Below are 53,940 nucleotides of genomic sequence, written 5' to 3'. Positions count from 1 at the left end.
GCACCACGCACCTGGGGGTGCGCACCTGGTCCGCCACGTAGAGCATGGCGATCCTTGCGTTCCCCTTTGACTGGGAGTGGTTCCACACCCAGTGCATGGCGTCCAAGGTCACGGCGGTCTTCTTCCTTGCGGTACGGATAAGGCGGTGTGCGGTGCGGACTAAGCCGCGGCTACGAGCTCGGGCTCGGCGTGCCGCTCGATGGCCTCGCCGGTGACGGCTTCGACGAGGGCGCAGAGGATGACTTCGGCCGCGTTGGGCGTGACGGCGTTGCCGTACTGGCGGACCTTGTCGCGCTTGGAGCCGAGGACGATGTAGTCGTCGGCGAAGCTCATGGCCCGGCCGATCTCGTGGGGCTCGAGCATCCGGAACCGCACGTCGTTGATGTCGACGTCGCCGCGCACGAGGGCGTACCGGTCGCGGGTGGAGAGCGCACCGATCGGCTCCCTGACCGTCCTTGCGGTCCCGTTGCTGTAGTAGGGGACGAGCATGTCCTGCCAGGTGACGAGCGACTGGTGGCCCGTCGTGGTCAGGGTCCGCATCGGCTCGGTCGCGCTGGTGCAGTGCTCTCCGCCGGCTCCCTTGCTGCCGTTGTTGCGCATGACCATGGCCCCGATGTCGGGCGTGACGAGACCGTGGTGGTTACCGGAGGCCGTGACCGTGGCCAGGGCGTCGGTGACGGAGCGGGCGATCGAGCCACCGCCGCGGAGCTCGGCGATGAACGGCAGCCAGGCGAGGCCGGTTTCGTTGCGGGTGGTCATGGTGCGCAGCGGGTCGTGGGCGCTGCGGGCTTCCTTGCCGTCGCGGCCTTCGACGGGGACGAGGAGCGGCGGGACCATCAGTCCGTCGTTCTCTCGTGTGGTGCGCGTCGCCATCGGTTCGCCGACGCTGACCGCCGAATCTCGCCACGTGCCGCCGGCCGGGACCATCATCGGGACGGGGCGGGAGAACTTCTTGAGCCCGGCTTCGATCCGGGCGATCGTCTTGTCGGCGAGGGGCTTGGTGCGGTCGCCGATGCGCTGCCCGGGGATGGACCAGTCGATCGCGGCGGCAGCGGGCAGCGCGTCGGGCTCGACGATCTGGTTCCGGCACGAGGTGCTCGGGCACCGGTAGACGTACTGGGTGCGGTAGCGGCCCATGTCCCGGCCGGGGGTCTTGAAGACCTGCATGGCCTGGACGTGCTTGTCGCAGCCAGAGCACCAGGCGCGGGGGCGCAGCCACTTGTCCCAGTCGGGGGTGCGGCCGAGGGACTCGTGCCAGTAGCCGACGTACAGGCGGTCGCGGGACTGGGGCGCGGCGTGCACGGACCGGGGGTTGGCGTGCATGGAGTTCAGGGCGATGATCCGGGTGCGGTAGCCCATCTTGTGGAGCTCGCCGATCCACCGGTCCCACTGGTCCCAGGCCCGGACGTCGGTCACGTTCTCGACGACACCGGCCTTGACCAGGCCGCCGCGCTCCTGAACGCCGCGCAGGTACAGCGGCACCTCTTCCATCAGGGCACGGGACTCCTCCTCCAGGTCGGCCGGCTCCTCCTCTTGGGCCTCGATGAGGAGGTCGAGGAGGCTGCCCTGCATGGCGTTGTCGAAGTCGCGGCGCTTCCCCTTGGCCACCGACCAGTTCGTGCACTCCGGGGAGGCCCAGAAGATGTCGGTGACGGGCCACTCCCAGACCGGGGCGGTGCGGATGTCGCCGCGGTAGTGGCTCGCCTCCGGGAAGTTCGCCTCGTGCGAGTCGATCGCCTTGGCCCAGTGGTTCGCAGCCCTGGTGACCCGGACGCCGGGTACGGAGTGCGCGCCCTGGCTGGAGCCGCCCGCACCGCAGAACCAGTCCATGACCGTGAGCGCGTCGTTGTCGTTGCGATACATCAGGCGGCTGCTTTCTCGGCGGAGGGGTGGCGGACGAGGGCCTGCTGGAGGTGCTGCCGTGTGACGCCGAGCCGCTGGGCGGCCTGCTCGTAGTCGAGGCCGGAGACCCGCATGAGTTCGCGGGCGTCGTGGGCGAGATCGGCTTCGCGGGTGGAGGCTGCGGCGCGGGCGGCGAACTGGAGCTGGTTGCGCTTCTTGCCGTCGATGTCGGCGTGCTCAGCGAGCCAAGCCGTGTGGGCGTCCTTGCAGCGCTGGCACATGGGCAGCTTCTGATTGCGGTGCATCCAGTAGCCGCGGTCGGTGCCGCATTCGCCGGTCCAGTCGGGCGAGGCGTTCGGGTCGTCGATGGTGTCGTCGTCCCAGACAGCGGGCGGGGCCCAGCCTTCGGCTACGGCTCGGTTGCGGGCTCGCACGTTGTTGCCCGGCTGGCCTGCCCCGCGCTTGTAGAGGGCGGCGACGTCTCGTGCGAGCTGGGCGGTGACCCGCTCCGCTCCGTGGGTGATGAGCTTGCCGAGGGGGGTCCTGTGGACACCGATCGCGGCGGCGATGCGGGCCACGGGGTGACCGATGGCGATCAGGGCGCGGACGCGGCGGATAGTGCCGGTCGCGTCGACGTAGGACTTGCCCTTGACGATGTCGATGCGGGGCTGCGCGGCGAGGATTCGGGCTGCAAGGTCAGCGCGAATGGTGGCGTAGTAGCCGTGGTAAAGGGAGATCACTGAGCGCTCGGAGCAGGTCGCCGCGGTGGCGATCTGGCTTCGTGACCATCCGCTGTCGACGAGGCTGCGGACGTGCTCGATTACAGGGGCGGAGTCGACGCGTCGGTTCTGGTTGCGTGCGCGGTCGAGCCGGTAGCGGCACATGTAGTGGTAGTTCGCGCGGCGGCACTCGGGGAGGCGGCAGCCGGCGAGGTAGCAACGGCGCTCGCCGTGCTTCGGCGGCGTCTTTGTCGCGGTCGTCATGACTGCTGGTCCTCCTCTCGGGCTTCGTTGATGGCGGCGATCAATCGGCGTGCACCGGGGTGGTTGGCGTACTGCTCCAGGCGCCGGAGTTCCCGTCGGATGCGGTAGCGGCGGACGGCGTGGTCGGCGGCAAGCCGGCCGAGCTGAACGACGACCCAGGCGAAGCCGCCGTAGAGGCCCAGTGCGGCGAGGGCGGCCAGCCAGGCGGCGCCGTAGGCGGCGATCACGTCCGTCATGCGGCTGCCCTCCCCTGGCTGCGGGCGGCCCGACGCTGGGCCGCTATCGCGCGGCCCTTGTCGGTCAGAGTCCAGACGGCTATGCGGTGGGCGTGGGTGTTGGCCTGTGTGGACGGGACCATGCGGTCGGTGTGCTCGATGACTCCGGCCGTGCGGAGGCTGTTGATGGCAGCGCCGAGGAGGCCGGGGCCGAGGTCGGGGAGAACATCCCGGAAGTCGTTGCAGCTGAACTCGGTGACGGCGGTCCCGAAGTGAAGGACGGCCTGCTCGACGAGGAACCGGTCCCACTCGGAGTGGCGGGCGATGTCGTCGAGGAGCGCGTCCTTCTCCATGGAAACGAGCCGCTCGGCGACCGTGAGGCGCTTGGTCATGATGTGTTCTCCTAGTTCCGAGGGCTGCCGCAGGTTCGGGCCGCGGCAGCCCTCAACAGCGGTTACTGGCCGATGGGCTCGTCTGACGGCGGGCCGGCGGGCTCGGTCTCGGGGTCGGAGCTCAACCAGGCGAGGAGCGGGGCGGCGATGACGGCCGCGCCGTTGGGCCGGTCGAAGATCTTGCGGTTGAGGCCGGGGCAGCGGGACTTGAGGACTTCGAGTCGGTTGTCGATGTCCATGGCCAGGGCCAGATCGAATTCGTACTCGATGCCCTTGCGCTGTTCGGGGCGGGTGCCGACCTGCTTCGGCTTGCCGTTCTCCAGGACCCACTCGGTGTAGGAGCGCATCGAGGCGACGACGTGGCCGGGGTAGGCGAGGATCGCGGCGACCATGTCGTTCTGAAGGGGGGTGCCGTCCTTCCAGCCGGCGAACTTGTTACCGCCGTACTTCGACTTGGCTCGCTCGACCTGGTCGAGGGTGCCGTCGGCTCCCTTCCAGAAGTGGGACAGGGAGTCGACGAAGACCGTCGGGTAGCCCGCCTGCGCGGCAGCGTCGAGGGCGCGGCCGAGGTCTCGGGGGTCGTAGCGGTCCATGGAGAGGCTGTCGAACTGGATGCCGCCGATCCCGGCGTAGAGGCTGGCTGCTCCCTTCTCTGTGTCGATGACGGCGAACTTGCGGCCCTCAGAAAGGCCGTGACAGATGCCGAGGCCGGTCCAGGTCTTGCCGGAGCCAGACAGGCCCTGGATGGAGATGCGGGCCTTTCGTCCGGCCTTGCTGGCGGGGCGGAACGCGAACTGGTCGGCCGAGCCGTTCTGTTCGGCGGCCTGTCGCCCCGTGCGAACGGGCGGCGGAAGCTGGGACATGAGTGGTTCTCCTAGGCGTATTCGCGCTCGACCCAGGCGGGGAGCGAGGTGTAGGGGGCTTCGAGGTAGCCGGGCCACTCGCCGCTCTCGCGGCAGATGGCGTAGGTGTTGAGGGCCCGCTCATTGAGGTGCCGGCCGATGCCGCGGGCGGTCGGGTCGCAGGTGGTGACGACGACCAGATGCGGCGGGTCCTTCTCCTGGATCACGAACTGGAACGGCTTGTCGGGGTCGGCCACGTCGAGGGCGATGCCGCCGTCGATGTAGAACTCCTGTTGCTGGTGGTAACCCCAGTCGTGGAACATGCGCGGCAGGTCGTCGGGGTTGGCGGACTTGGTGGTCTTGTAGTCGACGATCTGTCCGTCGTGGCGCAGATAGTCGAGGCGGGAGCGGCGCCAGATGCCGCGGTCCTGCCAGAAGAGGGACTGTTCGGCGACGCCGGATCCGGGCTCCAGGAGGTGCGCGGCGTCCGGGTTGGCACGGAGGGCGCCGGCCATGGCGTGGACTTGGTCCAGCTCGTGGCGCTTGAGCGGGACGCCGCCCTCGGCGCGTATGGCGGCGACCTCGGCCTTGACGGCGTTGGTGTTCCAGCGGTCGGCGTCGACGAGGACGAGCTCGGGGCCGTCGTCGAGCACGAGCTTGTGCGCGGCGGTGCCCAGATCGAATGCCTTCTTCGCCGGCTGCGGATTGTCCAGCCAGTAGCGGAACTTGGCGGGGCATTCGGTGGCGAGCTTGCGGGCGCCGCTGGAGGAGAGGCTGCCGCCGGGGACCGGGTCGGAGTGGTACAGCTTCTCGTCGATGTCGTATACGCCGGGCTGGACCTCCTCCGGCACCTCGACGGCGGCGGTCATGCGGCCGCCTCCATGCAGGTCTCACAACGGCCGGCCAGGTCGAACGGCCCAGCGCTGTCGCCGCACTTGCAGCCGAGCGGCCCCTCGCCCGTGGCGATGCGCAGGAGGTTGGCGATGCCGTCCACGCTGCTACCGGCGAGGAACATGGCGGCGACCAGCTCCGGGTAGGCGGTCCGGAGACGATCCGTGTTCACGACGTCGGCTGCGTCAACGGCCTGCATGAGGCGCTGGGTGAAGCTGCCGGGCTGGTATCCGCCCTCGACGCCGTAGTGCCAGAGGACGTGGCGGGCGGTTCCCGCCGGGATGGTGGGGCTTTCGGTGCTCATGGTTCTCGCTTTCGGGTGTGGTGAAGGGGGGCCGCCGCCCCGCCAGGGGGGTGTCAGGGCGGCGGCCCTGGTGCCGCGGAGCACTTGGGGGAAGCGCGTCACACGGCGTCTGTGGGGGTTGTGGGCGCCGGGCCGGGGGCCGTGGGACATCCGCCGGCCCGGCGAGTCAGGCGGCGGGCGGGAGGCCCGGGTCGGCGGAGGCGCCCTTGGCGGAGATGCGGATGAGGGGGCCGAGCAGTCCGGCGTCTGCTGCCTCGCGCAGGGACCGGACGTCGATGGGTGCGGTGGCCTGGTCGGCGCCGTTGCTGGTGTCGCGTTCCATGGGCGGGACGGTGACCGCGTCCCGGTTCGCGAGTTCGGCGCGCAAGGCCTGCACCTCGTCGGTCAGCTCGGCGTTGTCGGCCTGGAGCTGGACGACGACTTCCTCGGCTTCGGCCTGCATGGCGCGGGTCTCGGTGAGGTCCCGCTCCTGCAGTGCGACGTGGTCCCCGGCTCGGTGCGTGATGGTCAGCAACCGGCGGTTCTCGTCGCGGAGTTCGGCGACCTTGTCGACGGCGCGACGGTTGCCGGTGCCGCGGAGGGCCGGTATGCGGGCGGTGATGCTCACGACGCCTCCCACGTGGCGATGGCGGCGCGAAGGCTGTCGGCCTGGTCCCAGTCGTCGCAGGGCTCGGCGGGGAGGCCGGTCGGCTTCCAGGGGTTCGAGGTGCGGATTTGGCGGGCGACGTTGGCGACGGCGAGCGGGTCGGCACACTGCGGCAACGTCGGGACGTAGTACGCCTCGCGCTCGCCGACCCCGTGGCCGTTGACGGGCATGGCCTGCCACGCTCCGGCGGGGTGGTCCCACAGCAGGACCAGGCCGGATGTGTCGGTCTCGTCGTCGCCGAGCCAGGTGATGACGGCGCTGAGCATCGTGGTGCAGCCCGCATCGTCGCCAGTGGCGTAGGGGTCGGTCTCGGCGTCGGAGGTCCAGTAGCTGTCGGGTTCCAGGTCGGCCGCGGTGAGCGCCTCGATGACAGCGGTGATGTACGGGTCGTGCGGCAGGGCGGCGGTCACGAGTCCCCTCCTTGGGGCGGGCAGGTGCAGTCGGTGGTGTCGGTGTGGCCGTCGGCGCAGCGGCAGTCGGGCCGGCCGGGGCAGTCGTCGCAGCCATCGAGGGCGAGCCGTGCGGCGCGGATGGTGGCGAGGAGCTTGGAGACTCTGCGCCGGAGCCCGTCCCGCTCGCCGACCACGAGGACATGCGCCGCGCGGAGTCCTGCGAGCTCGTTCTCGAGGGCCGTCGTCTGGCCGAGGGCCGCCATCACGCGCCACCCTCGCTGAGGAAGTCGGGCAGCTCGTACAGTCCGGAGACGATCGACGCGATGACGTCCGGGTCCGTGATCCACGCAGGGATCGCGGGCCGCTGGGTTACGCCGAGGCCGCTCAGGAGTCCGGGCAGGATCACCGGCTCGGCGGTGACCGGAGTGGACGGAAGGCCGACGAGGTCGATGGTCGGCTCGGTGGCTATCGCGGTCATGCCGCCACCGCCTTTACGCGGGCGGCGTCGTACAGGTCGATGCCGTGGCGGATCGCGAAGCAGGAGTGCAGGAAGCCGGGCGTGTAGTCGCGGAAGTTCCACTCCCACGTCTCGCCGAACGTCCAGTCCTGGTACCGGAAGTCCTCCAGCGCCTGCCGGGCGCCCGCCTCGTGGCTGATGTCGCCCCACTCGAAGATGTCGCGGGTGACCTCGGCGCCGATACCGCGCGGGGCGTCGCCCTCACGGATGGCGTCGACGACGTACTGCTTGACCTGCCGCTCGAACAGCTCGTCATCGAACCCCTCGACCTCGTCGCGTCCGGCGCGGACCTTCTCCTGCCAGTAGCCGGGGTTGATCTCGCCGCTGAACGCGGTGCGCCGGAACAGGTCGAACATGTCCGGGGTCGCGTCGATGTCGAAGTGGAACGTCCAGCCCGCCTTGACGACGAGGTTGTACGGCCACGTGATCAGCTCGAACGGGTAGCTCGGGTAGCGGCCGAACGAAGACTCCGCGCTGCCCTCGAAACGCAGGTGCCGGTACAGGCCGTCCTCGTGCAGCACCGTCATCCCGTGGTGGGCGAACCGGGCGGCGATCTCGGGGTAGTCGCTCATGCCGCCACCGCCGTGAGGAGCGCGAGGTTGCTGCTGTAGCCCACGAGTTGGACACCGCAGTCGGCAATGGAGCCGAAGCCGGAGAGGACCATCGTCGTGTCGCCGGACTGCAGGTTGCGGCGGATCGTTGCCGGGTCGATGGCGAGGGCCTCGCGCCATGCCTCGAAGGTCGACAGGTCTCCGTGGACCTCGAGGTTCAGCCGCTCTGGGGAGTGCCTGGAGATGTGCACGTCGACGGCCGGCAGATCGGGGTGGTCGGCGGCCAGGAGGCGCAGCAGCGCGAGCGGGCGCGACAGGTCAGCGAACGTGGTCACGAGGCGCCTCCGGGGCGGATGTCGATGTGGGTGAGGCAGATGCCGCCCGCGTAGCCCTCGACGGACACGACGGGGGCGCCGTGGCCGAGATTCCAGGCCGGCGTGCGGGTGACCGTGACGAGGCGCGTGCAGGGGTCCTTCTCGCCCTTGAAGGCGCGGCCCTCCTCGGCGGCCTTTCCGTAGCCGACAGCCACGGAGTGCTCGGGGCGGACGGAGGGGTAAGCCGTGACCGGAGTGCCAACCGGGTACAGGGCGTTGAACTCATCGGCAGTCACGAGGCGCCTCCGGGCGTCTGGTCGTTGAGGGCGGGGATGGTGGAGTCGGGGTCGACGTCGTGGAGGAGGTGCCGGTACTCGGCGAGCTCACCTGCGGCGGCCGGCTGCGGGTGGCCGAGGAGCCACTGCAGGCGGGCGGCGGAGAGGTCGACCTTCCACTTCGTGGCGGCCTCGACTTCTGCGAGCGGCACGTCCACCGCGTCGATCCGGCGGGGAGTCGTCGTCATGACGTCGCCCCCTCGTCCTCGCGGCGCCACAGGGCCTCGGCGTCGTCGCGAAGCTGCGACAACTGGGCCGCGCCCTCGTGGTCTCGGTCCTGCTCGGCTTGCGAGATCAGCTCGGTGTAGGTGCCGAGGATTTCGGCCCGCTGCTTCTCGATGCCGGGGCGCTTCAGCTCGTCGCGTTCGGCGCGGACCGCGGCCAGCTCGGCGAGGAGCAGGTCGACGTCCTCGCGGGCGTGGCGGACGAACGCCTCGTCGGCTTCGGCGTCGTCGCCCTCACCGAAGTCCAGCGTCCCGATGCCGCGGAGGTGGCCGCCACCGGTCCACGCGTAGTAGTCCTTGCCGTAGCCCTCGCACAGCCTCCACGGTCCGGGCGTTGCGGCTTCGGCGCGGGCGGCGATCTCGGCTTCGCGCTGCGGCGACAGGCGGGCGTTCATGACAGGCTCCTCAGGTTGGAGCCGACGCGGGCCGGAAGCTTCGCGAGCTGCTTGGTGGCCTCGGCGTGGATCGCGAGGATCTCCTCGCGGTCGCCCTGGTCCTCGACGTCGAACGGGGCGCGGAAGCGGGACAGGGCACGCTCCGCGTCATCCAGACGGAAGACGTCGGTGAGGATCGACTCCGGGGTCTGCCGGAACGTGAAGACCTGTACAGCCGACGGGGCCGGGAGCATCCGGGGGAAGCGCTTCATGCCGCACCGCCGCAGATGCAGTCGGGAGACGCCGGCCAGCGGCACGGGGACTGGTGCGCGGCCTCCGTCCACTCGCTGTCGGCGCCGGTGCGCTGGACGAGCGTCATGTCCGGGTAGGTGCTGGCGATCACGGCCGCGTCCGAACGGATCGTCGTGGGCCAGTGGATGTCGCCGTTCGCCAGGCGAACGCCGTACTCAGTCTGGTTCTGGGATGATGAACTCACGGTTCACTCCTGTTTCTTCACGGTTCACGGGGTGGATCGAGGCCCCTGCTGCCGGGCTTAGGCCCCCGGCGGTTGGGGCCGTTTGCCGCTCTAGGCGGCGGTGGAGTGCTGGGCCGTCGCCTTGGGGGCGGCGAACGGCTTGACCGTGTAGCGCTCGACGAGCGCGACGATCTGCGATCCGGTGAGGTAGTTGTCGCGGCCGTTGAAGACGTAGTCGATCTCGCGGCGGGCGATCATGTCGGCGATGCTGCGGCCGGAGAACGGAGCCCAGCGAGCGGCCTCATACGGCGTGTAGTGGAAGAGCAGACCTTCGGCGGTCTGCGGAGCGGGAAGGTCTTCGCGGATCTTCGGCTCGCGCTTACGCGTGGCCCTGGGGGCGGTCATCGCGGCTTCTCCTCGTGGGTGATGTCTTTGGGGGTGGCACCCAGGGCATCCGCGAGCCGGTCAATGTTGCGCGCGCCCAGGCCGGCCTTGCCGTTCTCCACGCGGGAGAGGTGGCCTTTGTCTATGCCGGTGCGGGCAGAAAGAGCTGCAAGGCTCATTTTCAGAGCCTCCCGTCTGTAGCGGATAGCGCTGGAGTGCGGTCTCACGCTCAGAAAGCTAGCCGTTAATGGCACGCCAGGCAAGCGGCAGTGCAACATCAAGGCTCTTTTTTCTAGCCTTGATGGCGGCGCGCGCCCCCTACCTACCAGTACGCCGCAAGCGCCCCATGCAACCCAAACGCTCCGTTTCGGAGCTAACGCGCAGGTCAAAAGGCTGGATCCCGGCTACGGCGTTGCATGAAAGTGAGGCATGATGGGGAAACATGACCCCAGATTGGGCACGGCTTGGGCACGCCTTCGCGGAAGCGCGGCGCGCAGAGAACCTCACGCAGACTGACGTAGCGGACCGGATCAACGTTTCGCGCACGCCCATCCAGGCGATCGAGCGCGGCCACGCCAGCGGCAAGCCTTTTCTCAAAGTCACCGGGACGATGCGCGCCTACGCGCGCCTCCTCGACTGGACAGACGACTCCATCGATCAGGTACTGGCCGGCGGTGACCCCGAGAAGGTCGCCCCGCCGCCCCCGCCCACCGCGCCCGAGCCTCCGTCGGACCTGCCGCCGGCCATCGCGCTGGAGCTCCGCTCGGGGCAGACCATCGACAGCACGGTCGTGCACCTGGGCCCGGAAGACTCGGACGCTCGCATCATCGTCGTCCTCAAGGGCGAATCCGACATGACTGACGAGCAGTTGGAGGATGCGTGGAGGCGTTGGCGAAAGAGTCGCCGACACCTTCAGGGCATCACATCCGACCCAGAATCCTCACCCGACAACTAGAGATCCTTTTGGGCCAATCGGCACGCCGTGTCCCATAGCGTGCTTACATGTCGGGACACCACCGAGGGGGGGCACCGCTCGGAGTGGGGTTGGCATGTTGAACATGCAGGTGGACCGCGTCGTCATTGGGGCGTACTTCGAGCCTCACATCGTCGACATCGAAGGCGAAGGCTGCATCTTCGTCTTCCACGCGCAGGACATCTCCGTGGAAGGCGCTGCGTACTTCGCGAAGGTGATGACGGATCAGGCGCGCAGGTGGGCGCCCCGCGCCCCGGACATGCCGCGCGGCGGCATCATCCCGGTACGGATAGTGCGCGAGCCAGACATCCCTGAACCGTTCGCGCTCCACCTCGACGACAGCGCATCATCGATCACGTACACCGTCGACATGGAACTCATCAGTGAGCACGGCGCCGAGGTCATCTCCCGGCTGCTGACGGAGCGTTCTCCCCACTGGCACCGCGTCCCTGACGCAGCGCAGAGCCTGCACGACGCAGTCTGAACACGGCGAGACAGGGGGCGCGATGGCCTACGCAGAGAAGGTCTACAAGGTCCGCAACGGGAAGGCGACCAAGCAGTTCACGTGGCGGGCCTGCTACAAGAAGCCGGACGGCAGTAAGGGCACAGAACCCGGATTCCCGACGAAGAAGCTCGCCGAGGATTGGGGCGATCAGCAGGAGGCGGCGATCCGTGCCGGCGCCTGGATCGACCCAGTCAAGGCGCAGACGCGGTTCGGTGACTGGGTCGAGATCTGGAAGAAGGCGAACAAGCCGCGGCCTGGCACTGTGACCCGGCGACGGCATCTGCTCGACCAGATCCTCCTGCCGGCGTTCGAGCACTCGTCGCTGGTCGAGGTGAACAATGTTTTCACGGTGAAGGGCTGGGCGACGCGCGCTGCGAAGCCGCAGGGGCAGCACCATCCGTCGACAGTCAGTCAGGCCCGCAGCCTGCTGAGCACGATCCTCAGCGGGGCGGAGGATGCCGGGTACATCACGGCGAACAAGCTGTACGGGCGGCGGATCATCGTCGGCGCTGATCACCATGACGAGGATGAGGAAGAGGTATGGGCGCAGCCCGATGAGGCGTACCGCCTGTACGACCGACTCGGCAGCGTGCACGGGCTAATGGTCCTGACCGACTGCTACCTGGGTCTGCGCTGGGGCGAACTGACGGGGCTACACCGGGACAACTGCCTGCTGAAGCGTGAGGACCGAATCAACGGGAAGCCCTTCGTTCGCCACGTCCTCCGGATCGATCCGAAGGTCGGGTCGCTCCACGAGGACGAGTTCGAGCTCGACGAGGAGCGGCTCGCCGCGTGGCACGCCGCGGAGGACGCCCGCCTGGAGATGTGCCGGGCCAAGGGCTGGAAGGCGAACCGCCGCAAGGTCCCCAAGGCGGTGGTGGAGTTGTACCTCGGGCCGCCGAAGAACAAGTACAGCGCCCGCGAGGTGGACGTCCCGCCGTTCCTGGCCCGGCTCATCGAGGAGCACATCGAGGCGTGGCCGCACGAGCATCCGTTCTCGACGCCGGGCGGACAGTTCTGGAGGCGCGGGAACTTCGGGCGCGTCCTGAGGCCGGCGGCGAACGGCCGTGACGCATACGCCGGCGCCAAGGGGCACAAGCCGCAGAGCGCGTGGGCCGCGGTCCTGCCGGACTTCACGATGCGCGGGGCGCGGCATACGCACGACACGTGGATGAAGGACGACGGCGTGGACCGGGCTCTGAGGTTCTTGACGATGGGCTGGGTCCCGAAGGATATTGAAGGGACATACGAGCACGTCACGCCTGAGATGCGGAAGCACCGGCTGGACCAGCTCGAGGCCCGCTGGAACCGCGGGCGGCGCGTGGCCCTGGAGGCCGCAAGTTGAGGCCTTCCCGGAGTTGATCTCCTAAAAAACTCCTAAACGATCACAACGGAGCCCCGTACCGATCAAGGTACGGGGCTCCGTTGCTGCTCAAACCCGGTGGGCGCGGACGGTTTCGAACCGCCGACATCTGCCTTGTAAGGGCAGCGCTCTACCACTGAGCTACGCGCCCGGGATGATTCGACAGCCTACCTTGCCCGTGGCGGTACCCCGCAAACCCGTATCGTCCGGCAAAGTCCCGGAGCCCAGAGCGAACTATCCGGCCCGTGTGTTCGTCATTAACCGGTGGGAGAATGACAGCGGGCAGGGCGGATGAGTGCACGGGCGAGGGCAGCACGGGAGAGGGTAGTGACGGCGACACCACCGATGCGGCCGTATGCGTCGTCGATGCGACCGCGCGCCGCGCTTCGCGATCTGCTCGGGTTCGTCCTGCTTCCACTGCCTCTCGTCACCCTAGCCGTCGCTGCGGCGCCGGCCGCGTTCGCCGGGGGCGGCACCCGGCGATGGTTCGGGCGCGGGGAGGGCCAGCGGGCGGAGGCGCAGGCCGCGAAGGACGCCGCCGCGGCCGCGTTCTACGAACTCGACACCGCCCAGCGTGATCTGCGGATCTCCATCGAGACCATCACGGCCGTCGACGACTCGCCCGCCGCGCGCCGTACCGTCTCCGACTTCGAGGCCCTCGGCCGGCGGATCGACGAGGCCAGCCTGCAGTACATCACCGCCGTGGACGCGCACGACCTCGACCGGGACGGCCTGGAGGCCTCGGTCGCCTCGCGGGCGCGCGCCGAGCTCAGCCGGGCCAAGGACGAGCTGAGCAAGGTGAAGCTGGACCTCGACCGGTTCTCGCAGGGCCTCGGGCCGCTGCTCGGGAAGGCCGAGACGCAGCTGGCGCGGCTGGCCCCCGCCGTCGAGCGGGCCCGACAGGCGCTCCTCGCGGCAAGCAATTCCCTGGACGCCGTGCGCGGCGCCGGGCTCAAGGCCGACGATCTCGCCGCCCGCCTCGCCGCCCTCGGCCCCGAGCTCACCCGGCTCAACCAGGGCGCGGGGCAGCACGGCGTGCCCGAGACCCTGGAGCGCGCCGAGCGGGTCGCCCGGGATGCCGAGGCCGTGCGGGCCGAGGCCCAGCGGCTGCCCGCGCGCGCCGCCGAGATCGACCGCCGCCTCGTCTCGCTGCGGACCCGCGCGCAGGCCCTGACCACGCGGGCCGGGCAGGTCGAGCCCGTCCTGAGCGAGCTGCGCAGACGGTTCACGGCCGCCTGCTGGCAGGACCTCCAGCACGTGCCGGAGCGCGCCGCGGAGAACGTACGGCAGGCGGAGCTGAAGCTGGCCGAGGCGCGTACGGCGCGGGACGAGCAGCGCTGGCCGGACGCGACGTCGCTCCTGTCGACGGTCCGGGCCCTGCTGAACACGACGGACGAGGACGTGTCCACCGCCTCCGACCGGCTGCACCGGCTGAACGCCGTGGCGAAGGACCCGCAGCAGGAGATCGACCGGACGCGATTCGCCATCCGGGACGCGCAGCGGCTCGCCATGTCGGGGCGCAGCACACCCGAGCCCCGGCACGCGCGCCCCCTCGACGACTCCGTGGCCCGCCTGGACCGCGCCGTCGCCGCTCTCGAGGGGCGCCACCCCGATTACTGGCACTTCCTCACGGAGACGGAGGCCGTCCGGCAGACGGTCACTCGCGTCGTCGCGCAGATCAGGGAAGACCGCGGCGCCCCCTCCTGAGCTGCCGCGCCGGACTCCGCGAGCCGAGGTTCGGGCCGCGGTCCGGGCCGCCCCTGTTGGCGACCTCGGGACTACGGGCGGATCCTTGAGGTACGTACGTGCAAGGGAGGCGAATATGGCCACGCATGTACCCGAAATCCGCCCAGCCCCCCGGCTCCGGCATCCGCGTGTCGTTCTCGACGATCATCTGCCCGTCGACCACGGACTCAGCAAGGTCTACCGGATAGGCGCGGGCCTGATGGGACTCGTGCTGGTCGCCTTCGGCATCCTGGGCCTCATCGACCAGATCGGATTCTTCGACACCGGCGGCGACAGGGTCGCCGGCCTGAACACCAACGGTGCCCTCAGCGTCCTGTCGATCCTGATCGGCGCACTGTTGTTCGCCGGCATGGTCATCGGACGGAACGTCGCCTCGACGATCAACATGACCGTCGGCATCCTGTTCATCCTCAGCGGCTTCGTGAACCTCGCCCTGCTCCAGACCGACTACAACTTCCTCGCGTTCCAGATCCAGAACGTGCTGTTCAGCTTCGTGGTCGGCGTGATGCTCATGGCCTTCGGGATGTACGGGCGCGTCAGCGGAACGCTGCCGCACGACAACCCGTACTGGCGCGCGCGGCACCCGGAAACCGCCGCCCGCGAGGACCGCGCACGCACCGCCCGGCAGCCCCACGCCACCCCCGAGGTCACCAAGGCCCCCGGGACCACCGGCACCACCAAAATCACTGATGGGCCCGGACCGCCGAGAATAATTGATAAATAACTGGCCCACGTGCGAGGCTGCCCCCATGACGCGCAAGGACAGGGGCAGCCCGAGCCGGGACAGCACGGGCCCGGACGGCACGCCGGGGGTCTCGTACACCGGGCGCGGCGTCCACCGGGTCGTCGTGGAGGCGCTCGCCCGGCGGATCTTCGACGGGACGTACGCGGAGGGGGATCTCCTCGATCTGCCGGGGCTGATGGCCGAGCTGGACGTCAGCCAGACCGTGGTGCGCGAGGCGATCAAGGTGCTGACCACGAAAGGTCTGCTGGACGCCCGGCAGAAGCGGGGTACGTTCGTGCGTCCGCGCGAGGACTGGAACCTCCTCGACAGTGACGTCCTGCGCTGGACGATCGACTCCGGCGCGCCCGGCGCCTTCTTCACCGATCTCCTTGAGCTGCGCCGAGCCGTAGAGCCCGCCGCGGCCGCGCTCGCCGCGCTGCACCGCACGGACGCGGATCTCGCCGCCCTCGACGCGGCACTCAGCGCGATGGCCGCCGCCGAGCAGACACCCGTCATGACCGGCCCCGTCATGACCGAGAGCGACCCCGTCCTCGCCGTGCGCGCGGACGCCTCCTTCCACACGGCTCTCCTCACCGCCTCGGGCAACCCCTTCTTCGCGCAGATGCGGCGCGTCATCATCCCGGCCCTGGTCGTACGGGACCGGCTCGTGCACGCCGGACGGCACGAACACCCGCTGCCCGCCCACGCCCTGGTCGCCGGCCGCGTCCGCGCGCAGGACCAGGACGGCGCGTACGCGGCGATGCTGGAAGTGATCGAACTGTCCCGGCGCGGCCATCCCTGACACCTGGCCCCTGGCCCCTGGCCCCTGGCCCCTGACATTGCGACACCGCGACACCGCGACACCAGTCCCCTCCCCCTCGCCCTCCTCCCCCTCCGTAACGCCCGAGAGGAACCCGTAAGTGAAGATCGCCCGCATCGAGACCTTCCTCGCTCCGCCCCGCTGGATGTTCGTCCGCGTGGAGACCGACGAAGGGGTCGTCGGCTGGGGCGAGCCCGTCGTCGAGGGGCGTGCGGAGCCCGTGCGGGCCGCCGTCGAGGTGCTCGCCGAGTACCTCGACGGCCAGGACCCGCTGCGCATCGAGGACCACTGGCAGGTCATGACCAAGGGCGGCTTCTACCGCGGCGGCCCGGTCCTGTCCTCCGCCGTCGCCGGGCTCGACCAGGCGCTGTGGGACATCAAGGGCAAGACGTACGGCCAGCCCGTGCACCAGCTGCTCGGCGGGCCGGTGCGTGAGCGGATCCGCGCGTACGCCTGGGTGGGAGGTGACGAGCCGAGCGAGGTCAGGGACGCGGTGAGCGCCCAGGTCGAGGCCGGGTTCACGGCGGTGAAGATGAACGGCAGCGGGCGCATGACACCACTCGCCACCCGCGAGGAGGTCCGCGCGTGCCTGCTGCGCGCAGAGACAGCCCGCGAAGTCCTGGGCGACGAAAGGGACTTCGCGCTCGACTTCCACGGCCGGGTCTCCCCCGCGAACGCCCGCCGGCTGCTCCCCCTGCTCGCCGAGTACGCACCCCTGTTCGTCGAGGAGCCCGTCCTCTCCGACCACATGCAGGCCGTCCCCGACCTGGTGAACGCGTCCAACATCCCGATCGCGCTCGGCGAACGGCTCTTCACCCGGCGGGAGTTCCTCGCCCCGCTCGAGGCCGGCGTCGCCGTGGTGCAGCCCGACATCTCGCACGCGGGCGGCATCTCCGAGCTGCGCCGCATCGCCGCGCTCGCCGAGATCTACGGCGCCCACATCGCGCCGCACTGCCCGCTCGGTCCCGTGGCCCTCGCCGCGAGCCTCCAAGTCGCCTTCACCACACCGAACTTCCTCATTCAGGAGCAGTCGATCGGCATCCACTACAACAAGGATGCCGAACTCCTCGACTACGTCACCGACCGCGAGCCGTTCCGCTTCGTCGCGGGATCGCTGCTGCGCACGGAACGGCCCGGCCTCGGGGTCGACATCGACGAGGCGGCCGTACGCGCGGCCGACGCCAAGGGCCACGCCTGGCGCAACCCCGTGTGGCGGTACGAGGACGGCTCGTTCGCCGAGTGGTGACGGACCCTGCGGGAGCTCTGCCGCCCGCCCCGTCACACGCCCCCCATGAAAGGAACCGAGGGAGAGCACCATGGACTTCACTACAGCACTGCGCGCCGAGCGCCTCGTGGCGATCGTCCGGGGGAGCGACGCCGACGCGTCGTTCCGAACGGTCATGGCTCTGGCCGAGGCCGGAATCCCGCTGGTGGAGGTGTCCCTCAGCGGCCGTGACGCCCTCACGGTGATCCGCAGGGCGCGGGCCGAACTCGGCGACGACGTCTGGCTGGGCGCGGGCACGGTCCTGACCGCCGGTGACGCCCGCGAGGCGGCCGAGGCAGGGGCGAACCTCATCGTGACCCCCGGGCTCGGCGCCGGGGTCGACGAGTCCCTTCGACAGGGCCTGCCCGTGCTCGCCGGGGTACTCACGCCGACCGACGTCATCGCGGCCGAGGCCTCCGGGGTGACGGCCCTGAAGATCTTCCCCGCGTCTGCGATGGGCGGCCCGTCGTATCTGAAGGCGCTGCGGGGGCCGTTCCCCCGGACGCCCTTCGTGCCGGTGGGCGGGGTCGACGCGGCGGCGGCGACGGCGTACCTGGAGGGCGGTGCCATCGCGGTCGGGGTCGGCTCGCCGCTCATCGGCGACGCGGCGGACGGCGGCGACCTGGGTCAACTGCGCAAGCGGGCGGCCGAGTTCAAGGCGGTGTGCGGATGACGGCGTCGACGGTCGGCTCGCCCCTCCGGCCCGCCTCTTCCCCCACCTCCCCCACCTCCCCCATCGACGTGCTCACCTTCGGCGAGACGATGGTCGCTCTGCGCGGCCACGGGCCGTTCAAGCTGGGCGGCTCGATGGACCTGTCCGTCGCGGGCGCCGAGTCGAACGTCGCCATCGGCCTCACCCGGCTCGGCCACAGCGTCCGCTGGGCGGGCGCTGTCGGCGCCGACGAGTCGGGCGAACTGGTCCTGCGCACGCTGCGCGCCGAGGGCGTCGACACGTCCTGCGTCACCCGTGACGCCGGCGCCCCCACGGGCCTGATCCTCTTCGAGCCGCGACTGCCGGACGTGACACGGGTGCAGTACTACCGTGCGGGCTCAGCCGGTTCGCGGCTCGACACCGACCGAGTGGAGCGGGCCTTCTCGGCCGGTCCGCCGCCCCGCGTCCTGCATCTGACGGGGATCACGCCCGCGCTCAGCACCTCCGCGCGCGACGCGTGCCGGCGCGCCCTGCGGCTCGCCCGCGAAAGCGGAGTTCCCGTCAGCCTGGACGCCAACTACCGCTCCCAGCTGTGGAGTTCCGAGGCAGCCACTGCCGAACTGCGCGACTGGATCCCGTACGTCGACGTCCTCATCGCCTCCGACGACGAGCTGCCGCTGTGTGCGCCCCCCGGGCCGGACCCGGTCAAGGCTCTCCTCGATCTCGGGGTGAGCGAGGTCGTCGTCAAGCTCGGCGCGGACGGGGCGACCGCCCACTCGGCCGACGGTGAGCTGCGGGTCCCGGCACGGCCGGTGCGCGCGGTGGACGCGGTCGGGGCCGGTGACGCCTTCGTCGCCGGCTACCTCTCCGCGCTCCTCGACGGCGAGGACACCGCCGGACGCCTCGACCGGGCGGTGACGACGGGCGCCTTCGCGGTCGCGCAGCCGGGCGACTGGGAGGGGGCGCCCACGCGGGCGGAACTCGGGCTGCTCGGGGCGGGCCAGGGGACGGTCGTACGCTGACGCACGCCCGGCACGGCCAGCTAACCTGTGCCCATGCCACGCTACGAGTACCGCTGCCGGACCTGCGGCGACACGTTCGAACTGAGCCGCCCCATGGCCGAGTCCTCGGCCCCCGCGGACTGCCCCGCAGGCCACGACGACACGGTGAAGCTGCTGTCGACCGTCGCCGTGGGCGGCACGGCATCGGCCTCCGCCCCGGCCCGCCCCGCGGGCGGCGGGGGCGGAGGCGGCGGATGCTGCGGCGGGGGTTGCTGCGGGTGACCTCCGGCGACTGAGCCTGCGGTTACGACCGCGGGTTCCGGACCTCCTCGATCAGCTCCCGCAGGATCGTCTCGCCCGCCGCGACGCCCCGGTCCTCCAGGTCCGTGACGTGCGGCGCCGTCCAGCCCGCGTCCGCCAGCTCGCCGTGGCCGGGACGCCAGGCCTGGTCGGCCGCGAGCAGCAGGTCGGCGTCGAGCAGGGAGTCGCCGGCCGCGAGCGTGCGGGCGGCGCCGGAGCGGCGGGCCACCTCACGCATGGCCGCACTCTTGGTGAGCGGCTTCGGCACGGCGTAGATCTTGCGGCCCTGGAGGGAGACCGTCCAGCCGCGGCGCTCCGCCCAGACGGCGAGTTCCTTGACCCAGCCCTCCGGGAGCAGGGACCGCTCGACCACGAGATACGCGAAGAGGTCCTCGGCGACGCGCTCCTTCAGGAGCCACGCCGGGTCGGCCGTCCGCACCAGATGCGCCCGCACCTCGTCGAGCGGCGCGCACTGCGCGGCGAGCCGCGCGTCGACCGCCGCCCGCCAGTCGGGGTCGGACACCCCGTCCACCAGCAGGTGCCCGCCGTTGGCGCAGATCGCGAACTTCGGGGCGGGCCCCGGGAGATGGATGCGCCCGTACTGCTCGCGGGTGCGGGTCGTCGTCGGGACGAAGAGGGCGCTGCGGCCGAGTTCACCGAGCAGCGCGGCCGCGTCCTCGGTGACGTAGGAGAGGGGCTTGCCCTCGTAGACCTCGACGCACAGCAGGCGCGGTGCCTGGGCGTCGGGCATCGTCAGGCCGAGGGCGGCGGCGGAGTAGATCAGGGTGCGGTCGAGGTCGCTGGCGACCAGGGCGACGGGCGTGGCACTCACTTCGCGGCCACCGCCTTGCCGTCCGCGCCGGTGGCGCCCCGCGTGTACTTCGGGTGGATCAACCCGACGCAGGTGTAAGGGAGTTCGGCGACCTCCTCGACCGGAACCCCGCGCTGCTCGGCGAGCAGGCGTACGTGGTCGAGGTCGGCTCCGGCGCCCGCGCGGGCGAGTATCTTCCACGGGACGCGGCGCAGCAGCACGCGGGTCGTCTCGCCGACGCCGGGCTTCACCAGGTTCACGTCGTGGATGCCGTACTCCTCACTGATCCGCTCGACGGCCGCCCAGCCCTCCCAGGTGGGCGCGCGGTCGGCGGAGAGCATCTCCTTGACCTGGGCGTCCACGGCGTCGGCGACCTCGTCGAAGCGGGCCTCGACGGTGTCGAGAAAGTGCGTGGACACGTCCGCGCCCGCGAGCTCGCGGTAGAACTTGCCGCCGTGGAAGTCGTTCGGCCCGACGAGGTCGGCGCGCAGCACCGTACGCGATATCAGGCCGGAGACCGTCGAGTTGAGGCACGCGGACGGGATGAGGAAGTCCTCGCGGGTGCCGTACGTGCGCACACAGGAACCGGGGTCGGCGAGTACCGCGATCTCCGGGTCGAACCCGGGGCCACCTTCATTCTGCTGATGGGCCTTGAGCGCTTCGGCCAGTTCGCGGGTGATCGCGCCCTTGCCGGTCCAGCCGTCGACGAAGACGACGTCGGCCGGGTCGTGGTGGGCGGCGAGCCAGCGCAGCGCGTTCGCGTCGATGCCGCGGCCGCGGACGATCGACACGGCGTAGTGCGGCAGGTCGAGGCCGTGCCGCGCCTGCGCCCAGCGGCGCATCAGCACACCGACGGGCGTCCCGGCGCGGGCGAGCGAGACGAGCACCGGGCGGGGGGACCGTTCCGCGAGCACGGTCTCGGTCACGACGCCGACGGCCTGCGCGATCCGTGCGGCCGACACCTCCAGAGCGGACTGGAACAGCGCCTGGTACTCGGCGCTCGGCTGGTACTCGACGGGCAGCGACTCGGCGTAGTGCGCGCCACCGCCCTGGATCGCCTCCTCGCGCTCCTCGGTGGGCGCCTCGAGATCGACGTCCGAGAGGTCCTGGAGCAGCCAGCCGACCTCGTCGGGCGCGTACGAGGAGAAGGCGGGGCCCCGGAGGGGCTCGGGGAGCGTGGGGGGCACCAGGGGCTGCCTTTCGGGCTTCGCGGGGACAGCCCTGTCAGGGACGTACGAGGGTACGACGGCGAGCAGGACGTGCGGGGCGTGCTCGGCGAGGCGCGCCAACAGGCCGTCGGGGGCGTGTAGTTCGGGCGTGTCCGCGGTGGAGTCGACGACCGCGACGATCGCGTCGAACTCACCGCCCGCGACGTTGTACGCGTAGCGCTCGCCCGGCCCGTCGGCCGGGTCGTCGTGGGCGGGGAAGACGAGGCGGGTGCGGATCGCGTAGCCGGGGTCGTCGACAGCGAGGACCGGCGAACGGGTCGTGGTGGAGTAGCGCACCTGTGCCTGCGTGCCCTTCTCGACCTCGCGGGCCAGGGCGAGCGGCGCGTACATCAGCTCCTCGAAGCCGAGGACGAGCACGCGGCGAGCGTCCCCTAGAGGCGTGCTCAGGCGGGCGGCCATAGCGGGGAGCGCCGCGTCGAGCGCCGCGCGGTGCTCCGGCGTGAAGCCGTGCCGGCCTCCGTCGGGCACGGACGCGGGCCAGCCGAGGTCCACGCGGGTCACGCCGGTCACGCAGCGCGGCTCGCTGCCCGGCTCCGTGCCCGGCTCACTGAGTGGCTCTGTGCGCGGCCCGCTGCCCGGCTCGCTGCGCGGCTCTGTGCGCGCCGTCGGGGCCTCGGCGAGGGACTCGTGGCGGGCGACCAGGGCCTGACCCTTGGCGAGGACGTCGTCGGGGAGCTTGACGGTGCCGGACGCCGACGCGATCAGGTCGACGCGGGCGCCGATCTCCCGGGCGAAGTCGGCCAGGCGGCCCCGGTCCTCGGGCGAGCGCATGTCGACGAGGGCGACGATGACGTAGTGCCCGCGCGGGTAGCGCTCGTGCAGGGCGCGGATCGTGTTGAGAACCGTGTTCCCCGTGGAGAACTCGTCGTCGACGAGGACGAGCGCCCCGTCGCCCGCGAGGAGCCGGGGGTCCTCGGGCAGCAGCAGATGCGAGGTGGCATGCGAGTGGGACTCCTCGAAGCCGCCCGCGCGCGCCACCCCGTCGACAGGGCGCCGCGTCGAGTGCAGATACGGCGCGAGGCCCAGGCCATCGGCCACAGAGTGCCCGAGGCCGGTCGCCGTCTCGGCGTACCCGAGCACGACCGCCTGCCGCGCCGCGTCGTCGCCGAGCAGCTCGCGCACCCGCAGACCGAGCTCGTACCCGGCGCGCCAGACCACGGCCGGCGACTGCGGCACATGCTTGCCGAGGACGTTCGACACGAGCAGATGGGCCCGCTTGGGATTGCGGCGCAGGGCAAGGCCCAGCAGCCCGGATATCTCCTCGTCACCGACGAGCTCGACACCGAGCCGCTCCGCTACCCATGTCCCCGACCAGACCACTTCGCCCCTTTTCATTGCTTTCATCATGACTCGCGCGCTCGTCACGCGGGCAGGCCGGCGTTGAGCAGGTCCACGAAGCCGACGTCCTCACGGGCGACACCGAAGGCCTCCGCCCGCTGGAGGGTCCGCTCGGCCCAGGCCCGGTGCGGCTTCACTTCATTCATCTTGTTCGTGTACGCGGATCTGAGGACGCCGCCACCGCCCCGCTCGGGCCGCAGGATGTCCTGGGCGTCGCCGTACTCCTCGTGACTGACCACGGACAGCGCGTGCACGGGCATCACGTGCGAGGGGTGAATGCAGGTCTTGCCGAGCAGGCCGTTGGCCCGGTCCAGCTCGATCTCGCGCAGCAGCCCGTCCATGTCGTGCTCGATGAGGGCCTGGCGCAACTCGACGGCCCGGCCCTCCAGGAAGGGGCTGCGGCGCAGCTGCGGCTTGAACATCCGCTCCTGATGGCGGAAGTATTCCCACACCGGGCCGGTCACGGTGAAACCCGTGCCGTCGGCGCGGCCCAGCAGATTGACCACGTCGCCGATCACGGAGGCCACGATCTGGACGTCGTACGCGGTCATGTCCGGCGGCCTGCGCAGCCCGTACGCGGAGCAGAAGTCGGTCACGCCGAGGCGCAGCGCCAGGACGCGGTCGCGGTACTTGTCGACGACGCGGGCGATCCCGGCGAGGGTGTCGCCCCGCGTCTCCAGATGCAGGAGCTCGGGCGACTCCAGGACGGGCATCGCGAAGAGGCGCCGTCCGGCGGTGACCTCGGCGGCGGAGAGCGCCTCCAGGAACGCCACACCCCGCTCCTCGGTGAATTTCGGCAGCACGAATCCGGACAGCAGGCGCACGGCGGGGCCGAGGCGGTCCACGAGGTCGGTGATCTGCCCGGCGGCGCGGACACGGACGAACAGCAGCGGAGGCCGCGCGTCCGGCCTGGCCGCGAGGTCGGCGAACTGCCTGACCAGGTTCTCCTCGGCGTCCACCACCTCGGCATCGTCGATCGAGTCCTCCAGGCACAGCACCATCGAGACGACGCCCCGGCCCGCCTGCTTGAGGACGTCGTCGGCGAGGCGCGGTCGCGTGGCCGGGCTGTAGAGCGTGGCCCCGAGGGCCGCCGCGAGCATGCGGGGCGGCGAGTCCGCGGTGAAGTCACCAGGCTCCCGGTGGAACAGGCGCTGCCGCACCTCAGGGGCGATATGCCCGAAATGACGCATGAGACTCCCCCGTCGTGCCGCTCGGGCCCGAATTTAAGTGGCCGGTAATAGTACGTAGGGATCCATGTCAAGGGTTCCCATCGGGCATGAAATTCAGGTAACCCACCCATGTCGAGTATGTCGCTCGGTCTCACCGTCTCGGGCCCCCGCGTTGTCCTGGCCAGGACAGGGAAGGCAGGATGACCGCATGACGCACGCGATGCTGAAGGGGTCGAACGTCCCGCTCGAAGCCACGGCGGTCCGCGCCGTGCTGCGCTGGGCCACCGGCCAGGGCGTGCCCGACGTCGACGCCTCGGCGCTGCTCCTCGGCCCCGACGGTCGCGTACGGTCCGACGAGGACTTCGTCTTCTACAACCAGCCCAGGCACCCCTCGGGCAAGGTCTGGCGGCTCGGCAAGAAGCGCGTCGCCGACGGACTCACCGACACGATCCAGTCGGACCTGGCGGGCCTCGGCCCCGAGGTCGGCCGCATCCTCCTCGTGGCCTCGGCGGACGACGTCCCCTTCGACCGCGTACCCGCCCTGCGGATCCTGCTGTACGACGCCGCTGCCGCGGAGGGTGAGCCCCTCGCCCACTTCGACGTGAAGCCGGAGACGGGCGCCGAGACGGCACTGATCTGCGGCGAGCTGTACCGGCGCGGCGAGGGCTGGAAGTTCCGGGCCCTGGGCGAGGGCTACTCGAACGGCCTGGTCGGTCTGGCCACGGACTTCGGCATCTCCGTGGACGAGTCGGAGCCGGCGGCGGATCTTCCGGCATCGTCCCCTCCGGGCCCGATGCCGGCCGCCGAGCCGCCCTTCCCGCCACCGGCCCCCGCCACCTCCTCGTTCACGGGGTCGGGCTCGGGCTCGGGGCCGGCTTGGGGTTCGGGTTCGGGTTCGGGTTCGGGTTCGGGTTCGGGTTCGGGTTCGGGCTACGGGTATCCGCAGGCGCCCGCGCAGCAGCCCATCGCCGCGTCGCTCCCCCAGCCCGCCTCCCAGCCGTCGTACGGGTATCCGCCCGCGGCGCCCACGCAGCCCGCGCCGCTCGCCATGCCGGTGCCGACGACGCAGCCCGCGTACGGCTATCCGCAGCCGGTGCAGCCGCTGCCCGACCCGAACTTCGCGCTGCCGCCGCAGGGCCCGCAGTTCATCTCACGCTGAGACCGCGACCGGCCCCGGGCGACTCGGGGCCGGATCGGGCGACTCGGGGCCGGGCGACGGAACAGGGACCGTCCGGCGCCGGGCCAAGGCGTCACCGGCCCCCAGGCGCCACCGGGTCCGAGTCGCCGGCCCAGGCGCCACCAGCCCAGGCGCCACCGGGCGCACGGGATTGCGACGACAAGACCTAGCGCTCCCCGACCTTGGTCTTGTATCCCCGGCCCCACTGAAGGCCCCACCCGTACAGCCGGTCCAGCTCGGCCTGGAACCCGTACACGAACTTCACCTCGCGGCGCACGATCAGCTCACCCTTGACGTTCTCGATCGTGACGACGGCGCAGGAGCGGGCCTGCGGGGCGCGCTCGTCGAGACTGATCTCGACCCGCGGGCCGTTGCTCGGGTAGAGCGTGACGTGGGCGTGCGTACGGTCGAACGCCGGCGTCTGGTCGTAGATGTAGACGAAGACAAGCAGTCGCTTGATGGACTCGCGGTGGTCGAGATTGACGTAGATCGTCTCCCCCGACGCCGAGCCGAAGCGGTCGTCCCCGCTGAGCTTCACGTACGGCGGCGCGTTGAGCGCACCGAAGAAGTTGCCGAGCGGCTGGACCACGCCCTTCTCCCCGTCGGTCAGCTCATACAGACAGCCGAGGTCGAGGTCCACATTGACCATGCTCTGCGTATGGGCCTGCACCACATCGGGCTTGAACAGCTTGAACGGGTGCCGCAGCAGGCTCTCCCGCTCGGGGCCGCCGATGTCCGAGGTCCGCATCCGCCAGGACAGGTTGATGCGCAGATTTCCGGTGGCCGCCCCCTGCTTGGTGAGCGAGACAACCGGGTGCCGCTTGGTGAGTTCGATGGAATTCGATGCGGCGCTGCCCGACTCGAACTCCGCCGCACGCCCCCGCCACAGTCCGTCCCAGAAGGACATTTCGCCCCCAAGTGCCCATGTTTCATGGTCCAGTTACGCCGACGGGGCGGCCGGTGAGGAGTTCTCCTCGCAGACCGCCCCGCTCACAGCGTTCCAGGATCAGAGCCCGGACGAAACCTCAGCCTTCTCGCCCGAGGCTGTCGCGTTTCCCTCGGCGGCCGCGATTCGCTTGTTGCGGCGCACCGACGACCAGAACGACCAGGCGATCAGGACGACGCCGATCAGGCCCGTGATGACCTCGTTGATCTCGTACTGGATCGTGATCATGAGGATCACGGCGAGGGCACCGATCGCGTAGTGCGCGCCGTGCTCCAGGAACACGTAGTCGTCCAGGGTTCCCTGTCGGACCAGGTAGACCGTGAGCGAGCGGACGTACATGGCACCGATACCGAGGCCGAGCGCCATCAGCACGATGTCGTTGGTGATGGCGAAGGCGCCGATGACTCCGTCGAAGGAGAAGGAAGCGTCCAGGACCTCGAGGTAGAGGAACATGAAGAACGCGGCCTTGCCCGCCATCACTATGGCCGGCGCGGCCTTGCCGCTCTTCCTGGCCTCTTCCTCGGCCTCGTGCTCGCGCTCCTCTTCCTCTTCCAGGCGGTTTTCGAAGAACCCGGAGAGACCGCCCACGATGAGGTACGTGATCAGACCGGCGATGCCGGAGATGAGTACCGTCTCAGCCTTGTCCACATGGACGCCACCGTGCTGGTGGGCGTGCGTGGCCACGGTGAACGAGGAGATCAGGAGCACGATCATCGCGATGCAGACCGACAGCATGTCGACCTTGCCGAGCTTGGCGAGCGGACGCTCGATCCAGCGCAGCCACTGGACGTCCCGCTCCTCGAAGACGAAGTCGAGGAAGATCATCAACAGGAACATGCCACCGAAGGCGGCGATCGACGGGTGCGCGTCGGTCACCAACTGCTGGTACTTGTCCTTGTCGTTGAGCGCGAGCTTGACCGCCTCGATGGGGCCGAGCTTGGCGCTGACCGCGACGATCACGACGGGGAAGACCAGTCGCATACCGAAGACGGCGATCAGCACACCGACCGTGAGGAAGATCTTCTGCCAGAAGGCATTCATCTTCTTCAGGATTCCGGCGTTGATCACCGCGTTGTCGAAGGACAGCGAGATCTCGAGGACGGCAAGGATCGCGACGACCCCGAATGCTGTCCATCCGTCGTAGAACACCGCCGCGACCAGGCCGAGCGCAGTAATTGCGAACGACCAGCCGAAGGTTTTCAAAACCACTGGCTACCCCATCAGGTGAGTACGGGTCTCCCCCGCGCCGGTAGGACGGGGCTCCCCCGCTCCGCGCACGGCTTTACGAAACATTGACCCCGAAGTCTAGAGCGATGCCCCGAAGGCCCGACGCGTACCCCTGCCCCACAGCGCGGAACTTCCATTCGCCGCCGTACCGGTACACCTCACCGAAGATCATCGCGGTCTCCGTGGACGCGTCCTCGCTCAGGTCGTATCGGGCGAGTTCCTGACCGTCCGCCTGATTGACCACGCGAATGAACGCGTTGCTGACCTGGCCGAACGTCTGCCCTCGGTTGTCCGCGTCATGGATCGAGACCGGAAAGACGATCTTGTCGCAGAATGCCGGCACCTTGGACAGGTCGATCAGGATCGACTCGTCGTCCCCCTCGCCCTCACCGGTGAGGTTGTCACCGGTGTGCTCGACGGAGCCGTCCGGGCTCGTGAGCTGGTTGTAGAAGATGAACCACTCGTCGCCGAGCACCCGGCCGTCCTTGCACAGCAGCGCGCTGGCGTCGAGGTCGAAGTCGGCTCCGGTGGTGGAACGCGCGTCCCAGCCGAGTCCGATCAGCACCTGTGTGAGGTTCGGTGCGGCCTTGGAGAGGGAGACATTGCCCCCCTTGGCGAGCGTGACACCCATGATCGTGGTCCTCCCCGGTGTGATGTCGCTTGAGTTGTCGAGCGCGTCCGGCGCCGCACTCGCGTGCGGCGCCGGACGGTCATGCGGTCGTGCTCGGCTCAGACGTTGACGCCGAAGTCCTGCGCGATGCCGCGCAGGCCCGAGGCGTAACCCTGGCCGATGGCGCGGAACTTCCACTCCGCGCCGTTCCTGTACAGCTCGCCGAAGACCATGGCGGTCTCCGTCGAGGCGTCCTCGGAGAGGTCGTACCGGGCGATTTCCGCCCCGCCCGCCTGGTTCACGACGCGGATGAACGCGTTGCGCACCTGGCCGAACGACTGCTGGCGGTTCTCGGCGTCGTAGATGGAGACCGGGAACACGATCTTGTCGACATCGGCCGGGACGCCGGCGAGGTTGACCTTGAGCTGCTCGTCGTCACCCTCACCTTCGCCCGTGGTGTTGTCGCCGGTGTGCTCGACCGAGCCGTCCGGGCTCTTCAGGTTGTTGAAGAAGACGAAGTTGGCGTCACTGCTGACCTTGCCCTCCGTGTTCGTCAGGATGGCGCTGGCATCGAGGTCGAAGTCCGTACCCGTGGTGGTACGAACGTCCCACCCGAGACCGATGATGACCGCGGTCAGGCCAGGAGCCTCCTTGGTCAGCGATACGTTGCCGCCCTTGCTGAGGCTGACTCCCACGAGTCCTCCCATTGGTGTCGGGGGCGGGGAGCCCCATCGTGCATTGGTATCGGATCAACGTCTGGATCCTAGTGACCGGTTCCCGGCAGCCACAGGCTCCGCACCCGAAGAATCCCAGGGTGTCATCCCCGGGACATCCCCGAGAGATGCGCGCAGCGCCCCCCTGTGACCCCTGAAGGGTCAGAGGGTGTCGATCGCCTTGACGTATTCGTTGAGGTCGCGGGCGTCCGGCAGGCCGTTGACAACGGTCCAGCGGACCACGCCCTCCTTGTCGATGATGAAGGTGCCGCGCACCGCGCAGCCCTTCTCCTCGTCGAAGACGCCGTACGCGCGCGAGGCCTCGCCGTGCGGCCAGAAGTCCGACAGGAGCGGGTACTCGAGGCCCTCCTGCTCGGCGAAGACGCGCAGGCTGAACGGCGAGTCGTTCGACACGGCGAGCAGCTGCACGTCGTCATTGACGAACTTCGGCAGTTCGTCGCGCAGGGCGCACAGCTCGCCGGTGCACACGCCGGTGAAGGCGAACGGGTAGAAGAGCAGCACCACGTTCTTCTCACCCCGGAAGTCCGAGAGCCGCACGGTCTCGCCGTGCTGCGTCTTGAGCTCGAAATCCGGAGCCTTCGTGCCGACCTCGATCGTCATGGTCAAGCTTTCCTTCCGTGGAGCCGTTCGGGTGACTCAGCCTAATTGGCACCACGGAGCCGGTGTCCCACAGGTGACCGCCCACCCCCGCCCGCGCATGCACGTGAGGCCCCCGCGGTCGCGCTTCAACGCGCCCGCGAAGGCCTCACAAAGGGATCCCGGTTCCGCCGGAGGGTTACCGCTTCTTGGCGGCCCCCTTCGGGGTGATGAGCCGACTGCCGTTCCAGTCCTTGCCCGCATTGATGCTCTTGGTCTGCGAGAGCCCGGCGGTGGTGGCGGCCTCGCCGATCTCGCTCGGCTCGACGTAACCGTCACGCCCGGTCTTCGGCGTCAGGAGAAGGATGGCACCGCCTTCTTCCATGTACGCGATGGCATCCACCAGAGCGTCAGTAAGGTCCCCGTCGTCCTCACGGAACCAGAGCACCACGGCGTCAGCCACGTCGTCGTAGTCCTCGTCGACGAGCTCGGAGCCGATGGCCTGTTCGATAGCCTCGCGGAGCTCCTGATCGACGTCGTCGTCGTAGCCGATCTCCTGGACCACCTGGTCGGGTTGGAAACCAAGCCTTACGGCAAGGTTCGACTCCGCGTGGTCCGCGGTCGCGCTCACGGATTGCCTCCTGATCATGTTTACGAAGTTGTCTGCGGCTTCGCGCGTGCGCGAAGCGTTGGCCGTAGTCCACACGGGCGGGGCGGATCGCGCAAGTACCCGGCCCCCGAGACCGCCGAAACGGTGACGTTCTGGGCGGTGTCACCTCATCTTCTGCCAAGGATCCCCGCAGGCCGGTGATGTACGCCACACCGATCTGCCGGATTTGCCCACCCTGTGGATGGCCGTCGTCCACCTCAGCCGAACGGCCTCACGAATCCGGTGAACCGCATGAGCGTATCGTTGCGATTTGGCCGCACCCGTCCGGGGAACCCCGGGGAATCACTCCCATTACCCCGCGGTAGAGATGACGATTGTGCCCCCGAGGTACACGATGGGGAGCGGCGCAGCCCCATTGCACCCCCATTGCACCCCAATTGCACATCTCGACCGACAGTGAAGGAACAGCGTGGTTTCCGGATCCGATCGCAATCCGATCATCATTGGCGGCCTTCCCAGCCAGGTCCCGGACTTCGATCCCGAAGAGACCCGGGAATGGCTCGACTCCCTCGACGCCGCCGTCGACGAGCGCGGGCGCGAGCGGGCCCGCTACCTGATGCTCCGGCTGATCGAGCGCGCCCGCGAGAAGCGTGTGGCCGTGCCTGAGATGCGCAGCACGGACTACATCAACACGATCGCGACCAAGGACGAGCCCTTCTTCCCCGGCAACGAGGAAATCGAGCGCAAGGTCCTGAACGCGACCCGCTGGAACGCCGCGGTGATGGTCTCCCGCGCCCAGCGGCCCGGCATCGGGGTGGGCGGTCACATCGCCACCTTCGCCTCCTCCGCCTCGCTCTACGACGTGGGCTTCAACCACTTCTTCCGCGGCAAGGACGACGGCAAGGGCGGCGACCAGATCTTCTTCCAGGGCCATGCGTCGCCGGGCATCTACGCCCGCGCGTATCTCCTGGACCGGCTCACCGAGGGTCAGCTCGACTCCTTCCGCCAGGAGAAGTCGAAGGCTCCCTACGGCCTGTCGTCGTACCCGCACCCCCGACTGATGCCGGACTTCTGGGAGTTCCCCACCGTCTCCATGGGCCTCGGTCCGCTGGGTGCGATCTTCCAGGCGCGGATGAACCGCTACATGCAGGCCCGCGAGATCGCTGACACCTCCGCGTCGCACGTCTGGGCGTTCCTCGGCGACGGCGAGATGGACGAGCCCGAGTCGCTCGGCCAGCTGTCGATCGCGGCCCGTGAGGGCCTGGACAACCTGACCTTCGTGGTGAACTGCAACCTGCAGCGCCTCGACGGCCCGGTGCGCGGCAACGGCAAGATCATCCAGGAGCTGGAGTCTCAGTTCCGCGGCGCCGGCTGGAACGTCATCAAGCTGGTCTGGGACCGCAGTTGGGACCCGCTGCTCGCGCAGGACCGCGACGGCGTCCTGGTGAACAAGCTGAACACCACGCCCGACGGCCAGTTCCAGACGTATGCCACCGAGCCCGGCTCGTACATCCGCGACCACTTCTTCGGCGGCGACCACCGGCTGCGCGCGATGGTCCAGAACATGACCGACGACCAGATCCTGCACCTGGGGCGCGGCGGGCACGACCACAAGAAGATCTTCGCGGCCTTCCAGGCGGCCAAGGCGCACAAGGGCCAGCCGACGGTCATCCTGGCGCAGACGGTCAAGGGCTGGACCCTCGGCCCCAACTTCGAGGGCCGCAACGCGACCCATCAGATGAAGAAGCTGACCGTCGACGACCTCAAGGGCTTCCGCGACCGTCTTCACCTGCCGATCACCGACAAGCAGCTCGAGGACGGCGCTCCGCCGTACTACCACCCGGGCCGCAACTCCGAAGAGATCCAGTACATGCACGACCGCCGGCACGCGCTCGGCGGCTATGTGCCGACCCGCGTCGTGCGGTCCAAGCCGCTGGCGCTCCCCGACGACAAGACGTACGCGAGCGTGAAGAAGGGATCCGGCCAGCAGTCGATCGCCACCACCATGGCTTTCGTCCGACTGCTCAAGGACCTCATGCGGGACAAGGAAATCGGCCGGCGCTTCGTGCTGATCGCGCCGGACGAGTACCGCACGTTCGGCATGGACTCGTTCTTCCCGAGCGCGAAGATCTACAACCCTCTCGGCCAGCAGTACGAGTCCGTGGACCGCGACCTGCTGCTCGCGTACAAGGAGTCTCCGACGGGCCAGATGCTGCATGACGGCATCTCCGAGGCGGGCTGCACGGCCTCGCTGATCGCCGCGGGATCGGCGTACGCGACGCACGGCGAGCCGCTGATCCCGGTCTACGTCTTCTACTCGATGTTCGGCTTCCAGCGCACCGGCGACCAGTTCTGGCAGATGGCCGACCAGCTGGCGCGCGGTTTCGTCCTGGGCGCGACCGCCGGCCGGACGACCCTGACCGGTGAGGGACTGCAGCACGCCGACGGACACTCGCAGCTGCTCGCCTCGACCAACCCGGCCTGTGTCGCCTACGACCCGGCCTTCGGGTTCGAGATCGCGCACATCGTGCAGGACGGCCTGCGACGGATGTACGGCGCCACCGCCGAGCACCCGCACGGCGAGGACATCTTCTACTACCTCACCGTCTACAACGAGCCGCTGCAGCATCCGGCCGAGCCCGGCGATGTCGACGTGGAGGGCATCCTCAAGGGCATCCACCGCTTCAGTCCGGGCACTTCGGGCGCCATCCCTGCTCAGATCCTCGCCTCGGGTGTCGCTGTGCCGTGGGCTCTGGAGGCACAGCAGATCCTCGCCGCGGAGTGGAACGTCAAGGCGGACGTCTGGTCGGCGACCTCCTGGAACGAACTGCGTCGCGAGGCCGTCGAGGTGGAGCGGCACAATCTGCTGCACCCCGACGAGGAGCAGCGTGTCCCCTATGTCACGCAGAAGCTGTCCGGCTCGGAGGGTCCGTTCGTCGCGGTCTCCGACTGGATGCGGTCCGTACCCGACCAGATCTCCCGCTGGGTGCCGGGCACTTACCAGTCGCTCGGCGCGGACGGCTTCGGCTTCGCGGACACACGTGGCGCGGCCCGTCGTTTCTTCCACATCGACGCCCAGTCGATCGTGGTGGGTGTGCTCACGGAACTGGCCCGGGAGGGCAGGGTCGACCGCTCGGTCCTGAAGCAGGCCATCGACCGCTACAAGCTCCTCGACGTCGCGGCGGCCGACCCCGGCCCGGCGGGCGGCGACGCGTAGGGGCCGGATCCCGACTGTCGTAGAGGTTCGAGGTGCGGTGCAGCCAAGGGGGCCGCACCGCACCTCCCTTTCTTTCATCTCAGCGCTCCCAGACCTTGAACGCCCGTACCCGGTAAGGAGATTGGGGCGCCCATGTGCCGCTACCGGGATAGGTCTGGAACTCCCCCGTCTCGGCGCACTCCGCGGACTGGTAGGCCGTGACCGGCCGTCCGGTGCGATTGGCGAGAGCCTGCGCGCTGCCCCCCCTCCGGCAGCGCGACGCAGCTCTCGATGTCGGTCCCGGACAGCTCGTACACCTGCCGGTGCCCCTTGTACGCCGGCTTCTCCCACAGGCACAGCTCCCCCGCCGCACAGTCGCCCGGCGTCGGCGGGGCGGTGGCCCCCGCGTGAACCGGTGTCAGCAGGACGGCCGCCAGAGCCGCCGCGGCCGTCATCGGCAGCTTCGTACCCATCGCCGCGCGCATCCTCGTACCCATATCGATCAACCCCCGTGTCGTGCCGGTCACTTGTCTGCACTCTGGACCGGTGGGCGAACAGACCGGAAGAGCTGACGGATCAGATCACTCGGATAAGCGAAATGCCCCCAGGATTTCCCTGAGGGCATTTCGGGGTGGGTGCGGGGGTGGTTCGGGGGTGGCCTAGGGGTTTCCCCCGAAGGGCCACTTCCTCGATCGGAGCGTTTCCTGATCGGGGCGTTTCCCGAGGGGCGCTAGATGTGTGCGGCCCCCGCGCCCGCCTCCGCGTTCGTGCCGCGCTTGGTCAGCAGCGCGACGAAGATCGCCACAACTGCGACGCCCGCGGCAACCAGGCAGGCCAGGCTCATGCCGGAGATGAAGGTGTCGTGCGCGACTGAGGTGATCTTCTCGGCGAGCCCGGCCGGAGTTCCCTTCGGGACCGGGCCCACGCCGACCTGGACCGCCTCGGACGCCTGGTCCAGCTGGGCAGGCGTGAGCGGCGGAAGCTTGGCGTCGGTCCAGTTGCCCGCGAGGTCGTTGTCCACCTTCGAGGCCATCACGGCGCCGAGCACAGCGGTGCCGAGGCTTCCACCGATCTGCATGGCGGCCTGCTGGAGACCGCCTGCGACGCCGGAGAGCTCCATCGGGGCGTTGCCCACGATGACCTCGGTGGCGCCCACCATGACGGGAGCGAGACCCAGGCCGAGGAGGGCGAACCACAGCGACATGGCGCCGCTGCCCGTACCCGACTCCAGCGTGGACATGCCGTACATGGCGACGGCGGTGAGCAGCATGCCGCCCGCGAGCGGGATGCGCGGACCCACCTTCGTGATCATCGCGCCCGCCAGCGGCGAGCCCACGATCATCATTCCGGTCAGCGGCAGCAGATGCAGGCCGCTGTCGACGGGGCTCATGCCGTGCACGTTCTGCAGGTAGAAGGTGACGAAGAAGAGGCCGCCCATGAAGGCGATGGCCATGAGCACCATCAGGACCACACCGGCCGACAGCGGCACCGAGCGGAACAGGGCCAGCGGGATCAGCGGTTCCTTGACGCGGGTCTCCCAGATCGCGAAGAGCGCGAAGCACAGCACGGAGACCGCCAGGAACGTCCAGGTCAGGCCGTCGCCCCAGCCCCACGTCGGAGCCTTGATAAGCGCCCAGACCAGGCAGAACATCGCGCCGGAGAGCAGTGCGATGCCGAGGATGTCGAAGGACCGCGGCGCGTTCTCGGCGCGGTGGTCCCTGAGGATCAGCAGCCCGAGAACGAGGGCGATGATGCCGACGGGGACGTTGATGAAGAAGACCGACTGCCAGCTGACGTGCTGGACGAGGAGCCCACCGAGGATCGGGCCGCCGGCGGTGGAGGCGCCGATCACCATGCCCCAGATGCCGATCGCCATGTTCAGCTTCTCGGCAGGGAAGGTGGCCCGCAGGAGGCCGAGCGCGGCCGGCATGAGGAGCGCGCCGAACAGGCCCTGGAACACCCGGAAGGTGACCACCAGGGCGATGCTGTCCGACAGGCCGATGGCGCCCGAGGCCGCGGCGAACCCGACCACGCCGATGAGGAAGGTCTGGCGGTGACCGAACCGGTCGCCGAGCTTGCCCGCGGTGATCAGCGTGACCGCGAGGGCGAGAAAGTAGCCGTTGGTGATCCATTGGACATCGGCGAAGCTCGCGCCGAGGTCCTTCTGGATGGCCGGGTTGGCGATGGCCACGATGGTGCCGTCGAGGGCGACCATCATCACGCCGATCGCGACGGAGAACAGCGTCAGCCAGGGGTGGCCGCGAAGCCCCTTGGCCGGGGCCGGAACGGACACGGGCTCCGGAGCCTTGTCCGCCTTGTCGACGGTGGTCTGACTAGTCATGCGTTCGAGGCTAATGACAGCGACTGACAGTTGACAAACCAATTCACAAGTCGGTAACTGTCATGTCGCTCACAGGTAAGCTGAGCTGCGCAAACAGGCGAAAAGAGGGGCGTGAGTGAAGACGCACGAAGCGCGTTCAGGGCTGCGGGAACGCAAGAAGCAGCGCACCCGCGACGCACTGCTGCGCTCCGCTCTGGAACTTTTCACCACAAAGGGGTACGACCGCACGACGGTTGACGAGATCGCGGAGGCCGTCGACGTCTCACAGCGCACCTTCTTCCGGTACTTCACCAGCAAGGAGGAGACCGCGTTCGCGGTCCAGGACATGGTGGAGTCCCGCTTCATCGCTGTCCTGCGCGAACGCCCCGCGACCGACAGCCCGTTCGAGGCCCTGCGGGGTGCGGTGCTCGACGCCTGGGACACCCTCGGTGAGTCCATCGAGGAGGTCGTCCCGGTCGAACTCCACATGCGCACCTACCAGATGATCGAATCCACCCCCTCCCTGATCGCCGTCCACCTGCGGCGTTCCACGGAGCTGGAGGAGGAGATCGCGCGCGTGATCGCCGAGCGCGAGGGTCTCGACGTGGAGACGGATCCGCGCCCTCGCGTGACAGTGGCCGCGTTCAGCGGCGTGATGCGCATGGCCGGCCGGCTGTGGGGCGCCGGCGAGGACAGCAGCGTCGAGTCGATCCGCGAGGTCACCGAGTCCTATCTCGACCAGCTGGGGCCGGTGTTGGCGGGGAAGTGGCACACAGAGTGACCGACCGTGCACTCCCGCGCGCGTGGGGTGCAATCGGCACCTACGGAGTGTGACGCCACCACCTAAGGTAGGCCCGGTTTGCCCTAATTACCCCGCTGGAAACGTGATCTGCCTCACCGATTTCGCGGGTTGGTCCGCGGTTCTCCTAGGGTGTCCCGCAGTGACTTCCTTCGACTCATCCCCGCAACTCAGCGTCTGGCGCGCACTGCTCGCACTGGCCGTCGTGTTCGTCATGCTGGCGACCACCGGCTGGACCGCCGTGCGCCACAAGGGCGTCACCTCGCCACTCAACGCCGCCACCACGGCGTGGGAGCACGCCCACCTCAACGGGCGCGCACTGCCGGACCCGGACGGCTCTCCCGCCCGCCTCGCGCAGTTCTTCGCCTCACTCACCAGTCAGCAACGCACGCGGCTCGCCACCCGCTACCCGCTCGCCGTCGGCAATATGAACGGCGCACCGGTGGAACTGCGCTACCGCGCCAACCGCATCGCCCTCGACCAGGCACGCAAAGTGGCGCGGAAGAGCACGCACGACAACCGGCTCTCCGCCGCGGGACAGCACGACGCCGGCCAGCGCATGAACCGGTACGCGTCGCTGATGCGACCCCACCGCAAGATCCTCGCCTTCGATCCCCTGGGCACCGGCCGCGTCGCCGAGGTCTTCGGGGACCTCGACAAGGCCGAGCGCGTCTCGGTCGTGGTCCCCGGCGTCGACACCAACCTCCTGACCTTCCAGCGGACCGTCCGCAAGTATTCGGCGCCCGTCGGCATGGCTCGCTCCCTGTACCGGGCGGAGCGCGCCGCAGGACCCAGCACACGGACCGCCGTGATCGCCTGGGCCGACTACACGACGCCCGCGGGCCTCGGCGTCGACGCGGCCACCGCGATGCGTGCGGAGGAGGGTGCGACCCGGCTCAACGCCATGGTGCGCGCACTGCCGGGCCGCACTCCGGTGGCCCTGTACTGCCACAGTTACGGCTCCGTGGTGTGCGGTGTCGCCGCGCGCAAACTGCCCTCGCGGGTGAGCGACATTGCGGTGGCCGGCAGCCCCGGAATGCGCGCCGGGAAGGCTTCGAAACTGGGTACCCACGCGCGCGTGTGGGCGATGCGGGACAGCGACGACTGGATCCAGGACGTGCCATACCTGGAGGTCGGCGGGATCGGTCACGGCGCCGACCCCGTCTCCCGGGGATTCGGCGCCCGGGTCCTGTCGGCAGCGGGCGCGCACGGGCACACCGGCTATTTCGAGCCGGGTACGGAGAGCCTCAGCAACTTCGCGGACATCGGCATCGGTTCGTACCGCACCCTGCGGTGTGCGAGCGGGCATGACACCTGTCGTGACGGATCTTCCGGCACAGCGTCGGCCTGACGCGCGTAGAAATCGGTGAAACAGGGGCACGACGCAACAGGGGACGGAGGCGCGCGTGCCGCATACGATGAGCCGCATGGGTGACGTACTGGCCGGATTTCATGCCGCCTGGGAGTTCGGGTCCGACTCCGTGCTCATCCGCTTCGAACGGGGAATCCGCACGCCGAAGCTGCTCCATGCACTCGGTGAGCGCCGCATCCCCTATGAGGCGATCGCGGCGGTGACACTCTCTCCCGGTAAGCGCGGGACCGTCGTTCTGCGCGCTGTGCCGAGACCGGGCGCCGATCCGCTGATGGACGCGGCCGCGGGACAGCTCAAGGAGGGATGCGACCCCTACCGGCTCGTCCTGCCCGCCGAGCGCGAGACGCTCGCCGAGTATTACGCGGACGAGCTGCGCGGCGTGCTGGCCCTGGACGACGGCGCACCAGCAGGCCGCTATCTGGTGGCGGCGCCCGAGGCACCGCTGCACTTCAAGGCATACGACGGCAAGGCCTCATTCGACGGTAAGTCGGTGGCTTTCCGATGGTTCTGGACCGGGGCGTCGTCCGCGAAGTGGAAGGCCGGCGACAAGAGCTTTCCCGTCTCGGATCTGAGCGGCGTCGAATGGCGCTCGCCCGAGGTCTTCGAGGGCCATCTGCGGCTGCTGCGCCGCGACACGTCCGAGCAGCCCGCCCAGGCCGACCAGGACCCGGCCGCCGTGATCTTCGGTCTCGGGTACGGGCCCGTACATGAGTCGCTGCCCTTCGCCGCCTCCATCCTCGCGGCCGTACGGGCCGGGGGCTCGGCCGTGCCCGCATCCAGCGCCTCGCCTGCCCGGCGTGACCCCGCGGACATCGCCGACCGCATCCGTCACCTGGGCGAACTGCATCAGGCGGGCCTTGTCACGGATGCCGAGTTCTCGATGAAGAAGGCCGAGTTGCTCGCGGAGTTGTAGGGGCTGCAGCTCGGGCTCGGGCTCCGGCTTCGGCTTCGGCTTCGGACGCGAATGAACGCGTCGGTGGGCGTGCGGGCGCGGGTGTCCTCGTCGAGGTTCGGCGTCCGTCGGCCGGCCTCATGTCATACCTGAGTACGGGGTGCGGTGAGCTCCTCGGTATGACGGCATCGCGGGTGGTTGTTGCCTACGCTGAGCGGGCCATGAGCACCACATCGACAGCACCTGACCAGGAGCCCCGCCCGCCGGACGGCAAGGCCGCACCGCCGGGGGCTCTGCGCCGCGTGTTCGCCATCGTCCTCAGCGCGCTACGGACGGCCGGGGCCTCGCTCGCCGCTCCCGCGGGACCGGCCGAGCCCCTGCTCGGCCACTCGTCGAGGCGTTGGGTGCGGCTGGCGCCCTATGTGATCGCGCTGGGCTTCGTCGCGACACTGATCCCGGTGACCAGCCAGGTCCTGTCGAACGACTACGGGGTCCCCGGTGGTCTCGCCGGCGCCCTTGGGGTCGCACAGGCCGCGCCCCTGCTGCTCGCCGTCAGCCGGCCCCTGCTCGCGTGGGTCATCGTGATCGTCGCGGACATCGTCGGGGCGATCGTCATCCAGGGTTCGGCCTCCCATCACGCCGCGCCCTGGACCCCCATGGTCATCGTGGGATATCTGGCCCTGTGCTTCGTCCTCTCTCTGCGGGAGCGCAGACGCACGGTCCTGGCGATCTGGCTGGTCACGGTGGTGTCCGGACTCGTCCTCGACATGTTCCGCCCCACGGACAGTCAGGCCACGAGCGTGCTGATGATCGTGCTGAGCGGTGGGGTGCTGCTGTTCGGGACGCTGCTGCGCGAGCGCGGAGAAGCACAGCGCAGACTCGTCGAGCAGGAGACGATCAACGAGGCCGAGCGGTCGCAGCGCGCCCTCCTCGAGGAACGGGCGCGTATCGCGCGGGAGTTGCACGACGTCGTGGCTCACCACATGTCGGTGATCACGGTGCAGGCGGACTCCGCTCCGTACCGGCTCCAGGGCCTGACCCCCGAGGCGTGCGAGGAGTTCGGCTCGATAGCGGCGGGCGCCAGGGAGTCGCTCGGTGAGATGCGGCGGCTCCTCGCAGTGCTGCGCAGCGAGGACGCGCCGGGCGGTGAGCGTGCGCCCCAGCCGGGTCTCGGCCGGCTTCAGCAGCTGGTGGAAGCCACGGTACGAGGCGGTGTCCCGGCAGAGCTGTCGATGCCCGAGCTGACGCTGGTCGGGGAGCTGACCGATGTGCCGCCCGCGGTGGACCTCTCCGCGTACCGCATCGTGCAGGAGGCCCTGGCCAATGTCGTGCGGCACGCTCCCGGTGCCCGCACGCAGATCTCCGTCTCCAAGGACGAGGACGCCCTGCTGGTGATCGTGGTCAACGGCCCGGCGGGCGAGCACGCTTCCCCCGTGGAGACGACCGGCACGGGACACGGTCTCGTCGGGATGCACGAGCGCGTACGGTTGGTCGGCGGCACACTCGACGTGGGCCCGCTGCCTGGGGGAGGCTTCCGCGTCGCGGCCCGACTCCCGCTGGCCGATCCCGACTCCCCCTCGTCGTAAAGGAATTCGGCACCGCATGACCATCCGCGTGATCATCGTCGACGACCAGGCCATGGTGCGAGCGGGGTTCGCCGCGCTGTTGGCCGCGCAGAGCGACATCGACGTCGTGGGCGAGGCTCCGGACGGCAAGCAAGGCGTCGAGGTCAGCCGGACCACACATCCCGATGTCGTCCTCATGGACGTGCGGATGCCCGAGATGGACGGGATCGCCGCGACCCGCACGCTCCTCGACCCTCCGCCGGGCGTGATTCACCGCCCCAAGGTCCTGATGCTCACCACGTTCGACGTGGACGACTATGTGTACGAGGCGCTGCGCGCGGGCGCTTCGGGGTTTCTCCTCAAGGACGCCCCGCCCGCCGACCTCATCGCTGCGGTACGTGTGGTGGCAGCCGGAGAGGCCCTGCTCGCCCCGACGGTCACGCGCCGGCTCATCGAGGACATCGCAAGGCAGCGCCCGTCCGGTCGCAGGGACCGCTCGCCGGAGCTGAACTGTCTGACGCCACGCGAGACCGAGGTCCTCGAACTCATCGCCCGGGGCCTGTCCAACCAGGAGATCGCGGAGAAGCTGGTGCTCGCGGAGCAGACCGTGAAGACCCATATCGGCCGTGTGCTGGCGAAGTTGGGGCTGCGGGATCGGGCGCAGGCCGTGATTTTCGCTTACGAGACCGGCCTCGTCACGCCCGGCGACCAATAGGCCCAGGCTCCGGTATCACTCGCCGTGCACAGGTCAGCGGGGGTTGCCCCAGCACACCCCCTACCTGAGTAGCACCTTCGAATACCCGGGTATCACTTGAGAGTTGGCTCCCCGGTGTGACGTGGAGCCAGCCGTCTTCTCCCTACCTTCCCCTCGTCACGCCACCGGACCGAGGGGAGACGGGCGATGCGCCTGCACTCATGGAAGCAACGCGGCCGTAGGGCACTGGTCACCGCCGCGCTCACGACAACTGTCGTGGCCGGCACGACGGGCTGGGCCGTCGGCAGCGAGCAGAGCCCTCTCACGGGACCGCCTCCCGGCGCGGCTTCCTGGCGTGCGGACCACGCGCTCGGTGTCGGGCTGCCCGATCCGGCGACCGCGAGGCCGGCCCAGGTGGCAGCCTTCTTCCGCGGATTGGACGACGCCGAGCGACAGGAGTTGGTCGCGCGGCATCCGACGGTTGTCGGCAATCTGGACGGCGCTCCGACGCACCTTCGCTACGAGGCCAACACCCGTGCTCTGAAAGCCGAACGGGACCGAGTCCGGGCACGCGCGGAGAACCCGTCGCTCACGGCACAGGACCACGCCCAAGCCCGCTTCCTCGTCACCCGATACACCGAACTCCTCGAGCCCGGGCGGCAGATACTGGCTTTCGATCCACGAGGTCGCGGCCAGGTGGCCGAGGCGTACGGGGACTTGGCGGGCGCCGCGCATGTGTCCGTCGTCGTGCCCGGCTCGGACATCGACCTGGCGTCGTTCGACCGGGCCAAGGATCCCTATGGGACCCCTGCGGGGATGGCCCGCTCCTTGTACGAGGCGTCGGGCGGCCGCACGGCGGTCGTGGCCTGGGTGGGATACACGACGCCTGTCGGCCTGGGTCCCGATGCCGCCACCGGCCGGCTCGCCGAGGCGGGCGCGCCGAGGCTGACCCGCTTCGTCCAGGGCCTGACAGCGTCGGGCGCGCCGCGTCCCGCCATCTTCTGCCACAGCTACGGATCGGTGGTGTGCGGGCTCTCCGCCGCCCGGCTGCCCGCGGCCGACCTCGTGGTGCTCGGCTCCCCGGGACTGCGCGCGGACAAGGCGGCCGATCTGCACACCAAGGCCCGGGTCTGGGCCGCGCGCGACGACAGCGACTGGATCGGCCGCGTGCCGAACGTCGAGCTGTTCGGCCTGGGCCATGGCACCGACCCCACCGATCCCTCCTTCGGTGCCCGCCGCATCTCGGCCCGCCACGCCAAGGGCCACACCGGCTACTTCGCGCCCGGCACGGACTCGCTGCGCGCCTTCACCCGCATCGCCACCGGAGCGACGTCATGAGTATGGCGACTTTGCGCAGGACCGCGTCCGCCATCGACGCGAAGACACCGGCCCACCGGGACCGGGCGGTAGACGGACTGCGCGCGCTCGCGCTGATCGCCGTGCCCATGGGCCACTGGCTCCTAGGCGGCTTCTCCCTCGACGGCCAGGGCGCGCTGCACAACGCGAGCCCGCTGTCCTCCTTCGGGTTCCTCGCCCCGATCAGCTGGGTGCTGCAGATGCTCGGCGTCTTCTTCCTGGTGGGGGGCTACGCATCCGTTCTGTCCTACCGGCGGGCGCAGGCGGGGGGCGGGTCGACGAGCGTCTGGCTGCGCGGCCGGCTCGCCCGCCTGGGCCGCCCGGTCCTCGGGGTGACGGCGGTATGCGCCGCGCTGATCCCCGCGTTGTACGTGCTCGGGGTGCCGGAGAAGACCCTGCACACGGGATCGACGCTGGTGATACAGCCGCTGTGGTTCGTGGGTGTCTACACGGTGATCACCGCGCTCACTCCGTACTGCGTACGCGCCGCCCGGAAGCTGGGGGCATGGGCCGCGGCACCGCTCCTCGGGTCCGTAGCCGTGATCGACTTCCTGCGCTACGGGCCGTACGCGGACGCCATGCCGTCCTGGCTGAGCCTGCTCAATCTGCTCCCCGGCTGGATGTTCGCCTACCAACTGGGTGTCTGCTGGGGCGAGAAGAAGATCGGCAGGCGTGGTGCGCGGGTTCTGCTGATCGGCGGCATGGCCCTGTTCGCGACGCTGCTTCTCGCGTTCCACTATCCGGAGTCGATGGTGGGCGTGCCGGGCGAGGCGCGGACGAACTCCCATCCGCCGTCCTTGCTGGTGCTCGCGCTTGCGGCCGCGCAGAGTGGTGCGGCGATGCTCCTGCGGGACCGGATCGGCAGGCTGCTGCGCCGGCCCGCGTTGTGGGCGCCGGTCGTCGTCATCAACCTCTCGGCGATGACGATCCTGTGCTGGCACCAGACGGCGCTCCTGACAGCGGCGATACCGGGTTCCTTCGCCGGTGCGATACCGGGGCTGACGACGAGTCCGGACTCGCTGGGCTGGATAGCGGCGAGGATCGCGTGGCTTCCTGTCTTCGCGGGGTTGCTCGTGCTGATCGGCAGGTACACGCGGGGCTTCGAGGCTCCGTGGAAGCGGGCGACGCATGTGCGGCGGGCGTTGGCCGGGCTGCTGGCAGCGGGGTTCGCGGTGTTCGCGCTGGGGCTCGCGTGAGGTGCCGGCCGGCCGCCGCCGGGGCAGGAGATGCCCACGGCGACGGACCGGGCAGGTGGCAACGGGGGTGCTACTCGCGCCCCGCCGAGGTGAAGGTCATGTCGGCGTAGCGGTCGCCCGCGACCTGGGAGGCGATGGGGGCGATCAGGCCGAGTTCGGCGTCGGTGAGGGTGATGCGGGTGGCCGTGGCGTTCTCCTCGATGCGGCTGCGCTTGCGGGTGCCGGGGATCGGGACGACGGAGAGCCCGAAGGTCCGCGACTGCTGCTGGAGCCAGGCCAGGGCGATCTGGCCGAGGGAGGCGCCATGTGCCTTCGCGATCTGGCGTACCGGCTCGAGCAGAGCCGCGTTGGCGGCGGCGTTGTCGCCGGTGAAGCGGGGCTGCTGGCGGCGGAAGTCGTCCGCGCCGAGTTCCTTGTCGGCGCGGACGAAGGAGCCGGTGAGGAAGCCACGTCCGAGCGGCGAGTACGGCACAAGGGCCACGCCCAGTTCGGCGGCGGTCGGCACGACCTCCCTCTCGATGTCGCGGCTGAACAGCGACCACTCGGACTGGAGGGCGGCGATCGGGTGGACGGCCTGGGCGGCGCGCAGTTCGGCGCCGGTGACCTCGCTGAGGCCGAGGTGCTTGACCTTGCCGGCGGCGACGAGTTCGGCCATCACGCCGACGGTCTCCTCGATCGGCACGTTCACGTCGCGGCGGTGCATGTAGTAGAGGTCGATGGTGTCGACGCCGAGACGCTGGAGGCTGGCGTCGATGCAGGCGCGGATGTACGCGGGATCGTTGTTGATGATGCGCTTCGTGGGGTCGCTCGGGTCCACGCCCAGGGCGAACTTGGTGGCCAGCACCACCTCGTCGCGATGCGCCTTGAGGAAGGGAGCGAGGAACTTCTCGTTCTCGCCGGCGGCGTAGGCGTCGGCGGTGTCGTACAAGGTGACGCCGAGTTCCAGGCCCCGCTCCAGGGTGGCCCGGGCCTCGTCGGCATCCGTCGGACCGTAGGCCCAGCTCATGCCCATGCAGCCGAGGCCCTGCACGCCCACCAAGGGCCCGTTGTTTCCCAACTCCACAGTGGAAATCCGCCGCGGCTCCCCCGTGTGCTGCGTCTGCTCCGTGCTGCTCATGCGGTTCAGGCCCTCTCCGACGCCCGCCGGGCGCCCGCATAGAAGTCGATCTTGATGTCGAGTACGGCCAACGTGTCCTGGAGTTCGGCGATCCGGGACAGCACGTCCCTGCGCGTCGATTCGAGAAGGTCGCGGCGCTCCTCGAAGGTGTCCTCACCGACGCGCACGAGTTCGGCGTAGCGCACCATGTGTGCCACCGGCATACCGGTCAGCCGCAGCTTGCCGACGAAGGTGAGCCAGTCGAGATCCCGGTTGCTGTAGCGGCGCTGGCCCGTGTGCGAGCGGTCGATGTGGGGCATGAGCCCGATCCGCTCGTACCAGCGCAGCGTGTGGGCGGTCAGTCCGGTGAAAGCCACGACCTCGCTGATCGTGTAGTGGTCCTTGCCGTCCGGGCGCGGGTGAGCGGTGGGGGCCGATCCGCAGACGTCGGCCTTGCTGGGTGCGGGGGTGGTCTCCATCACCGTCATGCCCCCACGCTAGAACGTTGGAGTGCACTCCAAGCAAGCGCATCGGGGAGGAATTCCGGACGGCGTCATCGATGCGACTCGGCATGCACGACGGTTCGGCCGAGCCCATGGGCACAGGTGGGCACAGGAGGGTGTCCAAGCGGGGCCCGTTAGGCTCGTGGCCATGCAGAACCTTGCGATGATCGAGAACTGGCCGGTACCGACCGCCGCCGCAGCCGTCGTCCGCTCGGACGGCACGGTCCTCGGGGCGCATGGTCCGACGGCCCACCGTTTCCCGCTGGCCTCGGTCACCAAGCCGCTGGCCGCCTACGCGGCCCTCGTCGCCTACGAAGAGGGCGCGATCGAGCTCGACGACCCGGCCGGCCCCGAGGGCTCCACGGTGCGCCACCTCCTCGCGCACACTTCCGGGCTCGCCTTCGACGAGCACCGGGCGACGTCGGCGCCCGGCACGCGGCGGCTGTACTCGAATGCGGGGTTCGAGGTGCTCGGGGACCACATCGCGAAGGCGACGGAGATCCCGTTCGCCGAGTACCTGCACCAGGCGGTTCTCGAGCCCCTGGGGATGAGCTCGACCACGTTGGAGGGCTCGCCCGCCAAGGACGGGGTGTCGACGGTGGACGACCTGGCCCGGTTCGCCGCCGAGGTACAGGCTCCCCGGCTGCTCGATCCGCGGACCGTCTCCGAGGCGATGACCGTTCAGTATCCGGGCCTCAAGGGCGTACTGCCCGGGTACGGGCACCAGAACCCGAACGACTGGGGGCTCGGGTTCGAGATCAGAGACTCCAAGTCCCCGCACTGGACGGGCAGTTCGTCGTCGCCGGGGACGTTCGGGCACTTCGGGCAGTCGGGCACGTTCCTGTGGGTCGACCCCAACGCAGGTGTCGCCTGTGTGGCGCTGACCGATCGGGCGTTCGGGCCGTGGGCGGCCGAGGTGTGGCCTCCGTTCACGGACGCGGTGCTCGCCGAGGTGTGAGTCCGGTGTGAGCGGGGCGGACGCGAGGGGCCGGGTGCGCGGGGCAGGGTGTGCGAGCTCGGGGTGAGGGCGCGCGGCCGTTCCGCGGTGGAGACCTCAGCGAGCGGCCATCTCCCACAGCAGCAGTTCCGCCGGTCCTGACGCCAGGGCTTCGAGGCCAAATTCCCCGGCGATCCTGGCCGAGTCGCCCGGGCCCAACGCCTCGCCGCCGAGCACCACTTCACCGCGCACTACATGGACGTACACCTGGGCCGCGTCCGGGACGGCGGCGCGCTCCCCCGGTGCGAGGCGGCGCACGTGCAGGAGGGAGCCGGCCTCCGGCACGTCGTAGGGGGTGGAGTCGGCGATGCCGTGGACGACCTCGTAGACAGGGTCGCCGCCCGGCTCCAGAGGGGCGAGCCACATCTGGACGAAGACAAGCGGGTCGGGACCGTCGTTGCGCTCGACATGGCGCACTCCGCCGCCCGCGCTGAGGCGCTGCACATCGCCCGGTGCGACCACGGACTCGTGCCCCGTCGAATCGCGGTGGGTGAGCCGGCCCGAGACGACCCAGGTGACGATCTCGGTGTGGCTGTGCGGATGCTCGTCGAAGCCCGCGCCCGGCGCGAGACGCTCCTCGTTGCAGGCCAGGATCGATCCGAAGCGCAGGTTGTCGGGGTCGTAGTGGGGCCCGAAGGAGAAGGCGTGGAACGACTCGATTCCGGCGTCCGGCTCGCCGCCGGGGTACCGGTCGCCGGAGCGACGTACATCCATCACGCCGTACACGGTAGACCCCCGGACGGGGACGTCCGCGCGGCCACCTTGCACCCTCCACTCCGCCGAGCCGTTCCGATAAGGCAGTCTTGTCCCCGTGCCCGAACCCTCAGCGAACGAAGCCCCGGACCATCGCGACCGCCGTGCGAACCCCCACCCGCACTCCGCGACCCTGAAGCGCCTGGAGAAGTCGTCCGGGAGCCTCGCCGCGCAGGCCATCACGCGCATGGACGAGACGCTGCCGTGGTACCGGGCGATGCCACCGGAGAACCGCTCCTGGATCGGGCTGGTCGCGCAGGCCGGTATCGCGGCCTTCACCGAGTGGTTCCGGCACCCGGACGCCCCTCAGGCGATCTCGACCGACGTCTTCGGCACCGCGCCCCGCGAGCTGACGCGGGCCATCACGCTGCGCCAGACCGTGGAGATGGTCCGCACGACCATCGAGGTCATGGAGTCCGCGATCGACGAGGTCGCGGCCCCCGGCGACGAGTCGATCCTGCGTGAGGCGCTGCTGGTGTACGCGCGGGAGATCGCCTTCGCGACCGCCCAGGTCTACGCACAGGCGGCGGAGGCGCGCGGCGCGTGGGACGCCCGCCTCGAGTCCCTGGTGGTCAACGCGGTCCTCTCGGGCGAGGCGGACGAGGGCGCCATCAGCAGGGCCGCGGCGCTCGGGTGGAATTCGCCGGAACACGTGTGCGTGGTGCTCGGCACCGCTCCGGACGGGGACAGCGAGCTGACGGTCGAGGCGATCCGGCGGGCCGCCCGGCACGCCAAGCTCCAGGTCCTGACCGGGGTGCTGGGGGACCGCCTCGTCGTCATCGCGGGCGGCAACAACAATCCCCTCCAGGTCGCGAAGTCGCTGATCGGCCCGTACGCGGCAGGTCCCGTGGTGGCCGGCCCCGTAGTGCCCGACCTGCTCGCCGCGACCAAGTCGGCGCAGGCTGCGGCCGCCGGGCTCAAGGCGTGCGGGGCGTGGCAGGACGCTCCGCGGCCCGTTCTGGCGGACGATCTCCTTCCGGAGCGGGCGATCGCGAGCGACCCTGCCGCACGCGAGCAGTTGGTGGAGGAGATCTACAGACCACTCGAGGAGGCCGGGTCGGCTCTTCTGGAGACGCTCAGCGTCTATCTGGAACAGGCGAGCAGCCTCGAAGGGGCGGCCCGGATGCTCTTCGTCCACCCGAACACCGTCCGCTACCGGCTCCGACGTGTGACGGACGTCACCGGCTGGTCACCCTCCGATGTCAGGTCGGCGTTCACGCTGCGGATCGCGCTGATCCTGGGGCGCCTGGCCGCCGCAGATCCTCAGTCGTAGCCTTTTGTCGGGGGTCTACAATTCCCCCTTCGGTTCTTCGTCCCTGTCCCCACGGGCGGCCGTGGCCGTCCACAAGAGAGAGTGTGAGAGTGCTCGTACTCGTCGCTCCCGGCCAAGGCGCTCAGACGCCCGGCTTCCTGACTCCCTGGCTCGACCTCCCCGGCGCCGCAGACCGCGTCGCCGCGTGGTCGGACGCCATCGGGCTCGACCTTGCCCACTACGGCACGCAGGCCGACGCGGACGCGATCCGTGACACGGCCGTCGCTCAGCCTCTGCTTGTCGCGGCCGGAATCCTGTCGGCCGCGGCACTTGGCGACATCGCTCCTGACGCCGTCGCGGGCCACAGCGTCGGCGAGATCACCGCGGCGGCCTTCGCCGGGGTTCTCGACGACACCGCGGCCCTCCAGCTCGTGCGCAAGCGCGGTCTGGCCATGGCCGAGGCGGCCGCCGTGACCAAGACCGGAATGTCCGCCCTGCTCGGCGGCGACCCGGAGGTCACCGTCCCGCACCTGGAGAAGCTGGGTCTGACCCCGGCGAACGTGAACGGCGCGGGCCAGATCGTGGCCGCGGGCACCCTTGAGGAGCTCGCCGCGCTCGAGGCCGACAAGCCCGAGGGCGTACGCCGGGTCGTACCGCTGACGGTGGCGGGCGCGTTCCACACCCGCCACATGGCTCCCGCGGTGGCGAAGCTGGAAGAGGCCGCCAGGGCCCTGACGCCGGCCGACCCGACGGTCGCGTACGTCTCGAACAAGGACGGCCGGACGGTCGCCACGGGTGCCGAGGTCGTCTCGCGTCTGGTCGGCCAGGTGGCCAACCCGGTGCGCTGGGACCTGTGCATGGAGACCTTCAAGGAGCTCGGCGTGACCGCGCTCGTCGAGGTGTGCCCGGGCGGCACCCTCACCGGTCTCGCCAAGCGCGCCCTGCCCGGCGTGAAGACCCTCGCCCTCAAGACCCCCGACGACCTCGACGCAGCCCGCGCCCTGATCGCCGAGCACACCTCCGCCGCGGCGGACACGCAGACGGCCTGACAAGGAGCCCCGAGAGCATGTCGAAGATCAAGCCCAGTCAGGGCGCCCCGTACGCGCGCATCATGGGCGTCGGTGGTTACCGGCCGACGCGGGTCGTGCCGAACGAGGTGATCCTCGAGAAGATCGACTCGTCCGACGAGTGGATCCGCTCCCGTTCGGGCATCGCGACGCGCCACTGGGCCTCCGACTCGGAGACCGTGGCCGCGATGTCGATCGAGGCTTCCGGCAAGGCCATCGCGGACGCCGGGATCAGCGCGGAGCAGATCGGCGCCGTGGTCGTGTCGACCGTGTCGCACTTCAAGCAGACCCCGGCCATCGCGACCGAGATCGCGGACAAGCTCGGCACCGACAAGGCTGCCGCGTTCGACATCTCCGCCGGGTGTGCGGGCTTCGGCTACGGCCTGACCCTCGCCAAGGGCATGGTCGTCGAGGGCAGCGCCGAGTACGTGCTGGTGATCGGCGTGGAGCGGCTGAGCGACCTGACCGACCTGGAGGACCGCGCGACGGCCTTCCTGTTCGGTGACGGTGCCGGCGCCGTCGTCGTGGGCCCCTCGCAGGAGCCGCACATCGGCCCCACCGTCTGGGGTTCCGAGGGCGACAAGTCCGAGACGATCAAGCAGACCGTGCCGTGGGACGAATTCCGCGTCGGTGATGTGTCGAAGCTGCCGCTCGACAGCAAGGGCGACATCAAGTTCCCTGCGATCACGCAGGAGGGCCAGGCGGTGTTCCGCTGGGCCGTGTTCGAGATGGCGAAGGTTGCCCAGCAGGCGCTGGACGCGGCCGGGATCAGCGCGGACGACCTGGACGTCTTCATTCCGCACCAGGCAAACATGCGGATCATCGACTCGATGGTGAAGACTCTGAAACTGCCGGAGCATGTCACGGTCGCCCGTGACATCGAGACCACCGGCAACACCTCGGCCGCCTCGATTCCGCTCGCGATGGAGCGGCTTCTGGCGACCGGGAAGGCGAAGAGCGGCGACACCGCCCTCGTCATCGGCTTCGGGGCGGGTCTCGTCTACGCCGCCACGGTCGTTACCCTCCCCTAGGCAGACCGTCCGGATCACTCCGGGCGCAACCGCCGCCACACCCTCTGGATACATAAGAAGGAGCGCCAACATGGCCGCCACTCAGGAAGAGATCGTCGCCGGTCTCGCGGAGATCGTGAACGAGATCGCCGGCATCCCGGTCGAGGACGTCCAGCTGGACAAGTCCTTCACCGACGACCTGGACGTCGACTCGCTGTCCATGGTCGAGGTCGTCGTCGCCGCCGAAGAGCGCTTCGACGTCAAGATCCCGGACGACGACGTCAAGAACCTCAAGACCGTCGGTGACGCCACCGACTACATCGTCAAGCACCAGGCCTGATCAACAGCTCGCCTAGTGCTGCCGCTCCGCCACCCGGCGGTGGCGCCGCTGAATCCCTCGCATCCGTTGGAGAAAGAATTCCTGTGAGCCCGACCAATCGCACCGTGGTCGTCACCGGTATCGGCGCAACCACACCGCTGGGTGGCGACGCGACGTCCACCTGGGAGGGTCTGGTCGCCGGCCGTTCCGGTGTCCGTCCCCTCGAACAGGAGTGGGCCGCCGACCAGGCGGTCCGCATCGCGGCGCAGATCGCCGTGGAACCGGGCGAGATCATCCCGCGCCCGCAGGCCCGCCGCCTGGACCGCTCGGCGCAGTTCGCGCTGATCGCGGCCAAGGAGGCCTGGGCCGACGCCGGTTATACCGACAAGGCCGGTGAGGACCCCGCCGTCGACCCCGAGCGGCTCGGCGCGGTCATCGCCTCCGGCATCGGCGGCGTGACGACGCTCCTCGACCAGTACGACGTGCTGAAGGAGAAGGGCGTACGCCGCGTCTCCCCGCACACCGTCCCCATGCTCATGCCGAACGGCCCCTCGGCCAACGTGGGCCTGGCAGTGAACGCCCGCGCGGGTGTGCACACCCCGGTCTCCGCCTGCGCGTCCGGCGCCGAGGCCATCGGCTACGCGATCGAGATGATCCGCACGGGCCGTGCGGACGTCGTGGTCGCCGGTGGCACCGAGGCGGCCATCCACCCGCTGCCCATCGCCGCCTTCGGCAACATGATGGCGATGTCCAAGAACAACGACGACCCGCAGGGCGCCTCGCGTCCCTACGACGTCGGCCGGGACGGCTTCGTCCTCGGTGAGGGCGCCGGTGTCCTGATCCTCGAGTCCGCCGAGCACGCCGCCAAGCGCGGTGCCCGCGTCTACGCGGAGGCGGTCGGTCAGGGCATCTCCGCCGACAGCCACGACATCGTCCAGCCGGAGCCGGGCGGCCGCGGCATCTCGCAGGCCCTGCAGAACCTGCTCGACAACACCGACCTGGACCCGGCCGAGATCGTGCACGTGAACGCGCACGCGACCTCGACGCCGGCCGGTGACGTGGCGGAGCTCAAGGCGCTGCGCAAGGTCTTCGGCGACGACACCGACCACATGGCGGTCTCCGCCACCAAGTCGATGACGGGCCACCTCCTCGGCGGCGCCGGCGGTATCGAGTCGGTCGCTTCGGTGCTCGCCCTGTACCACCGGGTGGCTCCGCCGACGATCAACGTCGAGAACCTCGACCCGGAGGCGGAGGCCGCCGCCGACATCGTCCGCGGCGAGGCCCGCAAGCTGCCCGTCGAGGGCCGCATCGCCGCGCTGAACGACTCGTTCGGCTTCGGCGGACACAACGTCGTGCTGGCGTTCCGCTCGGTCTGAGCCCGGCGTACACGTACGTAGCCGAAGGGGCCCCCACCATCACGGTGGGGGCCCCTTCGGCAACTGCGGACCACTGGCGGACCAACTACCCCTCAGAACACCTGGAGAACACCTCACACCACCTGGTGCAGCCACCGCACCGGGGCGCCCTCGCCCGCGTAGCGGAAGGGTTCCAGTTCGTCGTCCCAGGGCTTGCCGAGGAGCTTGGCGAGTTCGGCCTCCAGGTCCGTCTCGCCGCCCTTGGAGCGGGCGAGCGCGGCGCGCAGCCGGTCCTCGGGGATGAGGATGTCGCCGTGGATGCCGGTGACGGCGTGGAAGATGCCCAGTTCGGGGGTGGCGCTGTAGCGCTCGCCCTCGGCCGTCGCGCAGGGTTCCGCCGTCACCTCGAAGCGCAGGAGCTGCCAGCCGCGCAGCGCGGACGCCAGCTTGGAGGCGGTGCCCGCCTCACCGCGCCAGGAGAACTCGGATCTCCAGGTTCCCGGCGCCGCCGGCTGCCGGATCCAGTCGAGGTTGATGCGCGCGCCGAGCACGCCCGCGACTGCCCATTCGACGTGCGGGCACAGCGCGCGCGGTGCGGAGTGCACGTACAGAACTCCACGTGTCGTCACCGGGACCTCCAGTGTGGGACGAGGTTCGCCTTCCCCGGCGGCCTCGCGCCCGTGCCGAGCAGTTTTCCCCAAAGACTAGTTGAAGCAGGGGAATCAGGAAAAAGGGGACAGATGTGACGTGATGCAATTTAGCGGAAGCTGCACTGCGGGGTTTCACTGGGTCGGCCGACCGCCTTGTCGCTGCCGTGACAGCAGTGGCCGGGCCGCCACGGGGCGAGGCTACCGTGTGGCGGCGCAAGGAGTGTGACGTACCGTCGGTCCCGGCGCCCTCAAACACCGACGTTTCACCCGCGGGGACTCAACCGCGGCGGTGTGCACGGCGTCACGTTCGACAGCAGAGGCGCCGGCAGCGGCCAAGAGCGGTGAGAGAGGACAACGGGATGCGGATCCGAAGCCACCGGTCAGCTGCCGTCCGGGCCGCTGTCGCCGGTGTGACGGCGGTTCTGCTCGGTGCCGCGGGTCTCGCCGCGTGCGACGCGATCGGCGACAACTCCCCCGGCCCGAAGGGCAGTACGGCCGGCACGAACCCGTCCCCGAAGCCCACCCCCACGTGGGACACGAGCCCGCGTTCCGTTGCCGCCGTGGGCGACTCCATCACGCGGGGCTTCGACGCCTGCTCGGTGCTCACGGACTGCCCCGAGGTGTCGTGGGCGACCGGTTCCGACACCCAGGTGCGCAGCCTCGCGGTCCGGCTCCTGGGGAAGGACCGGGCGGCCACGCACAGTTGGAACTACGCGCGCACCGGCGCCCGGATGGCTGACCTTCCCGCGCAGATGGAGCAGGCGGCCGCGGCGTCACCGGGCCTGGTGACGGTGATGGCGGGGGCCAACGACGCGTGCCGGCCGACGCCCGCCTCGATGACGCCGGTGGACACGTTCCGCGCCGACTTCGAGGACGCGCTGCGCACGCTGCGGCGCGAGGTGCCCAAGGCGCAGGTGTACGTGTCGAGCGTGCCGGACCTCAAGCGCCTGTGGTCCGCGGGCCGGACGAACCCGCTGGGCAAGCAGGTGTGGAAGCTCGGCATCTGCTCGTCGATGCTCGCCGACCCGGACGACCTCACCGCGGAGGCCGCGCGGCGGCGCGCCTCGGTACAGGACCGGGTGATGGCGTACAACGAGGTGCTCGCGGACGTGTGCGCGAAGGACCGGCGGTGCCGTTACGACGGCGGGGCGGTCTTCGACTACCGGTTCGACGGCAAACAGCTGAGCCACTGGGACTGGTTCCACCCCAGCAAGGACGGCCAGTCGCGGCTCGCGGCGATGGCGTACCGCCGGGTGACGGCCAAGAAGCCGATCAGCTGAGCCGGGGGTTCCGGGTTCCCGGGCGTAGGGTCTCGATCATGCGCAGCGAACTCTTCGGCACGCTTGCCGACGGCACGCCCGTCCACCGCTGGACCCTCGAACGCGGCGGGGTACGGGTGCGCGTCCTGACGTACGGCGGGATCGTGCAGTCGGCGGAGGTTCCCGACCGGGCCGGTGTCACGGCGGACGTGGCGCTCGGGTTTCCCACTCTGGACGGGTACCTCGCTCATCCCGGCCCCTTCCTCGGCGCGCTGGTCGGCCGGTACGCGAACCGGATCGCGGGCGGCCGGTTCCCGCTCGACGGCCGGATCTACCACCTGGCGCAGAACAACGGGACGAACGCGCTGCACGGTGGCGAGCGCGGCTTCGACAAGCGCGTGTGGGAAGCGGACCCGCTGGAGCACGGTGTGCGACTGCACCGGGTGAGCCCGCACGGAGAGGAGGGCTTCCCGGGGCGCCTGGAGGTCTCGGCGACGTACACGCTCGACGAGGGCGGGGCGCTGCGGATCGCGTACGAGGCGGTGACCGACGCGCCGACCGTGGTGAACCTGACGAACCACGCGTACTGGAATCTGGGCGGCGCGGGCTCCGGTGACGCGGCCGGTGGGCACGAGGTGCGGATCGCGGCCTCGCGGTTCACCGCGGCGGACGGGGATCTGATCCCGACCGGGGAGTTCACCGAAGTGGCCGGGACGGCCTTCGACTTCCGGGAGCCGCGCAAGCCTGGGCCCGGCCACGACCGCAACTACGTGCTCGACAAGGGGGTCACCGAGGCGCCGGTGGGGGTCGCCGAGCTGCACGACCCGGCGTCG

General features: G+C 69.9%; 62 protein-coding genes, 1 tRNA gene and 1 pseudogene (2 of these 64 running past the window's edge). 27 read left to right on the top strand and 37 right to left on the bottom strand.

Features of this window, described 5'->3' with window-relative positions:
- From AC07EJ_RS04390 to AC07EJ_RS04290, 21 genes are all read right to left on the bottom strand, one after another.
- On the bottom strand, nt 1-112 hold the start of the coding sequence (locus AC07EJ_RS04390) for a hypothetical protein (protein WP_478883724.1). It extends 701 nt beyond the left edge of the window; 112 of the gene's 813 nt are visible here — the first part of the coding sequence; the start codon lies at nt 110-112; the stop codon falls past the left edge of the window.
- A 47-nt stretch (nt 113-159) separates the two neighbouring features.
- Nucleotides 160-1,863 (bottom strand): DNA cytosine methyltransferase, encoded by a 1,704-nt coding sequence (locus AC07EJ_RS04385; protein WP_478883723.1) that lies wholly within the window; start codon nt 1,861-1,863, stop codon nt 160-162.
- Nucleotides 1,863-2,825: a hypothetical protein gene (locus AC07EJ_RS04380; RefSeq protein ID WP_478883722.1), complete on the bottom strand. Its 963-nt coding sequence runs from the start codon at nt 2,823-2,825 to the stop codon at nt 1,863-1,865. Before AC07EJ_RS04380 ends, AC07EJ_RS04385 begins: the two co-directional genes overlap by 1 nt.
- Entirely contained in the window at nt 2,822-3,061 is a 240-nt protein-coding gene (locus tag AC07EJ_RS04375) for a hypothetical protein (protein ID WP_478883721.1), read from the bottom strand. The genes AC07EJ_RS04380 and AC07EJ_RS04375 overlap by 4 nt, the downstream gene beginning before the upstream one ends.
- Nucleotides 3,058-3,432: a hypothetical protein gene (locus tag AC07EJ_RS04370; protein WP_478883720.1), complete on the bottom strand. Its 375-nt coding sequence runs from the start codon at nt 3,430-3,432 to the stop codon at nt 3,058-3,060. Before AC07EJ_RS04370 ends, AC07EJ_RS04375 begins: the two co-directional genes overlap by 4 nt.
- Nucleotides 3,433-3,494: 62 nt before the next feature.
- Entirely contained in the window at nt 3,495-4,295 is an 801-nt protein-coding gene (locus AC07EJ_RS04365; RefSeq protein WP_478883719.1) for an ATP-binding protein, read from the bottom strand.
- Between the two features lie 11 nt (nt 4,296-4,306).
- Nucleotides 4,307-5,143 carry a PD-(D/E)XK nuclease-like domain-containing protein gene (locus AC07EJ_RS04360; RefSeq protein WP_478883718.1) on the bottom strand — a complete coding sequence of 279 codons (837 nt, stop codon included), beginning with the start codon at nt 5,141-5,143 and terminating at the stop codon, nt 4,307-4,309.
- On the bottom strand, nt 5,140-5,469 hold the full coding sequence (locus AC07EJ_RS04355) for a hypothetical protein (RefSeq protein WP_478883717.1): 330 nt from the start codon (nt 5,467-5,469) through the stop codon (nt 5,140-5,142). The genes AC07EJ_RS04360 and AC07EJ_RS04355 overlap by 4 nt, the downstream gene beginning before the upstream one ends.
- Nucleotides 5,470-5,635: 166 nt before the next feature.
- Nucleotides 5,636-6,076, bottom strand: coding sequence for a hypothetical protein (locus tag AC07EJ_RS04350; RefSeq protein WP_478883716.1), 441 nt, complete (start codon nt 6,074-6,076; stop codon nt 5,636-5,638).
- On the bottom strand, nt 6,073-6,525 hold the full coding sequence (locus AC07EJ_RS04345) for a hypothetical protein (protein ID WP_478883715.1): 453 nt from the start codon (nt 6,523-6,525) through the stop codon (nt 6,073-6,075). The genes AC07EJ_RS04350 and AC07EJ_RS04345 overlap by 4 nt, the downstream gene beginning before the upstream one ends.
- Nucleotides 6,522-6,770 carry a hypothetical protein gene (locus tag AC07EJ_RS04340; RefSeq protein WP_478883714.1) on the bottom strand — a complete coding sequence of 83 codons (249 nt, stop codon included), beginning with the start codon at nt 6,768-6,770 and terminating at the stop codon, nt 6,522-6,524. Before AC07EJ_RS04340 ends, AC07EJ_RS04345 begins: the two co-directional genes overlap by 4 nt.
- Nucleotides 6,770-6,985 (bottom strand): hypothetical protein, encoded by a 216-nt coding sequence (locus AC07EJ_RS04335; RefSeq protein WP_478883713.1) that lies wholly within the window; start codon nt 6,983-6,985, stop codon nt 6,770-6,772. Before AC07EJ_RS04335 ends, AC07EJ_RS04340 begins: the two co-directional genes overlap by 1 nt.
- On the bottom strand, nt 6,982-7,596 hold the full coding sequence (locus AC07EJ_RS04330; RefSeq protein WP_478883712.1) for a hypothetical protein: 615 nt from the start codon (nt 7,594-7,596) through the stop codon (nt 6,982-6,984). The genes AC07EJ_RS04335 and AC07EJ_RS04330 overlap by 4 nt, the downstream gene beginning before the upstream one ends.
- Nucleotides 7,593-7,910: a hypothetical protein gene (locus tag AC07EJ_RS04325; protein WP_478883711.1), complete on the bottom strand. Its 318-nt coding sequence runs from the start codon at nt 7,908-7,910 to the stop codon at nt 7,593-7,595. The genes AC07EJ_RS04330 and AC07EJ_RS04325 overlap by 4 nt, the downstream gene beginning before the upstream one ends.
- Nucleotides 7,907-8,185, bottom strand: coding sequence for a hypothetical protein (locus AC07EJ_RS04320; protein WP_478883710.1), 279 nt, complete (start codon nt 8,183-8,185; stop codon nt 7,907-7,909). Before AC07EJ_RS04320 ends, AC07EJ_RS04325 begins: the two co-directional genes overlap by 4 nt.
- On the bottom strand, nt 8,182-8,412 hold the full coding sequence (locus tag AC07EJ_RS04315) for a hypothetical protein (protein WP_478883709.1): 231 nt from the start codon (nt 8,410-8,412) through the stop codon (nt 8,182-8,184). The genes AC07EJ_RS04320 and AC07EJ_RS04315 overlap by 4 nt, the downstream gene beginning before the upstream one ends.
- Complete coding sequence (locus tag AC07EJ_RS04310) at nt 8,409-8,843, bottom strand: hypothetical protein (protein ID WP_478883708.1); 435 nt, start codon at nt 8,841-8,843, stop codon at nt 8,409-8,411. Before AC07EJ_RS04310 ends, AC07EJ_RS04315 begins: the two co-directional genes overlap by 4 nt.
- On the bottom strand, nt 8,840-9,094 hold the full coding sequence (locus AC07EJ_RS04305) for a hypothetical protein (RefSeq protein ID WP_478883707.1): 255 nt from the start codon (nt 9,092-9,094) through the stop codon (nt 8,840-8,842). Before AC07EJ_RS04305 ends, AC07EJ_RS04310 begins: the two co-directional genes overlap by 4 nt.
- On the bottom strand, nt 9,091-9,318 hold the full coding sequence (locus tag AC07EJ_RS04300) for a hypothetical protein (RefSeq protein ID WP_478883706.1): 228 nt from the start codon (nt 9,316-9,318) through the stop codon (nt 9,091-9,093). The genes AC07EJ_RS04305 and AC07EJ_RS04300 overlap by 4 nt, the downstream gene beginning before the upstream one ends.
- A gap of 90 nt (nt 9,319-9,408) precedes the next feature.
- Complete coding sequence (locus AC07EJ_RS04295) at nt 9,409-9,702, bottom strand: hypothetical protein (RefSeq protein ID WP_478883705.1); 294 nt, start codon at nt 9,700-9,702, stop codon at nt 9,409-9,411.
- Entirely contained in the window at nt 9,699-9,959 is a 261-nt protein-coding gene (locus AC07EJ_RS04290; protein WP_478883704.1) for a helix-turn-helix domain-containing protein, read from the bottom strand. Before AC07EJ_RS04290 ends, AC07EJ_RS04295 begins: the two co-directional genes overlap by 4 nt.
- 164 nt (nt 9,960-10,123) lie before the next feature.
- Here AC07EJ_RS04290 and AC07EJ_RS04285 point away from each other — a divergent pair, with 164 nt between their 5' ends.
- The 3 genes from AC07EJ_RS04285 to AC07EJ_RS04275 all read left to right on the top strand — a co-directional run bounded on the left by AC07EJ_RS04285 (nt 10,124) and on the right by AC07EJ_RS04275 (nt 12,504).
- Nucleotides 10,124-10,636: a helix-turn-helix domain-containing protein gene (locus AC07EJ_RS04285; protein ID WP_478883703.1), complete on the top strand. Its 513-nt coding sequence runs from the start codon at nt 10,124-10,126 to the stop codon at nt 10,634-10,636.
- 94 nt (nt 10,637-10,730) lie between these two features.
- Nucleotides 10,731-11,138 carry a hypothetical protein gene (locus AC07EJ_RS04280; protein ID WP_478883702.1) on the top strand — a complete coding sequence of 136 codons (408 nt, stop codon included), beginning with the start codon at nt 10,731-10,733 and terminating at the stop codon, nt 11,136-11,138.
- Nucleotides 11,139-11,160: 22 nt separating this feature from the next.
- A complete protein-coding gene (locus AC07EJ_RS04275; RefSeq protein WP_478883701.1) occupies nt 11,161-12,504 on the top strand; it encodes a hypothetical protein in 1,344 nt (447 codons plus the stop codon).
- Between the two features lie 97 nt (nt 12,505-12,601).
- On the opposite strand, the gene AC07EJ_RS04270 is transcribed toward AC07EJ_RS04275, so the two are convergent.
- Nucleotides 12,602-12,673, bottom strand: a tRNA-Val gene (locus AC07EJ_RS04270).
- A 215-nt stretch (nt 12,674-12,888) separates the two neighbouring features.
- Between AC07EJ_RS04270 and AC07EJ_RS04265 the strand changes: the two genes are divergently transcribed.
- From AC07EJ_RS04265 to AC07EJ_RS04235, 7 genes are all read left to right on the top strand, one after another.
- Complete coding sequence (locus AC07EJ_RS04265; RefSeq protein WP_478883700.1) at nt 12,889-14,229, top strand: hypothetical protein; 1,341 nt, start codon at nt 12,889-12,891, stop codon at nt 14,227-14,229.
- Nucleotides 14,230-14,344: 115 nt separating this feature from the next.
- The gene (locus AC07EJ_RS04260) at nt 14,345-14,992 is read left to right on the top strand and encodes a DUF4383 domain-containing protein (protein ID WP_389476085.1); all 648 of its coding nucleotides are present in this window, start codon (nt 14,345-14,347) and stop codon (nt 14,990-14,992) included.
- 25 nt (nt 14,993-15,017) lie between these two features.
- Nucleotides 15,018-15,794, top strand: coding sequence for a FadR/GntR family transcriptional regulator (locus AC07EJ_RS04255; protein WP_478883699.1), 777 nt, complete (start codon nt 15,018-15,020; stop codon nt 15,792-15,794).
- Nucleotides 15,795-15,912: 118 nt separating this feature from the next.
- Nucleotides 15,913-17,058 carry a galactonate dehydratase gene (gene dgoD / locus AC07EJ_RS04250; protein ID WP_478883698.1) on the top strand — a complete coding sequence of 382 codons (1,146 nt, stop codon included), beginning with the start codon at nt 15,913-15,915 and terminating at the stop codon, nt 17,056-17,058.
- A gap of 70 nt (nt 17,059-17,128) precedes the next feature.
- A complete protein-coding gene (locus tag AC07EJ_RS04245) occupies nt 17,129-17,749 on the top strand; it encodes a bifunctional 4-hydroxy-2-oxoglutarate aldolase/2-dehydro-3-deoxy-phosphogluconate aldolase (protein WP_362899508.1) in 621 nt (206 codons plus the stop codon).
- A complete protein-coding gene (locus AC07EJ_RS04240) occupies nt 17,746-18,750 on the top strand; it encodes a sugar kinase (protein WP_393582674.1) in 1,005 nt (334 codons plus the stop codon). The genes AC07EJ_RS04245 and AC07EJ_RS04240 overlap by 4 nt, the downstream gene beginning before the upstream one ends.
- A gap of 33 nt (nt 18,751-18,783) precedes the next feature.
- Nucleotides 18,784-19,011, top strand: a complete 228-nt coding sequence (locus AC07EJ_RS04235; RefSeq protein ID WP_389476094.1) for an FmdB family zinc ribbon protein — start codon at nt 18,784-18,786, stop codon at nt 19,009-19,011.
- Between the two features lie 22 nt (nt 19,012-19,033).
- Here the strand turns inward: AC07EJ_RS04235 and AC07EJ_RS04230 are convergent, their stop codons facing one another.
- The 3 genes from AC07EJ_RS04230 to AC07EJ_RS04220 all read right to left on the bottom strand — a co-directional run bounded on the left by AC07EJ_RS04230 (nt 19,034) and on the right by AC07EJ_RS04220 (nt 23,597).
- Nucleotides 19,034-19,780 carry an HAD family hydrolase gene (locus tag AC07EJ_RS04230; RefSeq protein ID WP_478883923.1) on the bottom strand — a complete coding sequence of 249 codons (747 nt, stop codon included), beginning with the start codon at nt 19,778-19,780 and terminating at the stop codon, nt 19,034-19,036.
- 77 nt (nt 19,781-19,857) lie between these two features.
- Nucleotides 19,858-22,404 (bottom strand): phosphoribosyltransferase, encoded by a 2,547-nt coding sequence (locus tag AC07EJ_RS04225; RefSeq protein WP_478883697.1) that lies wholly within the window; start codon nt 22,402-22,404, stop codon nt 19,858-19,860.
- A 26-nt stretch (nt 22,405-22,430) separates the two neighbouring features.
- The gene (locus tag AC07EJ_RS04220; protein WP_478883696.1) at nt 22,431-23,597 is read right to left on the bottom strand and encodes an HpcH/HpaI aldolase/citrate lyase family protein; all 1,167 of its coding nucleotides are present in this window, start codon (nt 23,595-23,597) and stop codon (nt 22,431-22,433) included.
- 187 nt (nt 23,598-23,784) lie between these two features.
- On the opposite strand from AC07EJ_RS04220, the gene AC07EJ_RS04215 reads away from it, so the two are divergent.
- On the top strand, nt 23,785-24,735 hold the full coding sequence (locus AC07EJ_RS04215) for a TerD family protein (protein ID WP_478883695.1): 951 nt from the start codon (nt 23,785-23,787) through the stop codon (nt 24,733-24,735).
- Between the two features lie 184 nt (nt 24,736-24,919).
- Here AC07EJ_RS04215 and AC07EJ_RS04210 read toward each other — a convergent pair whose 3' ends face one another.
- From AC07EJ_RS04210 to AC07EJ_RS04185, 6 genes are all read right to left on the bottom strand, one after another.
- Nucleotides 24,920-25,660: a TerD family protein gene (locus AC07EJ_RS04210; RefSeq protein ID WP_389476102.1), complete on the bottom strand. Its 741-nt coding sequence runs from the start codon at nt 25,658-25,660 to the stop codon at nt 24,920-24,922.
- Nucleotides 25,661-25,759: 99 nt separating this feature from the next.
- The gene (locus AC07EJ_RS04205) at nt 25,760-26,908 is read right to left on the bottom strand and encodes a DUF475 domain-containing protein (protein ID WP_389476104.1); all 1,149 of its coding nucleotides are present in this window, start codon (nt 26,906-26,908) and stop codon (nt 25,760-25,762) included.
- Nucleotides 26,909-26,981: 73 nt separating this feature from the next.
- Nucleotides 26,982-27,557, bottom strand: coding sequence for a TerD family protein (locus AC07EJ_RS04200; RefSeq protein ID WP_100591940.1), 576 nt, complete (start codon nt 27,555-27,557; stop codon nt 26,982-26,984).
- A gap of 98 nt (nt 27,558-27,655) precedes the next feature.
- Nucleotides 27,656-28,231 (bottom strand): TerD family protein, encoded by a 576-nt coding sequence (locus tag AC07EJ_RS04195; RefSeq protein ID WP_100591939.1) that lies wholly within the window; start codon nt 28,229-28,231, stop codon nt 27,656-27,658.
- Between the two features lie 180 nt (nt 28,232-28,411).
- Nucleotides 28,412-28,870, bottom strand: coding sequence for a peroxiredoxin (locus AC07EJ_RS04190; protein ID WP_100591938.1), 459 nt, complete (start codon nt 28,868-28,870; stop codon nt 28,412-28,414).
- 175 nt (nt 28,871-29,045) lie between these two features.
- The gene (locus tag AC07EJ_RS04185) at nt 29,046-29,477 is read right to left on the bottom strand and encodes a DUF3052 domain-containing protein (RefSeq protein ID WP_389476108.1); all 432 of its coding nucleotides are present in this window, start codon (nt 29,475-29,477) and stop codon (nt 29,046-29,048) included.
- A 448-nt stretch (nt 29,478-29,925) separates the two neighbouring features.
- On the opposite strand from AC07EJ_RS04185, the gene aceE reads away from it, so the two are divergent.
- The gene (gene aceE / locus AC07EJ_RS04180) at nt 29,926-32,673 is read left to right on the top strand and encodes a pyruvate dehydrogenase (acetyl-transferring), homodimeric type (RefSeq protein WP_389476110.1); all 2,748 of its coding nucleotides are present in this window, start codon (nt 29,926-29,928) and stop codon (nt 32,671-32,673) included.
- Nucleotides 32,674-32,752: 79 nt separating this feature from the next.
- Here the strand turns inward: aceE and AC07EJ_RS04175 are convergent.
- Nucleotides 32,753-33,149, bottom strand: a pseudogene (locus tag AC07EJ_RS04175) (peptidase inhibitor family I36 protein).
- Between the two features lie 233 nt (nt 33,150-33,382).
- Nucleotides 33,383-34,993 (bottom strand): DHA2 family efflux MFS transporter permease subunit, encoded by a 1,611-nt coding sequence (locus AC07EJ_RS04170; protein WP_478883694.1) that lies wholly within the window; start codon nt 34,991-34,993, stop codon nt 33,383-33,385.
- Nucleotides 34,994-35,108: 115 nt separating this feature from the next.
- On the opposite strand from AC07EJ_RS04170, the gene AC07EJ_RS04165 reads away from it, so the two are divergent.
- From AC07EJ_RS04165 to AC07EJ_RS04135, 7 genes are all read left to right on the top strand, one after another.
- Nucleotides 35,109-35,753, top strand: a complete 645-nt coding sequence (locus tag AC07EJ_RS04165; protein WP_389476116.1) for a TetR/AcrR family transcriptional regulator — start codon at nt 35,109-35,111, stop codon at nt 35,751-35,753.
- Nucleotides 35,754-35,913: 160 nt separating this feature from the next.
- A complete protein-coding gene (locus AC07EJ_RS04160; protein ID WP_478883693.1) occupies nt 35,914-37,122 on the top strand; it encodes an alpha/beta hydrolase in 1,209 nt (402 codons plus the stop codon).
- 76 nt (nt 37,123-37,198) lie between these two features.
- Nucleotides 37,199-38,056: a DUF4429 domain-containing protein gene (locus tag AC07EJ_RS04155; RefSeq protein ID WP_389476120.1), complete on the top strand. Its 858-nt coding sequence runs from the start codon at nt 37,199-37,201 to the stop codon at nt 38,054-38,056.
- Between the two features lie 200 nt (nt 38,057-38,256).
- Nucleotides 38,257-39,621 (top strand): sensor histidine kinase, encoded by a 1,365-nt coding sequence (locus AC07EJ_RS04150; protein ID WP_389476122.1) that lies wholly within the window; start codon nt 38,257-38,259, stop codon nt 39,619-39,621.
- A gap of 16 nt (nt 39,622-39,637) precedes the next feature.
- Nucleotides 39,638-40,315, top strand: a complete 678-nt coding sequence (locus AC07EJ_RS04145) for a response regulator (protein ID WP_389476124.1) — start codon at nt 39,638-39,640, stop codon at nt 40,313-40,315.
- A gap of 186 nt (nt 40,316-40,501) precedes the next feature.
- Nucleotides 40,502-41,632, top strand: a complete 1,131-nt coding sequence (locus AC07EJ_RS04140; protein ID WP_478883692.1) for an alpha/beta hydrolase — start codon at nt 40,502-40,504, stop codon at nt 41,630-41,632.
- Entirely contained in the window at nt 41,629-42,846 is a 1,218-nt protein-coding gene (locus tag AC07EJ_RS04135; RefSeq protein ID WP_478883691.1) for an acyltransferase family protein, read from the top strand. The genes AC07EJ_RS04140 and AC07EJ_RS04135 overlap by 4 nt, the downstream gene beginning before the upstream one ends.
- A 70-nt stretch (nt 42,847-42,916) precedes the next feature.
- On the opposite strand, the gene AC07EJ_RS04130 is transcribed toward AC07EJ_RS04135, so the two are convergent.
- Nucleotides 42,917-43,963 (bottom strand): aldo/keto reductase, encoded by a 1,047-nt coding sequence (locus AC07EJ_RS04130; RefSeq protein ID WP_478883690.1) that lies wholly within the window; start codon nt 43,961-43,963, stop codon nt 42,917-42,919.
- A gap of 5 nt (nt 43,964-43,968) precedes the next feature.
- On the bottom strand, nt 43,969-44,430 hold the full coding sequence (locus AC07EJ_RS04125) for a MerR family transcriptional regulator (RefSeq protein ID WP_389476132.1): 462 nt from the start codon (nt 44,428-44,430) through the stop codon (nt 43,969-43,971).
- A 163-nt stretch (nt 44,431-44,593) separates the two neighbouring features.
- Between AC07EJ_RS04125 and AC07EJ_RS04120 the strand changes: the two genes are divergently transcribed.
- On the top strand, nt 44,594-45,403 hold the full coding sequence (locus AC07EJ_RS04120) for a serine hydrolase domain-containing protein (RefSeq protein WP_478883689.1): 810 nt from the start codon (nt 44,594-44,596) through the stop codon (nt 45,401-45,403).
- A 96-nt stretch (nt 45,404-45,499) separates the two neighbouring features.
- On the opposite strand, the gene AC07EJ_RS04115 is transcribed toward AC07EJ_RS04120, so the two are convergent.
- Entirely contained in the window at nt 45,500-46,156 is a 657-nt protein-coding gene (locus AC07EJ_RS04115) for a pirin family protein (protein ID WP_393582797.1), read from the bottom strand.
- 97 nt (nt 46,157-46,253) lie between these two features.
- Between AC07EJ_RS04115 and AC07EJ_RS04110 the strand changes: the two genes are divergently transcribed.
- The 5 genes from AC07EJ_RS04110 to AC07EJ_RS04090 all read left to right on the top strand — a co-directional run bounded on the left by AC07EJ_RS04110 (nt 46,254) and on the right by AC07EJ_RS04090 (nt 51,219).
- Entirely contained in the window at nt 46,254-47,468 is a 1,215-nt protein-coding gene (locus AC07EJ_RS04110; protein WP_383889372.1) for a PucR family transcriptional regulator, read from the top strand.
- Between the two features lie 89 nt (nt 47,469-47,557).
- Complete coding sequence (locus AC07EJ_RS04105; protein ID WP_393582697.1) at nt 47,558-48,496, top strand: ACP S-malonyltransferase; 939 nt, start codon at nt 47,558-47,560, stop codon at nt 48,494-48,496.
- 17 nt (nt 48,497-48,513) lie between these two features.
- Nucleotides 48,514-49,545 carry a ketoacyl-ACP synthase III gene (locus AC07EJ_RS04100; RefSeq protein WP_362899466.1) on the top strand — a complete coding sequence of 344 codons (1,032 nt, stop codon included), beginning with the start codon at nt 48,514-48,516 and terminating at the stop codon, nt 49,543-49,545.
- Between the two features lie 70 nt (nt 49,546-49,615).
- Nucleotides 49,616-49,864 (top strand): acyl carrier protein, encoded by a 249-nt coding sequence (locus AC07EJ_RS04095; protein WP_100591921.1) that lies wholly within the window; start codon nt 49,616-49,618, stop codon nt 49,862-49,864.
- 83 nt (nt 49,865-49,947) lie between these two features.
- Nucleotides 49,948-51,219 (top strand): beta-ketoacyl-[acyl-carrier-protein] synthase family protein, encoded by a 1,272-nt coding sequence (locus AC07EJ_RS04090; protein ID WP_389476139.1) that lies wholly within the window; start codon nt 49,948-49,950, stop codon nt 51,217-51,219.
- Between the two features lie 113 nt (nt 51,220-51,332).
- Here the strand turns inward: AC07EJ_RS04090 and AC07EJ_RS04085 are convergent, their stop codons facing one another.
- Complete coding sequence (locus AC07EJ_RS04085; protein ID WP_100591919.1) at nt 51,333-51,827, bottom strand: DUF3145 domain-containing protein; 495 nt, start codon at nt 51,825-51,827, stop codon at nt 51,333-51,335.
- A gap of 380 nt (nt 51,828-52,207) precedes the next feature.
- Between AC07EJ_RS04085 and AC07EJ_RS04080 the strand changes: the two genes are divergently transcribed.
- Together AC07EJ_RS04080 and AC07EJ_RS04075 are read left to right on the top strand one after the other, a co-directional pair.
- On the top strand, nt 52,208-53,128 hold the full coding sequence (locus AC07EJ_RS04080; RefSeq protein ID WP_389476141.1) for an SGNH/GDSL hydrolase family protein: 921 nt from the start codon (nt 52,208-52,210) through the stop codon (nt 53,126-53,128).
- Nucleotides 53,129-53,166: 38 nt separating this feature from the next.
- Nucleotides 53,167-53,940, top strand: partial view of an aldose epimerase family protein gene (locus tag AC07EJ_RS04075; protein WP_389476144.1) — the 5' portion only. Its footprint extends 219 nt past the window's final position; only the first 774 of its 993 coding nucleotides appear in the window; it begins with the start codon at nt 53,167-53,169; its stop codon lies beyond the right edge, outside the window.

Source organism: Streptomyces sp. NPDC045026 (assembly GCF_056432625.1).
This window is presented reverse-complemented; position numbering and strand designations above follow the sequence as displayed.

Bases quoted from the DNA above. Each gene is read 5' to 3' on its own strand.
- AC07EJ_RS04370 (WP_478883720.1), bottom strand. From the start codon at position 3,432: ATGACCAAGCGCCTCACGGTCGCCGAGCGGCTCGTTTCCATGGAGAAG.
- AC07EJ_RS04310 (WP_478883708.1), bottom strand. From the start codon at position 8,843: ATGAACGCCCGCCTGTCGCCGCAGCGCGAAGCCGAGATCGCCGCCCGC.
- AC07EJ_RS04260 (WP_389476085.1), top strand. From the start codon at position 14,345: ATGGCCACGCATGTACCCGAAATCCGCCCAGCCCCCCGGCTCCGGCAT.
- AC07EJ_RS04215 (WP_478883695.1), top strand. From the start codon at position 23,785: ATGACGCACGCGATGCTGAAGGGGTCGAACGTCCCGCTCGAAGCCACG.
- AC07EJ_RS04295 (WP_478883705.1), bottom strand. From the start codon at position 9,702: ATGACCGCCCCCAGGGCCACGCGTAAGCGCGAGCCGAAGATCCGCGAA.
- AC07EJ_RS04170 (WP_478883694.1), bottom strand. From the start codon at position 34,993: ATGACTAGTCAGACCACCGTCGACAAGGCGGACAAGGCTCCGGAGCCC.
- AC07EJ_RS04120 (WP_478883689.1), top strand. From the start codon at position 44,594: ATGCAGAACCTTGCGATGATCGAGAACTGGCCGGTACCGACCGCCGCC.
- AC07EJ_RS04265 (WP_478883700.1), top strand. From the start codon at position 12,889: ATGCGACCGCGCGCCGCGCTTCGCGATCTGCTCGGGTTCGTCCTGCTT.
- AC07EJ_RS04095 (WP_100591921.1), top strand. From the start codon at position 49,616: ATGGCCGCCACTCAGGAAGAGATCGTCGCCGGTCTCGCGGAGATCGTG.
- AC07EJ_RS04255 (WP_478883699.1), top strand. From the start codon at position 15,018: ATGACGCGCAAGGACAGGGGCAGCCCGAGCCGGGACAGCACGGGCCCG.
- AC07EJ_RS04190 (WP_100591938.1), bottom strand. From the start codon at position 28,870: ATGACGATCGAGGTCGGCACGAAGGCTCCGGATTTCGAGCTCAAGACG.
- AC07EJ_RS04285 (WP_478883703.1), top strand. From the start codon at position 10,124: ATGACCCCAGATTGGGCACGGCTTGGGCACGCCTTCGCGGAAGCGCGG.
- AC07EJ_RS04355 (WP_478883717.1), bottom strand. From the start codon at position 5,469: ATGAGCACCGAAAGCCCCACCATCCCGGCGGGAACCGCCCGCCACGTC.
- AC07EJ_RS04135 (WP_478883691.1), top strand. From the start codon at position 41,629: ATGAGTATGGCGACTTTGCGCAGGACCGCGTCCGCCATCGACGCGAAG.
- AC07EJ_RS04145 (WP_389476124.1), top strand. From the start codon at position 39,638: ATGACCATCCGCGTGATCATCGTCGACGACCAGGCCATGGTGCGAGCG.
- AC07EJ_RS04380 (WP_478883722.1), bottom strand. From the start codon at position 2,825: ATGACGACCGCGACAAAGACGCCGCCGAAGCACGGCGAGCGCCGTTGC.
- AC07EJ_RS04210 (WP_389476102.1), bottom strand. From the start codon at position 25,660: ATGTCCTTCTGGGACGGACTGTGGCGGGGGCGTGCGGCGGAGTTCGAG.
- AC07EJ_RS04130 (WP_478883690.1), bottom strand. From the start codon at position 43,963: ATGAGCAGCACGGAGCAGACGCAGCACACGGGGGAGCCGCGGCGGATT.
- AC07EJ_RS04305 (WP_478883707.1), bottom strand. From the start codon at position 9,094: ATGAAGCGCTTCCCCCGGATGCTCCCGGCCCCGTCGGCTGTACAGGTC.
- AC07EJ_RS04225 (WP_478883697.1), bottom strand. From the start codon at position 22,404: ATGAAAAGGGGCGAAGTGGTCTGGTCGGGGACATGGGTAGCGGAGCGG.
- AC07EJ_RS04100 (WP_362899466.1), top strand. From the start codon at position 48,514: ATGTCGAAGATCAAGCCCAGTCAGGGCGCCCCGTACGCGCGCATCATG.
- AC07EJ_RS04150 (WP_389476122.1), top strand. From the start codon at position 38,257: ATGAGCACCACATCGACAGCACCTGACCAGGAGCCCCGCCCGCCGGAC.
- AC07EJ_RS04140 (WP_478883692.1), top strand. From the start codon at position 40,502: ATGCGCCTGCACTCATGGAAGCAACGCGGCCGTAGGGCACTGGTCACC.
- AC07EJ_RS04280 (WP_478883702.1), top strand. From the start codon at position 10,731: ATGTTGAACATGCAGGTGGACCGCGTCGTCATTGGGGCGTACTTCGAG.
- AC07EJ_RS04235 (WP_389476094.1), top strand. From the start codon at position 18,784: ATGCCACGCTACGAGTACCGCTGCCGGACCTGCGGCGACACGTTCGAA.
- AC07EJ_RS04340 (WP_478883714.1), bottom strand. From the start codon at position 6,770: ATGGCGGCCCTCGGCCAGACGACGGCCCTCGAGAACGAGCTCGCAGGA.
- AC07EJ_RS04315 (WP_478883709.1), bottom strand. From the start codon at position 8,412: ATGACGACGACTCCCCGCCGGATCGACGCGGTGGACGTGCCGCTCGCA.
- AC07EJ_RS04200 (WP_100591940.1), bottom strand. From the start codon at position 27,557: ATGGGTGTCACGCTCGCCAAGGGGGGCAATGTCTCCCTCTCCAAGGCC.
- AC07EJ_RS04275 (WP_478883701.1), top strand. From the start codon at position 11,161: ATGGCCTACGCAGAGAAGGTCTACAAGGTCCGCAACGGGAAGGCGACC.
- AC07EJ_RS04385 (WP_478883723.1), bottom strand. From the start codon at position 1,863: ATGTATCGCAACGACAACGACGCGCTCACGGTCATGGACTGGTTCTGC.
- AC07EJ_RS04290 (WP_478883704.1), bottom strand. From the start codon at position 9,959: ATGTTGCACTGCCGCTTGCCTGGCGTGCCATTAACGGCTAGCTTTCTG.
- AC07EJ_RS04245 (WP_362899508.1), top strand. From the start codon at position 17,129: ATGGACTTCACTACAGCACTGCGCGCCGAGCGCCTCGTGGCGATCGTC.
- AC07EJ_RS04240 (WP_393582674.1), top strand. From the start codon at position 17,746: ATGACGGCGTCGACGGTCGGCTCGCCCCTCCGGCCCGCCTCTTCCCCC.
- AC07EJ_RS04230 (WP_478883923.1), bottom strand. From the start codon at position 19,780: ATGCCCGACGCCCAGGCACCGCGCCTGCTGTGCGTCGAGGTCTACGAG.
- AC07EJ_RS04125 (WP_389476132.1), bottom strand. From the start codon at position 44,430: ATGACGGTGATGGAGACCACCCCCGCACCCAGCAAGGCCGACGTCTGC.
- AC07EJ_RS04155 (WP_389476120.1), top strand. From the start codon at position 37,199: ATGGGTGACGTACTGGCCGGATTTCATGCCGCCTGGGAGTTCGGGTCC.
- AC07EJ_RS04335 (WP_478883713.1), bottom strand. From the start codon at position 6,985: ATGACCGCGATAGCCACCGAGCCGACCATCGACCTCGTCGGCCTTCCG.
- AC07EJ_RS04375 (WP_478883721.1), bottom strand. From the start codon at position 3,061: ATGACGGACGTGATCGCCGCCTACGGCGCCGCCTGGCTGGCCGCCCTC.
- AC07EJ_RS04220 (WP_478883696.1), bottom strand. From the start codon at position 23,597: ATGCGTCATTTCGGGCATATCGCCCCTGAGGTGCGGCAGCGCCTGTTC.
- AC07EJ_RS04115 (WP_393582797.1), bottom strand. From the start codon at position 46,156: ATGGATGTACGTCGCTCCGGCGACCGGTACCCCGGCGGCGAGCCGGAC.
- AC07EJ_RS04080 (WP_389476141.1), top strand. From the start codon at position 52,208: ATGCGGATCCGAAGCCACCGGTCAGCTGCCGTCCGGGCCGCTGTCGCC.
- AC07EJ_RS04365 (WP_478883719.1), bottom strand. From the start codon at position 4,295: ATGTCCCAGCTTCCGCCGCCCGTTCGCACGGGGCGACAGGCCGCCGAA.
- AC07EJ_RS04330 (WP_478883712.1), bottom strand. From the start codon at position 7,596: ATGAGCGACTACCCCGAGATCGCCGCCCGGTTCGCCCACCACGGGATG.
- AC07EJ_RS04360 (WP_478883718.1), bottom strand. From the start codon at position 5,143: ATGACCGCCGCCGTCGAGGTGCCGGAGGAGGTCCAGCCCGGCGTATAC.